Source organism: Providencia sp. Je.9.19, from assembly GCF_051129765.1.
GTDB lineage: Bacteria > Pseudomonadota > Gammaproteobacteria > Enterobacterales > Enterobacteriaceae > Providencia.
Genome location: NZ_JBCPSS010000008.1, coordinates 57,672 through 115,342, shown reverse-complemented (window position 1 = coordinate 115,342; position 57,671 = coordinate 57,672). Strand labels below are relative to the sequence as shown.

Genomic DNA, 57,671 nt, shown 5'->3' with positions numbered 1-57,671 from the left:
TGTGTAAATTTTATTAATGAGCTAATAATGAGTTTGAGCGGCTGATTGTCTATGTTTATAGTATCAGTCGCTTCAACGGGTAAGCTGTGAATCATTATTTAGGGCGATACATTTTAACCTTCTGTTGCTGTTCTATCCAATAATAATCTGCCGGTCCACCTGCACGCAGTAAGGGTTTTTGTTGCGCACTATCATATAATCCATTTTCTAATGTTGATTCATCAATATGCACCATAACCACCTCTCCCATAACCATCCAAGTATCGAGTAGATGTCCACTCGCATTTTTAAGTTGTTGGTATTGTGTCACGACACATTCCATCGAGACTGGGGTCTGAGCAATACGAGGTGGTGTAACTATTGTTGAAGGGAGGGTAGATAATTGCGTTAAAGCAAACTCACTTTCACCTCGTTCTAATGTTGCGCTACTCATATTCACTTGCTCACTAAGCTCTAGTGTTGCAAGGTTATAAACAAATTCGCCAGTTTCAATTGCATTGGTAACGGAGTCTTTTTTTCCGACACTTGAGAAAACGAGAATCGGTGGTGAGTAATTAAAAATATTGAAGAAACTGTAGGGTGCGAGATTAGTTCTTCCTGCTTTATCGCAAGTCGATATCCAGCCAATAGGGCGAGGGGCAATTAGGGATGGGATTGGATCATGGGGCAAGCCATGGCCAAGGGTGGGCTGGTAGCTATAAAATTTAATTGTCATTAATTTCTCCTTTTATTCTATTTTAATGGATAACAACATAAGAAGTAGAGTCAAAAAGTGAAAAATGCAGTCAGTGTATAGATTTAGCATTAAATGGATAACTAATTATATTAATTAGCTTAATTAACAGTTAATAATTATTTTATATCAAATAATGATATCTTGTAATTGATTTTATAGATGTATTGCGCTTTTTAATTTAACTTTAGCTGAGCGTTACTCTTACTCAAATATTGTGTTGGTATGATTCATTTAATGTTATTTTTTATTTTCATTGAGATTTTAAACTGATTTTTAATTATTATTTATAAGATAATAGTTTCCTTTTGATAATGAATAGTAACTGTGATATCGGTCGCATTAAATAATATAATTAAATGATTTTTTTATTATGCTATGATTTTTATTTGTTTTTTATAGCCTTGATTTTTATGTGTATTATTATTTTTCCATATGTCTATTTATTATTATTCGATAGATATTGGCTATTGAATTATATCTATTCGATCGATACAAACGTATTTACAGGTTGAATTGATAATTTTATATTTTGATAAGGTTATATTTATTTTAATTTCAAGTTTGTTCGTTTTTTAAAAATTAAATTTATTCTTAATTTATTTTTAATCGTTTATTAATGGCTATTAAATGATTTTAAATTATTATTTATTGGTTTCTAATATGATGAAAAATAATATTCTATTACGTAAAGATATTGGTTCTTTTTTAAGATCTGCAAGAATAAATAAATCACTAACTGGATTGCAGTTAGGCGAAATTTTACATGTTAGTCAACAACAAATATCCCGCTATGAAAGAGGAGAAACAAGTATCAATATTGAGACATTAGATATTTTATTGGCAGTATTAGATAAAGACTGGCCAGATTTTTTTTTCCAAGTTTTGGCGAATTACTCTGAAGAAATTGCCGATATGAAGATGCAAAATGATTTTATTTTTCTAAATTAAATTTGTTTAATTTCAATGAATTATATTATTTTAAATAATATTCAGATTACTGTTTTTTATTTTAGATGATGTCTATTTATTAAATATTGAAGTGTTAAATAAATATGAAATTTACACGATTAATTTTTTGATGGTGTATTTATTTTCAATCAAATTTTTAATTAAAAGGATAAACGGATGAAATTAATTAAATTAGCGCTAATAACAGCTTTTACGGTATCAACTCTATCTTTCAGTGCCATGAGTGAAAATGCAGGAACACTTGATTTTACTGGAACGGTCGTGAGCTCTCCTTGTAATATCGCTCAATCTTCCTTGAAGCAAGTTATTGATTTTGGGCAATTATCTAGGCGAGCTCTTGAAAATGGTAGAGTTGCTGAGGTTGATTTTGATATTAAATTTACAGGTTGTGACTTTACTGATTTCAATAAAGATTCCAGCGGAAAACCCATGGTAGTTAAATCGATGGAGCTAGTTTTTACAGGGCAACGTTACGCCGATCTTACCAATATATTACTGTCTACTTCTGCGGGCAATACTAATAATGTTGGGATAGGCATTGATGGTTTTGAATTCGGTAAAGCGAAAGATGTTTTACCACTGATTATTAATAAAAAAGGGGATAACACATTATCGTTTAAAGCATTAGCAAAAGCGGTTGATACGACTAAGGATGTTGCTGAAGGTAAATTTAATGCCACATCCAATTTCCGCATTACTTACCAATAATGATGTTGGATGCCCGTCAGTCTATATCTGGCGGGTAATAAGCGGATGAATGGAGAAGATTATGATTGTTTATCAAAATCTTGGGAGACGCATAGCGCTGTTAGTCATTGTTTATATTTTTACGAGTTCTACTGCGCATTCAGTTAAAAAATTAAATTTTCAAGGTATCGATATGATGACGTTGATCATGGGGAGTGTTATTGCCACGCCATGTTCGATCGTGATGGAAAATCGTTATCAGACTATTAATTTCTCATCACTGACACTCACTATGCTATCTACTGAGACTGCTCGAGAGTTACATAATCAGCCCTTTATCATTGAACTACGTGATTGTGGCAGCGCATTTTCTTCTTTGGATCATAAAACTTGGACCATACGTTTTATGGGACACAGCGCGGAATATATTCATGCTTTTGTATTACAGGGGGCTTCCCAAGGGTTAGGGGTTTCTGTACTGGATGACTCGCTCAATATTCTCGTTCCTGGGCAAAATTACCCATTATCTAACAATGTATTACGGCAAAGTAAATCGGGACAAACACTCTTTTTACGCTATTTCTTACGTTTAGAGCTGACAGGGCAACCTATTGAAGCTGGCAGCTATCAAGGGCTAATCCGTTTTTTCATCGATTATCAATAAAACATATATAGATATTTTGGCGAAATTCTCTTTTTGGGGAAGCATTCTTATCGTATTTGGGATGGTATAGAGCATGACGTTCATATTTAGCTTCAAATATAAAAAAATCAGACTGGTTGTTGTGTTCGCGCTTAGCATTATTTCATGGACCGTTTATGGTACTGAATTTAATACGGAAATGTTGGATGCCGAAGATATTCAAAATATTGATATGAGCCAGTTTTCCGTTGCGGGATATGTACCCCCCGGCGACTATGTTTTGACTATTTTTGTTAATGGCTTACGTTTAGGGGCTCCTCGTGAGGTCTCCGTTTATAAAGATCCCGCTAATCCTCTCTCTGTTTTAAAACATTCAATTTATAAGCAAAAACAGCCGACAGCAGGATTTTCTCAGACGATCTGTATTTCCCCTGATTTACGCGATTTAATGGGATTAAAAAGTAGTGCAATGGAAAAATTAATGACTTCTCATGAAGGGAAATGCCTTGATTTTTCTGCATTAACTGGGGCTCAGTTAAAAGTAGAACTTGCCACATTATCATTAAAAATCACGATCCCTCAAGTTTGGATGGAATATCGAGACCCTTTTTGGGTGCCTCCTGCACTATGGGAAGAGGGGATGAACGGGGGATTTATTGATTATAATGTTAACGCATCAGCAACGAAGGAAAACGAAGGAACTAAGCGTGTTTATTTATCCACCAATGGAACTTCAGGGATAAATATAGGTGCTTGGCGTTTGCGGGGTGATTTCAATGCAACGTATCAAAAGCAGCGGGGTGGATATTACCCTCAAGAAGCACATCAATTTGATTTTACAAGGTTATATGCTTTCACCTCATTAAAAGAGTCAGCCGCTATCCTAACATTGGGAGAAAACTATTTTTATTCTGACATTTTTGAGTCTTGGCAATATAGCGGACTTTCTCTTGAAAGCGATGATCGCATGTTGCCACCTAAATTGGTGGGATATGCTCCTGAAATCATAGGTGTTGCAAATACTAATGCCATTGTGATTGTGCGTAGCCAAGATAGAGTTATTTCAGAAACGGCTGTTCCGCCTGGACCATTTCGTATTCAAACATTAGATAGCGGAGTTAGGGGGGTATTGGATGTCACGGTACGAGAAGAAAATGGCGAAGAAAAAAAATTCAGCATAAGCACCGCATCATTGCCTTATTTAACCCGTCCGGGGCGGGTAGTCTATAAATTGGCAGCAGGTAAAACGCGTTACAATAATCGTCATCTCACCGGTGAACCTGTTATTAGCAGCGAACTTTCTTATGGCGTATCAAACGCGTGGTCTTTATATGGAGGTAGCCAATTAAATACTGACTACCAAAGTGTTGCACTAGGAATTGGACGTGATTTATTTGCAGTTGGAGCTGTATCAATCGATATAACGCAATCATTTGCACAGTTCACAGATGACAGATTACAAGGCCGTTCTTATCGGCTTAATTATGCAAAATCATTTGATGATGTACGTACTGATATTACTTTTGCGGGTTATCGTTTTGCGGATAAAGAATATCGGACATTAAATCAGTTTATGGATGAAGATAGAACCAAACAAGTAACACGGGCGGCGAAAGAAAACTATCAAGTTTATCTTAATAAGTATTTTGATCATTTTAATCTCTCAATGAATTATCAATACAGCACTTATTGGCAGGGTGACCCTCAAACTCAATATGGTCTATACGCCAATACTAATATAAGTTTTCCTCAGTTATCTCAACATAATGCCAATGTTTCTTTATCGGCGACTAGAACAGAACGTGATAATGGTTATGAAGATGACGCAATTAATTTGTATTTAACAATCCCTTTGTATAGCGGTCATAGTTTGACTTTTTCTGAGCTTTATTCACGTTCAGCGGGTAATAACCAATTTAATCATAATGTGGGTTATAGCGGTTATGGGGATCAAGAAAATTATAATCTCAATATGGGATATAACCATGGGCAGAATATAGATAGCCAATCTAGTTTCAGTGGTTTTTATTCAAAAGATTTATCCCAAGCCAATATTTCTGCTAATGCCAGCTATGTTCCTCATCAATATCACAGTATCGGCGCATCAATAAATAGCGGTATCACATTGACCTCTAAAGGCGTAGCGCTGCATCGCTCCGCGAATGGTGACACACGTTTGATGGTCGATACGCCAAATGTTAGTGGAGTGCCTCTTGATAATGGCGTGATTAAAACCAATGCCTTTGGCCTAGCCGTTATTCCTAATGTGAATAGTTATCGTAAATCAACTGCATCAATTAATACCAGTAAGTTACCCGACAATATAGAAACGCTAGATTCAACTATTGATATCACTCTCACTAAAGGGGCGATTGGTTATCGCAGTTTTTCTGTGCTGCAAGGGGAGAAGTTGTTTGCGATTTTGAGACTGAATAATGGCAAAACGCCACCTTTTGGTGCGAGTGTGCGTAATGATGAAAACCAAGAGTTGGGTATTGTGGGGGAGGATGGTGTGACATGGATAGTTGGAGTGTCTTTACAAGAAAAACTGTCTGTTTATTGGCATAACCAAAAACAGTGCGAACTCGTCTTACCTGAAAAACGCCATCCAACGTCAGATATGCTTTTGTTACCTTGCACGCCAGAAAACACACCGGCTCGAGTATTCGAAAGCTAAGTAATATTTTGCATCTAATTACATGATTCAATACATTTTTATGAGGTTAGTTATGTTAAGCATAAAGATAGGTGGCAAGTTAAGTGGGTTAGTTTTTTTCGTTACCAAAGCTTTATTTGTCGTAATTACTGTATCTGCTAGTGCTTATGGTGCAGTGACATTGGATAGAACACGCATTATTTTTCAAGGAGATAAAACTTCAATCAATATCAGGGTCGCCAATGATAATCCAGAAGAGGCATATTTAGCACAGAGCTGGATAGAAGATTTACAGGGGAATAAGTTAACGAAAGGCGCTTTGCTAGCAACGCCGCCTTTGCAGCGAATAGAACCTAATAGCCAAAGTTTAGTGCGTTTAAGTGCGACGCCATTATTGAGTCAATTGCCCCAAGATAGAGAGTCAGTATTTTATTTTAATTTACGAGAAATTCCGCCGAAATCTAATGAAAACAACACGTTACAGATTGCATTGCAATCACGAGTCAAATTGTTTTATCGCCCTGCGAGTACCTTGGCTGAATCAGAAACTAAGTGGCCTCATAAAGTGACGTTACAAAGAATTCATAACGGTTATCGGCTCAATAATATTACGCCATTTAATTTAACTGTGATTGGTTTTGGTAATAGCAAACAACAGTCTGAGCAAAGCGCTTTTCAAGTCATGATGGTTGCTCCAAAATCGACAAAAGATATTATATCCGATGCAATATCAAAGCCTTATCTTACCTATATCAATGACTATGGTGGTAAACCTACATTGGCTTTTAGTTGCCAAGGAGAGACCTGCACCGTAACAGGAGAGCAGTAATTGTTATATAAAAATAAGTATTTTTACTTGTTGCGGGTAAATGCTAAGGAGGGATGATGAACCAAATCATGAAGTGCTCACTGATTTTTATGGGTGGAATTCTAAGTTATTCCACAATGGCAGAATATCTTGTCATTAATACCGCAGAAAAAGAATCGAATTACGAATCGTCACTGCAAGGGTGGTTGAATGTGAATGCCAGTGTGTTTAATGCGCCATGCAATTTACTTGTAAAACAAGGATTGAGCTTGACTCATTGCGGAGCGGGAGAAGTTTTTGATGATGTGGCGATCCGTCATGCAACGGCTAAAACACCGGTAATATTACAGTTTTATGATGTACGGCAGGGGCAAGTTATTCGTCGTTATTCACTTGGTTTATTCAATGGTAATAATGCAATAAAGCTACCTTTTTTAGACGCAAAGCGAAGCATTTTGCGATTAGAGGTTATCTATGAATAAGCTGATTGCCTTGTTTTGGTTGTTGATGATGATTGGGTTTTCTCATCATGCACCAAGTTCCGGCCACTTAGATGTGGAATTTAGCGGTGTGCTTGTGCGAGGTTCTTGCCAATTGACCGCTGAGTCCATCAATAAAAAAATTCGGTTAGATAATTTGCGGTGGCAATTTATCAATGAAAATGAATCGAGTGCGGTTACGCCATTTTCGATCGGCATTGAAAATTGTAGTCAAACTGATTTAAACAAAACAATTAAATTTACTTGGCAAAGTCATCAGCTGGTCAATATTAATGGTAACAGTTACATCTCCACCCAAGGTTCCAGTGGCGTCGTTTTAGGGTTGGTGGATAGTGAGGAAAAACCCATTGTTTGGAACACCGCAATGAAGATCGGCGCGGTTTCTATCGTCGGGAGCGAGCAACAAATTGCCTTTGGGGTATTGGTACGCAAACCTGCATCTGGTGAGGCGAATGTTGGCGATTTTTCAGGTCGAGTGACATTTGCGATGGAGTATGAATAGTGAAATTAACCCATAAAGTAACTAAATATTCTTGGTGCTTGTTATTGCTGACTTCCATGGGGCAAGCCGATGTACTCGTCGATATCACGGCCACAATGATTTCGCCCGCATGTGATATTCGCAGTGAAGACAGCAGTTCACCATTAAAAATTAGCTTTGGTATTATCAAGATAGATAATCTTAGTGATTTAAGCGTGATGCAAAATTTTCCTCTCTATATATCGGGTTGTCATATTAATAAAGATTTGGCGATTATGTTGGAGCCTAAAAATGATGGCTCATTAGTTTATAACGGGAAAGCCATTTTAGCGACGAGTACGGATGGGCTAGGTATTGATATCAGTGATATTACCGGCGGTAAGGTTCGTTCATTGAATGTAGGGATCAAACAGTTGGTTTACCCTGAAAAAATCGATGCAACGCAGTATCGAATGGACTTGCAAGCTCAACTGGTGAATACGGTTCCAGTGAGCCAGTTAGCTGTCGGAAAATTCACCTCAACCATGATGGTTTTAGTCACTTACAACTAGTGGAAATTGGCGCTATGTTTAATCTTAAATCAAAAATTAGCACTTACCCAATCAGTTTTTTTCTTCTCTTTTTTATTTTATACAGTGTAAAAACTAACGCGGATTATGCAGCAAAAATCCAAAATCCAACGGCGGGCTATTTGATTAAATTAGATAGTAATAGCGTGATAGAACCAACTTCACATAGGGGGACAGATGGTAAAAATTATTATCGAGTTGGCCAGCCAATTGTGGTGGAGGGAGGCGGTTCATCAGTGAGTGTGACTGGGCTGGTGGATTGTGTTGGTCGAAGATGGGGTGACAGTAATACTCAGATTCTCTCTGACAATGCATTTCATCGTTTATTCATGTATGTGCCAACCTTGGGAACAAATATAGAAGGAAAAGTGGCTTATCATATTAACAGTAATTTAATGATGACTGTTGAGACCCGAATCATGAATTGGCTGAATATCAACGCGGGAATGTGTTCATATTCCTATCCTGGCATGACAAGACCGGCATCGAACTTTACGAATCAATTTCCTATAACGATTACTTTTTATATTAATGAGCGAATTATTGATGGTCAATTGGTAATTGCGGAAATGGATCTTGGCGGATACGTTCGCGCATTTACAGCACAAAAAACTGTTCCACCTTATGATAGTTGGCCACTGAATGAGTCGACTGTTCCCATGCGATTAGCAGCTTCCCAACTTAATGTGGGCGCATTATGTTCAACAATGACCAGCACAGGGCAGGCAGGTACGGTGAATTTACGTCATGGGCAATTAAATAGCCTAAACTATGATAGTACCGTCATGGAAAAAATTACCTACAGTTGTAAGTTTGTTTCATCGACGAGAGTTCACTTGAGGCTTGATTATGCAACAGATGATGACCCACAAAAGCGTCTGCCTTTGACCAATGACCTCAATCAGAAAATTTACAGCCAATTAGTGCTAATAGATGAATTGACGGGGCAATCAGGTACTGATTTCAGATTGGATATTCATGGGTCGAGAGAGATCAATATTCGTAGTCGTATTCAAGGGGAAAATGCAGATGCAGGGGATTACCATGGATCTGCATGGTTGATTGCGACTTTTGATTAACCTGTTTTTATTCACCAATTCGCTGAATAAAACTTGAGGGTGTTTGCCCTAACCATTTTTTAAACATCGTTGAAAATGAGCCCACACTGCTGTAACCCAAGTCAAAAGCCACTTCAGTAATCGATTTTCCTGCTGAAATATGGGTTATTGCGCTAAGCAAACAAGCTTGTTGTCGCCAATCAGAAAATGATAATCCTGTTTGAGCGCCAAAAAAGCGGCTAAATGAGCGCTCGCTCTTATGGACTTTTTCTGCCCATTCTTGGGGTAAAGAGGTAATTTGCGGATTTTTAAGAAATTCACGGCACAGCTTAGCTAAGGTTTCATCTCGTGGAATGGGGGCGAAAAAAGGTAAAGGTTTAGCTTGGGTAATTTCATGCAAAATAAGTTGGATCATAATGCCATCACGGCCGTGAATATCATATTCGATAGGCATATCGACGGATTCAAGTAATAGCTGACGTAGTAATGGCGATACTCTGAGCACCTCACATTTCTGGTTTTGGCGCGGCGCGGCTTTCGGTTCGATATAGAGACTGCGGGTACTGACGTTGAGCATTCGTGTTTCGTGTGGCGTGTTTTCAGGTATCCACACACCACTATCGGGGGGAATGACCCATTCGCCATCTGCGGTACTGACTTCAATTAACCCTGTGGCTCCATAGAGAAACTGTGCTCGACGATGAACATGGGAATTTAGCAACACATTAGGCAAATAATCGGTTCCGATAGCGAGTACATCGCGTTCGATGGCATCGACGGTCTTAAGTGGAATATTTCGCATAGTGATCTTTCTTGGCTGATATTCAAATATTGTTGCTTAATTTGTGAATTTTGGCAATCTCGATAACAATAACCTTACAATTAGAGTGGTTGGCTGAAATTCAGATCTGTTTGTCTGTTTTTCGAAAGTTGGCAAACACATAAATGTTTACCCTAGCGCGGCAACTTAATGCATGCCAAAGGTAGGGTTATCATGAAAAATAAAACTAATCAGGCTGGTACCCATGAGTCCCTGATTGAACCTCTCACCCGTCGTCGCTTTATTCAAGGCAGCTCTGCACTTATGGCTGTCCCGTTTATCGCGTCTCAATCTGTCGCTTCAATTGCAGAAGACGCCTCGGTCATTCCAACAAAAACAATCATAAAGGATGATGAACGGGTGGTATCGACCTGTAGTAGCTTTGATTGCGGTGGGAAATGTGATATTCGAGCTCATGTAAAAGCCGGAGTAGTCACTCGTATAAGTACAAGACCAGATGCTGATCTAGATGAAGAAATGCCAATCATGCGGGCTTGTGTACGTGGACGTAGTTACCGTAAATTTGTCTATCATCCTAACCGTTTGAAATACCCAATGAAACGTGTTGGCAAGCGGGGAGAAGGGCGTTTTGAACGTATTAGCTGGCAAGAAGCAACAACGCTGATTGCAGAAAATATGCAACGGATTAATCAGCAATATGGGCCTGCTTCTCGTTTCGTTAGCTTAAGTACGGGGGTGACTGGTGGCATTTTCTCGGGTGCCAATATGCTACGCCGCTTATTTAATCTTACAGGTGGATTTCTGGAGAATTACCATTCGGTGAGTAACGGCAACACCATGGCGGTGACGCCTTACACCTATGGCACTTCAGCTAGTGGTAGCACTCTTGATACTTTAGAAAATACGCCACTTGTGATCCTATGGGGGCATAACCCGAATGAAACTATTTTTGGTCATACCAATCATTATTTTCAAAAAATGAAAAAAAATGGCACCAAATTTATTGTTGTCGACCCTCGCTATTCAGATACTGCGTCGTCATTAGCCGACCAGTGGATCCCGATTTTACCAACGACTGATAACGCCATGATGGATGCGATGATGTACGTGATCATCAGCGAAGGGCTCCATGATCAAGCCTTTATTGATAAATATACCGTCGGATTTGCTGAACACCAAATGCCAGAAGGTGTGCCAGAAAATGAGTCATTAGTGGCGTATTTAATGGGTCACAAAGATGGAGTTGCCAAAACCCCAGAATGGGCAGAGCCAATCACGAGAGTACCTGCTGAGACTATCCGACAGTTAGCTATTGAATATGCAAGCACCAAACCTGCTGCGTTAATGCAAGGTTGGGGACCACAGCGTCATATTTGTGGTGAACGTTCTGCTCGTGGAGCAACACTACTGGCGACCATCACTGGTAATGTCGGAGTGAAAGGCGGATGGGCAGCAGGTTACGGTATGGCTGTTACGCCTGATTTGCGCAAAACATTGGCAGGGCCAAGCCTATTTGAAAATCCGGTTAAGGCGAAAATCAATATCACTAACTGGGTGCAAGCTTGTGAAAATAAAGATCTTGTTACGCCTAATAATGGCTTAAAAAATGCCGAAAAGCTCGACACAGAAATCAAAATGATTTTCTCGTTGGCGGGCAACTACATGACTAATCAGAATCCAGATATTTTGCATGCAGCTAAAGTTTTAGAAGATGAAAGTAAGGTTGAATTTATCGTTTACAGCGACCTCTATATGACGCCAAGTGCGAAATATGCTGACATTTTGCTGCCTGAAACCAGTTTTATGGAACGTTGGAATGTGGGCGGAACGTGGGGAACCGGTAATTATATTATTTTATCTGAAAAAGTGATTGAACCTGAATTTGAGCGCCGCAGTGATTATGAATGGCTACGTGAGGTGGCTGATAAACTCGGAGTGGGCGAACAATTCAGTGAAGGTCGTACTGAAAAACAGTGGATAGAACATTTAGTTAACGACGCTCATGATAAGCGTCCTGAAGATGGCATTCCAACCTTTGATGAGTTACTGGTTAAGCGTCGCCACTTACTCAAACATCAGCCTCATACTGGACATGTTGCATTTGAAAAGAATATCAAAGACTTAGCCAATAATCCGTTTGAAACACCTTCAGGTAAAATTGAAATTTTCTCTAAGCGTCTACATGACCGCCATGATGTGGATATTCCTGCATTATCCCATTATGTACCTGCTATTGAAGGACCTGAAGACACACTAACTTCACGTTACCCATTGCAACTGATTACTTGGAAAGGGCGAAATCGTGCCAATTCCACCCAATTTGCCAATCCTTGGTTACAAGAAGTCCAGCGCCAAGAGCTTTGGATAAACCCTATTGATGCAAAGCGAAGAAATATTGCTGATGGTGATAGCGCGAAAGTGAACAATGACCGCGGTATCACTATGGTGCCAGTAAAAATCACCCAGCGCATTATGCTTGGCGTGGTCGCCTTGCAGGCGGGGGCATGGTGGATGCCAGATGAAAAAGGCATCGATCAAGGTGGGTGTGCCAATGTTCTCACTTCGGCGCGCAGTACCGCCATGGTACACGGTAATGCGCATCAAACCTTATTGGTGGAGGTAACGAAAGCATGAGTAAATTCCTTGTTCACCCAGGGATTAGCGATAAGCAGCTTGGATTTTATATTGACTCGGCACGTTGTTCTGGCTGTAAAGCGTGTCAGGTTTCTTGCAAAGATAAAAACGAACTCGATGTGGGGCGTAAGTACCGACGTGTTTATGAAGTTGCTGGGGGCGAATTTATCGAAAATGGCACTGGCGGGTTAGTGAATAACGTTTTTGCTTATACGTTATCCATTTCATGCAACCATTGCGATGACCCAATGTGTGTGAAAAATTGTCCGACGACGGCAATGCATAAACGAGAGGGTGACGGCATTGTGCTCGTCAATACGGATAAATGCATCGGATGTGGTACTTGCGCGTGGTCTTGCCCCTATGGCGCACCGCAAATGAATCCAGAAACCAAACAAATGTCGAAATGCGATTTTTGTATTGATTTACAACTAAAGGGCGAGCAGCCGGTATGCGTGGCGACTTGTCCTTTAGGGGCGATTCAGTTCGGACCGATTGATGAGTTAAGACAGCGTTATGGCCATCAAGCGGATGTGAAAGGGTTGCCAGACTCTTCCATTACTCACCCGAATTTAGTGATTCATCCACACCAAGGCGCAGGGCGTAGTTCGAACCATCATCAAGGCGGCACAAAATGAATGAGTGGTCATTATTGTTATTCACATTTTTAATGCAGGCATCTATTGGTTTAACGGTGATGCTAGGGCTAAATACTAGAAAATTAACCGTAGTATTGGAAGGCAAGAATCAGTCATCTTTTTTACTGTGGTATTTATTTGTTGCCTGTATTTTTGCAGGGATTGGATTGCTGTCCTCTATCACTCACTTAGGGGTTCCACTTAATGCGCCTAACTCTTTATTAAATATTTTTTCATCGTGGCTGAGCCGTGAAGTGGTGTTTACCGCCACCTACTTTTCGCTTCTTGGACTCACTTTCTTATGGTTATGGTTTAAAAAACGGTTGTCATATGTGTTACTCGGGCTTGCCATTATTGCAGGGCTGTGTGATGTGTATGCTATGGCATCAATTTATCGTTATACCTCAATGTTAACGTGGATGAATGATAATACCTATTTGATGTTCTATGGCACGATGTTAACTCTAGGTGCCGCGGGCTATTATTTGCTGGTTAATTTATTGCTGAAATTTAATGCTAGTTTCACTGCGGCACAAATTTCGACTCGTGGATTATGGATATTGTGGGGCGTCATAGGAATAAGTTTATTTATTCGTTTGGTCTATCAACCTGTCTATGAAAGTTACCTAGTACACGCAAGTTATAATAATGAATCAATCACATTTCCTATAGATTCTATTCATGCTTACCAAGAAATTTGGTCACTGCGTATCACTAGCTGGCTTATCGGAATATTAGGGGTATTTATTTTAGGCTTTGGTTTATTTCGTCAAATAAAATCCAGTTCAAAAGGGCAGGAGTATGTAGTTGCTGGCTGTTGCTGTGCTTTAGTGGCGGAGTTTATGTTGAGGTACTGTTTTTACGTTATTCACTAATACTCGTCATACTTCGTGTTGTCGCGGTGTTGGCTTCATTCAGCTACCTCGGTCACATACTTTTGTATGCTCCCAAGGATAACTTTATTTTGCCGCCTAGCGACAACACGAATTATTTGAGTATTGGGTGTTGTTCATACTTCGTGTTGTCGCGGTGTTGGCTTCATTCAGCTACCTCGGTCACATACTTTTGTATGCTTCCAAGGATAACTTTATTTTGCCGCCTAGCGACAACACGAATTATTTGAGTATTGGGTGTTGTTCATACTTCTTGTTGTCGTGGTGTTGGCTTCATTCAGCTACCTATTTAATAGGCTAAAAACAAATAAATTAAAGAGTTATTTTTATGATCCATTTTTCACATTATGCCGCGGCATTTAATATATTAGGGACCTGTTATCTTTTTTCACCAGAAGATGAAACCAGCCGATATGCGATGAATTTTTTTAAAACCCCTGATTTTGCTTCTCAGTGGCCATGTAAAATAGAGAATCAATTGAGCAGGGAAATAACTCAAGCGCTTAATATCGATATCAAACAGCTTCATCGCCAATGGACAGATTTGTTTATTGGCCCAGAGGCGCTACCTGCGCCGCCTTGGGGGTCTGTTTATCTCGATCCTGAAGGTGTCTTACAAGGCTCTTCAACAGTAGCATTGAGTGAGTTTTTAAAGCGGGAACGTTTAAAAGTACAAACCCGATACCCAGAGCCTTCAGATCATATTGGATTGATGTTGTTTCAAGCGGCAGTATTGGCTTCACAGGTGAGAGAAACGGCGTTGAATGAGCTGCTTGTCGATCACTTAAGCTGCTGGTTACCACAATTTACTAAGCAACTTAATGTGGCTACGGTTAGTCCTTTTTATAGTGCATTGACGAAATTAACACTCACAACGGTAGTATCATGTCGCTGGTAATGTATTTAATGTAGTTAATGTCTTTCAAATTTTTTGGATTAAATTTAATGAGTTAAGCGTAATATTTGAATGATAAAAAAGTAAAATACAAATAATTATAGAATAGTTGATTTAGCTATAATAAATACAAATTAAAATGATTCTTATTTTACCTTTCTAAGCCATAATGCATTTTTTAAGTCATACTACTTAGTAGTAGGTATCTATAATTAAAAAGGGGTGTGCTGTTATGGGACTATTTAATCGATTATTATCTCATGAAGATGCAGGAAAATTACTATTACGCTTGTCTGTTGGTGGCTTAATGCTTTTTCATGGTATGAGCAAATTAATGACGGGCGCGAGCGGTATCAAAGCATTGCTCGCTTCTTATGGCTTACCTGAATTTATTGCTTACGGTACTATTGTGGGTGAAGTAATTGCACCTATCTTTATTATTCTGGGTATTTTAACGCGCCCGTCAGCGTTGCTGGTGGCGTTTACCATGTTTGTAGCATGGTTAATGATCGGTATGGATAAAACATTTTTACTCGATAAAACCGGAGCATGGGCAATCGAAAGCCTCGTTTATTTCTTTGTGAGTGGTATTGCTTTAGCATTTTTGGGTGCGGGTAAATATTCAGTGATGCGAAATGCGTGTTGGCGTTAATTTAGATTAACTTTTGTTTTTTGAACTTTATTTTGTATAAAGGCCATCAGCAAGTTTTGATGGCCTTTATGTATTTTAAGCAGTACTAGTACTGCTTTGTAACACTGTCTGAAATAAAAAATCATCTAATAAATGACTATGCCGATAGTTAGGCTCTGATAGCTGTAGTAGCTCTGCTTTTGCAATACTCTCAGCTATTAATCGATCAATAGCAGGGCGTCTTGCTCCGTATTGGCTTTCATTCGCTTGGCTTTTAAAAAAGAGCAACTCATTTATCTCATCTAGCACTGCTTTATCATTAACTGTTGCTGCAACTAATTCTGAAAATGCCATAGGTGGCATTTTCTTGCCAAGTTCTAGCCAACGCAAAGCTAATGTTGCTCTCAAAATATAAAAATATTTTTTCAGGCGAACTTGTTCACCTTTAAAGTCAGTATGTAAGTTACGTTTACTGATTGATAAGTAGTGGTAACGTGACTTTAACGGTGAATAAAATTGCGCTGCCAGTTGCTCCAATTGAGCAAAAAATACCTTATCTTTAAAATAAACAATCGGTGAATGTAGCCACTCTATTAATGCAGGGTTAGAGTTACGCATCAATTTCAATGCCTTAGATAACTCCCAACCAGACACATCTAACTCATCATCAATCGGTTTTTCTATCACATCGCGTTTTTTATCCAGTGTTAGGTACCAATCAAGTTTATGCACATAGATAAACCTGACATCATAGTCGCTGTCGCGGGAGGCAAAACCCCAGCCGCGACTACCGGATTCACACGCAAACAGTATTTTAACGTGATAAGTCTCTTCTATTTCTTTGAGTGTTTTATGTATCCGTTCCTTCATTAGCACGGATACGCTTTCATGGTCAGTTTCCATGCTTTCTCCTATTACTTTTTTATATTTATCCCTTCACACACACGACTTGGCGTAAGGTGTGAACAATTTCTACCAGTGATGATTGTGCGGCCATTACCGCGTCTATGTCTTTATACGCCATAGGTATTTCGTCAATCACATCACTGTCTTTTCGGCACTCGACATGGGCGGTAGCCATTTTTTGGTCACTGACTGAGAAACGTTTTTTGGCTTCTGTTCGGCTCATCACACGGCCTGCGCCGTGGCTACAGGAACAAAAACTCTCTTCGTCACCTAACCCGCGGACAATAAAGCTTTTTGCCCCCATTGACCCTGGAATTATCCCCATTTGACCTTTTCGTGCCGATACCGCACCTTTTCGTGTCACTAAAACGTCTTCACCAAAATGTTGCTCTTTTTGCACATAGTTATGGTGGCAATTGACCGCTTCTTGCATTGTGGTAAAAGGTTTTGGGATCTCTCGTGATAGTGCCTCTAACACGCGGTGCATCATCACTTCACGGTTATGGCGGGCAAAATCTTGCGCCCAACCAACCGCTTGCATATAGTCATTAAAATGCACACTTCCTTCTTCAAAGTAAGCTAAATCTCTATCCGGCAAATTGGCAATATGCTGTTGCATATCTTTTTGCGCCAGTGTGATAAACAAATTACCAATCGCATTTCCGACACCTCGCGACCCGCTATGTAACATCACCCACACGCGGTTTTGCTCATCTAAACACAGCTCAATAAAGTGGTTTCCCGTTCCCAGTGTTCCTAAGTGCTTGTAATGGTTAGTTTGGCGTAGTTTTGGGTACTTATCACAAATACGTTTAAACTCTTCATCTAAGTGTGTCCAGTGGGTATCGACAATATCTGGAGTTCGATACCAAGCGCCTTTATCACGCCCATGTCGATGTGTGGTTCGACCGTGTGGAACCGCAGCCTCAATAGCAAAACGGATATTTTGCAAGCTATCTGGCAAATCAGATGCCGTTAAGGAGGTTCGCACGGCAATCATTCCACAACCAATATCCACTCCAACCGCCGCAGGGATAATCGCACCTTTGGTTGGGATCACGCTCCCAATTGTCGACCCTTTCCCTACGTGAACGTCAGGCATCACTGCAAGGTGCTTGAAAATAAACGGCATTTTGGCGGTATTTTGTAGCTGGATTACAGCTTTCGGGTCAACAGGAACCCCATTGGTCCACATTTTTACTGGTGCGCTATTTTCTTGAATCAATTCATTGAATTTATTGTTTATCATTATTTATTCCTTAATTTTTACTAATCCGTTTAATACTTGGTCTAAACCGCCATAAACTGAAATTTGGTCGATGCGATGCGCAATGTTTTCTAAGGTTTCAAGCTCTTTTAAACGCAGTGCAACTGGGTTGTTTTCCATCACTTTTGCGGTATTTAGCAATGAACGCGTCGCGGCAGTTTCTTCTCGGCGACGAATAACATTGGCTTGGGCGGATTTTTCTGCTTCAACTACTTGAGATAAAATCGTGCGCATATCTCCCGGTAAAATAATGTCTTTCACACCGACGCTGTCGATTTCCAGACCAAAGCTAGCCGCACTTTGGGCAATTTGTGCCAATATTAATTCATCTATTAATTGTTTGTTTTCCAGTAATTCATCAAGTGAACGGGTGCCGACAATTTCTCTTAATGCAAATTGTAGCTCACGGTACAGATAATCCACAGGCTGGGTCAATTTCGAGAATGCCATTAAGATATCTGCATAACGCCAGTTAGCCGAAAGATTGATGCGTAACGTCACTTTATCTTTAGTTAAAATCTCTTGTCCGCTCACTTCAAGGGATTGCAAGCGGGTGTCTATTATTTCAACTTCTGGTTTGTGGTTGATTTTCCAATAACCGTAAGTTCCCGGTTGTAATAAATTTTGGATCTCACCATCAATTTTTAACATACCTACATGCCATGCAGGGACTTGGCTAATCAAGGCCAACTCATTGCCTTTAATACGTTTTTTACCCATTAGTCGTGACACAAACACGGTTTCAATTACACTATGTTCTGTTGATTGCAGTTCTACTTTTAAGTTATTGCCATTTTTCCAATACAACCGACGAGTCGCGGGTGGCAATATTTCGCTCAAGCTATTGTGTAAATAAATGAATCCGATTTCATCATCAGATAACGCTACATCAAGGCAGTGCTCATCAACCCAGTCAGGGTGAAATTGGCGCAAGTGCTCCGCGAGTTTTTCCTCAATAGGTTCATTGTCGAGGGTGAACAGTGACACGGTCAATTTGTTAAACCAATCATATAAACGGTGCTCACCCGCAGTCAGTAATTGTTTAAAATCTCCATTTTTAGCGGTCAATGCGATTTGTCCCTGAGCAACTTTTATTTTTTTCATTATTTTTCCTTTTTTAATATTTATCCGCCACTGAAGAAAAAAGCGAAGTGGTGAGGGGAAAAATAGAGTGCCTGACTGGGCTGTCTAAATTTCTGCTCATCACTCGGCGTGGCTCTCGAGTGGCGGCTTTAAGCTTAACTTCAGCTTAGTTTTATACAGTTGGATTTGTATTTTTTTTCAGGAGTCGAACCTGATAGCGTTGCTATTACCATAAGGTATCTTCCTGACGGCGGCATACAGACCATGTAGTGACTCGGGTCACCATGTCTGCACCGGTTGAACGCGAAGTTCAGACAATTTCCGGCAGTGGATGAATTTATTATTGCCAGAAGCGTGCCAACTTTGATGAAGAGACAATAAATATTTATATTGCATTGAAAAATAAAGATTAAATATTTATTGTTGAATTTAGCTAACATTACCAAGAGAAATGAATTAGGCTATTTATTATCTTTCTATATCGTCATTTATAAATTTATATAAACTCATTATGAATAAAAAACGTAAAGTGGTCATTGGTGTATTGGGTACAGTTCTTGATCGGCGAGGTAAAAAAGCTAATCGCTGGACAAAATGGCGCCCAACGGTAGGCCTGTGCCAACAACCCGGTCTCGATATTGATCGGGTTGAATTGCTGCATCAGGTCAACGACCACTCAATGGCGAGTCGGGTCAAAGATGATATTGAAGAAACCTCGCCTAATACTGAGGTGATGCTGCATGAAGTGGACATTGCCGACCCGTGGGATTTCGAAGAGGTGTATACCTCGCTATTAGATTTTTCGGCAAATTATCCATTTGATACCGATAATGAAGAGTATCTGGTACACATCACGACCGGTACCCATGTGGTTCAAATCTGTTGGTTTTTATTAACGGAAGCTCATTATTTACCTGCCAAATTAATTCAAACCTCACCGAGCCAAAAGGGGAGAGAGAAAGATCCGATAGGTATTCACACGGTGATTGATCTTGATCTCAGCCGTTATACTCATATTACCAGCCGCTTCCAAAAAGAGCAGCAGCAGCAGGTGTCGTTTTTAAAATCCGGTATTGCGACCCGAAATGCCGCATTTAACGCCATGATTGAACAAATCGAGCGGGTGGCATTGCGCTCAAAAGCACCGATCTTACTCAATGGCCCCACAGGGGCGGGGAAATCGTTCTTGGCGCGACGCATTTACCAATTGCGGGAAAGCCGTCATCAAGTAAAAGGGCGATTTGTTGAAGTAAACTGTGCCACTTTGCGGGGTGATAACGCCATGTCGACGCTATTTGGCCATGTAAAAGGTGCGTTTACTGGGGCGCTAAATGCACGAGGCGGTTTGTTAAAAGAAGCCGATGGCGGTATTTTATTTTTAGATGAAATTGCAGAACTTGGCCTTGATGAGCAGGCGATGTTACTCAAAGCCATCGAAGAAAAACGTTTTTTTCCTTTTGGTTCAGATAATGAAATTTACAGTGATTTTCAACTGATTGCCGGCACCCATCGCAACCTTGCAGAGCAAGTGGAGGCGGGTAAGTTTCGGGAAGATTTATACGCCCGTATCAATATGTGGACCTTTGCCTTGCCGGGGTTAAAAGAACGTCGTGAAGATATTGAACCGAATATCGATTATGAATTAGCCAAATTTTGCCAAGACCAGCAAAGCCAAATTCGTTTTGATAGTGAAGCTCGTAACGTCTATGTGAAGTTTGCTTGTTCCCCACAAGCCCAGTGGCGTGGCAATTTCCGTGAACTTGGCGCCTCGATTAATCGGATGGCTACTTTTGCCGAACGTGGGCGCATTACTAAAGCGGTTACCGAGGAAGAAATTGGCCGTTTGCAGTCTCAATGGCAGCCAAAGTCGAGCCATTCATTACCAAAGCAAATCGGTGAGATTGATTTATTCGATAAGCAGCAACTGGCAACAGTACTGGAAGTTTGCCGCCGTTCGTCATCTTTGTCTGAAGCGGGGCGTGAGCTGTTTGCGGTATCGCGGCAACACAAAAAACAGCCCAATGATGCAGATAGGCTGCGAAAGTATCTCGCCAAGTTTGAGTTGGATTGGGATGGGGTGAAGGGAAATAATGGGTAAACAAAAGCCCCCGAGAGGGGGCTGATGGGGTAAAACGGTATTCATTTAAATGAGATGGCGATTAATATTCTTGAACACAAGTAATAGGCAATTTATGAGAGCTACCCATTTGATTACTAACTGCGCCAACGGTACCACCTATCACATATTGGGAAAAGTTCCAATCACTAACCCAAAATATATCATCTACAATGATTTTTTTTGCTGTATCCCGTCCCCAGTTTTTACTTAATAAGTTGATATTTTTTATTGACATGACCTTATTGGGTGATTGACACATATTTAGCGCTTCTTTTGGTGTTCCTTTTCCATTGTGGGTATACCATGACTCTAAGGTGAAGGTATAGACCATATCTTTGATATTATTGTCTTTAGCTTTTCCGGTGATGGTGACTTTTGCTTTGGAACTGTCTTCCGGTTGTTTATTCAATGTCACAATACCCTTGCTATCAATAGATAACCAATTTTGGTTAACCTTCCAATTATAGTCCGAAGCCGTACCTAATGAAGGATTGATTTTAAATTGTGTTCCAGCAAATCCGGTATGAGGAAATTGCTCATCGATAGCATAGGTTTTCTCAACCCCTAGTCGTGTAATTGACATTTCACCATAATTGATAATTTGAACAGACTGGTTGTTACCATTATAACCAATTGAGCTGTTGTCTAATGTGATTTTGACAATCCCTTTAGTGCCATTGTTATTAAAGTCAGCCCTATACTTTCCTGGATCAATTTCGTTCATTGCCTGTGGTTGGTTCCAATGATTAGAGCGTAACATTGGTTTTTTCCCCGTAATTGTGTTGCCATTACTGTCTTTAAGTATTAGCCATATTATGGCGTTTTTATATTGGGTGTTTGTGTTATCCGTATTTGGATAGAACTCACTTTTTCCTGAGCCAAATACAGGCGCTCCAGTTTCAACAGTAATTGTTTTTTGCAGGCTATTAGCTTTACCAACACTTGCTAATATTGTGTACTTTCCAGATTTCGCAAGATTGAGTATTCCTATATATTGATGAGTGAAAGTGTCTTTTTTGATATCCAATCTAACTTGTAATAAAGAGTTATTTGTATCAAATAATTTAATATCGGAGGTATCAACAAATACATCGTTACCATAAGTATCCTTAATTTTTAAATTAAAATTAGCATTTTCACCAATTTTTATTGTATTTTTATTAAGCGTTAATTCAATGGTTGCAATGTTTTTAACATCGGTAAATGGGGTAACAGATATCTGTATTGCTTCAGAAATAGTATTCACTTTTGCAGTCAGTTCATGTTGTGCTGCTTGAGTCAGTGCTACTGTTATAGTGTATTCCCCTTTTTTCAGTACATTTTCTTGCCATGCAGTTATTGGCACTGAACTTGATGTTTGAGTGTCCATTAAACTGATGTCTGTTGCTTTTAATTCAGTGACACCATTGCCATATTGGTCGGTTAACGTGAATGTTAATGTGAAGTTTTCCCCTGGCTTAGTGGTGTATTTGCCTGATTTATCAGCAGTTATTGACGGCATTATGCGGATGTCCGCCACATTTTTAATTCCTTTTGGATTTTCAATAGTGATTGAGACCGGTGAACTGTGTCCATTAACCTCAGCTTCTAGTGAATGTACGCCAGCTTTCGTCAGTGGTAAGCTTGATGTGTAGTGACCTTCTTTACCTTCAGTCCAGTTGATTGGTGTTGGTATGCTTGCAAGTTTTAGTGTGATATCGGAAGTATCAACAGCCACAACGCCATTACCGAACTTATCTTTCAGGTTGAGTTGAAGATTGGCGTTAGTACCAAATTCTAGTACTGCAGGTACACTTAGCTCAACTTTCGTGACATTTTTGGCACCTTCTAGTGGCTTCACGTCAATTTCGATATTTTTTACCTGTTTATTTATCTCAACCGATAAAGTGTGTTGTTTAACCTTCTCTAACGTGATTTGAGCGGTATAGACACTATCGTGTAATGGTGTTTTCACCCACGATGCCTTAGTGGTAATAGTGCTATCTGTATTCTTAAACTGAATATCTTTAGGTGCAACATCTGCCACTTCATTGCCATAGTTATCAAGCAAGGTGAGAGTTAATGTGGTGCTTTCACCTGCATTCATTGATGTTTTCGCGCTAGTTAATTTAATCTCATTAACATTGCTAGTACCTCTCAATGCACTCACCGTAATTTCTTTTGCATTAACATTCTTGTTATTAACCGTTGCAGTTAATGTGTGTTTACCCACTTTAGTTAATGGTAAAGTGGCTTTATACACGCCTGCCGATTCCATATTCCAAGCAATACTGCGGCTATCGATAGGTTCTGAGGTATGGCTATCTTTTAACGCAATATCAACTCCAGTAACACCTGTGACTAAGTTGCCATATTGGTCTTTCAGTTCTAAAGTTAATCCAACTTTTTTACCTGCATCAAGCGTATTGCTATTTGTGGAAAGTGTTGCGGCTTTCACCACATCTTTTCCGCTTGGGTAGGTGGCTTCTACGGTTTGAATGCGGCTTGGTTGGTTATTGACTGTGGCTTTAAACTGGTAATTACCGACAGTTTCTAACTGTTGTTTGGTGGTATAGATGCCATCTTGCTTAGTTGCCCATGTAGCTTTGATAGCTTTACCATTATTGATGAGCTGAATATCACTTGCATCGATATTAATAACACCGTTGTCAACGCTATCAGTTAAAGCTAATGTCAATAGCACTTCTTTGCCTGCCTCAATGGTACCTTCATTGGTTTCAAGTGTGGTTTTATGGACCTTACTTGCACCTTTGGCAGGGGTAACCGTTAACTCAAATTTATCGCTGAGTATTTTATCTGCCGCCACTTGAATCGATTGTTTACGCAGTTTATTCATGGTGAGTTCTTGAGTGTATAGTCCACCACTAAGTTCTTTCCATATGGAGGCCGATTGCAAGTCAGTCAATAACGTCAAGTTCGACGATGCCCCAGTCAGTTTGTTACCAAACTTATCTTTTAGACTTACTGTTAGGGTGACTTTCTCCGCTGAATTTACTGTGTTGCTTTTTGCACTATGAGTGATAGATAGGGTGTCTAATGAACCACGTAAACCATCTTTATCATAAGAGCCAATAGGAATTTCTGTTGGTGCGTTGACTTTCCAATCGACTGTTTCTGACTGGCCGTTGACTTCGACGATGATTTTATAGTTACTCATTGTGGCTGGAGGGAGCGGAGCGACATATCTATTTATATTGTTTTTTTCCATAAATATAATGTCTTGTTTTTTACCACCAATTGTTACAGTTATATCGCCACTGCTGATATTTTTAACTGGGTTGTTATAAGCGTCAGTTAAGCTAATGGATAGTGATGATGATTGTCCTGCATCGCTGTTGGCTATCGGTGAAATGGTGATTGTTTTCACAGCATTTTTACCCATAGGTGAATTGGCCGTGACAGTGGTCATATCTTTAACCTGACCAATACTCGCCGTGAGTTTGTGATCTCCAACTTCACTGAGTGTGATAGTGGTGGTATAGAGGCCTAAACTATGGACATCTTCATTCCAAGTTGTTGAAATTTCGTTATTACCATTGCTAAGAATAATAGTTTTGTTGTCGATATTGATAACAGGATTATCACTAATATCAGTTACTTTAAAGGTTAGAATAACGTCATCACCTGCGGTGATAGTTTTTAGGCTGGTCGTTAATTTCGCACTGTGTGCATTGTCTTTACCTGCCGATGGTTTCGCATTAATTAATATATTACTGCTTGGTATTAGATTTACAGTGGCTCTCAATGAGTGCATGCCATTCATTGTGATGATGGTCGAGGCGGTGTAAATACCGTTTCCTTTTGATGTCCAGACTAAACCTGTGAGGTTTTTCTTAGTATGCGAATCATTAATGACGATATCATTCGCATTAACTCCTTCAACGCCATTACCCCATTGGTCGGTTAATGTGAGTGTCAGTTCCGTTTTATTTCCCACTATCAGTTGATTGGTACTGGTTTTGAGCTCGACAGTTTTAACATGGGTTGGACCTACTGGTGCGCTGACATTAATCTCCAGTAGTGTATTTGCTCGGTTGTTAACTCGACTTACAAAGGTGTTTTTCCCTTGTTGATGCAATGGGAGCGTGGTGGTGTAAATACCCGTACCTTTATCTAACCAAGTTAGTTTAGAAACAAGAGTATTGTTATGCTCTAATTGAATGTCGTTGGTTTGTACCTTTTCAACACCATTGCCATAGCTGTCAGTCAGTGTTAATCGTAGTTCGACTGAATCATTCACAGATAATTTACTGTTAAGAATGTCTAATTTCACGTTTTGAACGGCAGATTGGCCTTCTGGTGAGCCAACATTAATGTTTTCTTCTTTATTAACACTATTGACTGTCACTGTTAGCGTGTCTTTACCCCGTTTTTTCAATAATAGCTCGGTGGTGTAAGTGCCATCTGCATTGTCTTTCCACACGACGGAACCGGTTTGTTTATGATTGATTACAATACTTGTGCTCTCAATTCCCCTTAAGGTATTGTCAAAATAGTCCTTTAAGGTAACGGTGAGCTTTAATTTATCACTCGTTTTAAGATTAGCCGTTGGGGTAGCTGTGAATAACATTTTCGCCACCACACCACGTTTATTTTGATCGCCGCTACCATTACCATTGATTGCAACTAGGGTGCTCGGTTTTTTGACAGTCCATGGCTTAGCGACTGAATCGCGATTATTGGCGGAGACAACAAGGTCGTATTTACCATGTTGTTGACCTGGTAGTGTGCCAATATAGTTACCATTAGGTTGTAGAGAAACGGGAATTATCAATGTGTTGTTATTACCGACTTTAACTGTTACCTCTTTGATACCTTCGATAGGGTGGCCATTTGAGTCTGCTAGTGAGACCGCTAATGTGCTTTCTGCCCCTGCTATAGGTTCGAGTATAGCGAGGATCTTAATTTGAGTAACTTTGCTGTTGCCTACGGCCTTTTCAACTAGGATACGGAGAGTTTGACTATTGATGTTATTGGCAGTAGCAATTAACTCATCGTTACCAAGCGTATCTAACAGGAAACTCGCGGTATAAGTACCATCTTGTTTATCAAGCCAAGTCACTTTACTTGTTTGGTGATGAGATAGGGTGCCTTTATTGAGCGCAACGCCTTGTAACTTATTATCAAATGCATCTTTTAAGGTGACCGTCAGGCTTATAGTATCACCCGATTTGAAGTCTTTATTTGGTGAAACGGCAAGTTCAACCGTTTTAACAACACCAGAAGTATCTTGAGCACCGGAGCCATCGGTTTGAGTTGCCTTGATGGTTGATGGTGAGTTTACTATCCACTTTTGTTGCTCTGTGTGGCTATTAGCAGTGACTTTAACGTTGTAACTTCCTGTTTTACTTGCTGGTAACGTCGCGGTGTAAGTGCCTTTGGTGCTAGTTTCAGTGAACTTGATGTCTGCTAATATGTCGTTGATAGTGATTTTAATGTCATTAGCTATCTGAGCGACACCAAGTTGATTGGCGTCTTGCATTTTTACTGTGATGACACCTGTTTTGCCTGCCGCAGAAGCGGTAATCGAGCCAACGATAACTTTATTCACTTGAGTGATTAGGTTGGCATTTGCCACAGTAATAGTGATTGGCGCACTCTCTTTTGAGTTAACGGTGGCTTTTAAGTTATCACTTCCGAACACTCTTAACGGTAATGTAGCGGTATAGCTGCCGTTATTGTTGTCAGTCCATGTCACCGTATTACCTTGTTTTTGTTGCAATATGATACTGGCGCTACTGACACCTTTAAGTGGATTACTAAACTTATCTTTTAAGGTGATGGTCAGTTGCAGATTGTCACCTGATTTAAAATCAGTGCTTGGTTTTGTGCTGAATGTAACACTGTCTACCACACCACGAGCTCCTGATGTACCAGCACCATTTGACGTTGCGGTTACTGTATCTGGAGCTATAACTTGTAGTGTTTCTGGTTTTGATGATTGGCTATTTGCAGTGATAACAATATTGTGTGAACCACTTTGCTGACCTAACAATGTTCCGATATAACTACCATTTGCTTGTTGGGTAACGGCAATTTTTAAGGGTTGTTGCTGACCGATTTTAACATCGACGTGTGTGATGCCAGTGACTGGGTGACCATTTTTATCCGTCAGGGATACCGTGAAGGTGCTTTCGGCGCCGGCTGCTACTGGTGCGATGTTAATGATGTCAACGTTATTGATAGTCATACTATCTGATTGTGTTGTTATTTCAATTTGGATAGCTTGGCTTGGTATTTTATTTACTGTCGCCACTAGGCTGTCTTTACCTAGATTTTTTAACGCTAAATTAGCTGTATAAGTACCATCTTGTTTATCTACCCAAGTCACCTTATTTTTTTGGTTATGGGCAAGTGTGATTTTATCGAGCGCGATACCCGTTAGCGTATTGCTAAATGCATCTTTTAAGGTGACTGTCAGGCTTATAGTATCACCCGATTTGAAGTCTTTATTTGGTGAAACGGCAAGTTCAACCGTTTTAATAACACCAGAAGTATCTTGAGCGCCAGAGCCATCAGCTTGAGTTGCCTTGATGGCTGAAGGTGAGTTTACTATCCACTTTTGTTGCTCTGTGTGGCTATTAGCAGTGACTTTAACGTTGTAACTTCCTGTTTTACTTGCTGGTAACGTCGCGGTGTAAGTGCCTTTGGTGCTAGTTTCAGCGAACTTGATGTCTGCTAATATGTCGTTGATAGTGATTTTAATGTCATTAGCTATCTGGGCGACACCAAGTTGATTGGCGTCTTGCATTTTTACCGTAAGGGCACCTGTTTTACCTGCCGCAGAAGCGGTAATCGAGCCAATGATAACTTTATCCACTTGAGTGATTAGGTTGGCATTTGCCACAGTAATAGTGACTGGCACACTCTCTTTTGAGTTAACGGTGGCTTTTAAGTTATCACTTCCCAACACTCTTAACGGTAATGTAGCGGTATAGCTGCCGTTATTGTTGTCAGTCCATGTCACCGTATTACCTTGTTTTTGTTGCAATATGATACTGGCGCTACTGACACCTTTAAGTGGATTACTAAACTTATCTTTTAAGGTGATGGTTAGTTGCAGATTGTCACCTGATTTAAAATCAGTGCTTGGTTTTGTGCTGAGTGTAACACTGTCTACCACACCACGAGCTCCTGATGTACCAGCACCATTTGACGTTGCGGTTACTGTATCTGGAGCTATAACTTGTAGTGTTTCTGGTTTTGATGATTGGCTATTTGCAGTGATAACAATATTGTGTGAACCACTTTGCTGACCTAACAATGTTCCGATATAACTACCATTTGCTTGTTGGGTAACGGCAATTTTTAAGGGTTGTTGCTGACCGATTTTAACATCTACGTGTGTGATGCCAGTGACTGGGTGACCATTTTTATCCGTCAGGGATACCGTGAAGGTGCTTTCGGCGCCGGCTGCTGCTGGTACGATGTTATTGATATCAATTTTATGGATAGCATTACTGCCTAACTGTGGCTTGACATCAATAATAATCGTTGGGCTTTGTATCTTATTTGCGGTGATAAATAAATGGTCTTGTCCCAATTGCATTAAGGCTAAGTTGGCCGTATAAGTTCCATCTTTTTGTGTTACCCAAGTGACTTTACCTGTTTGCTTATGGGTAAGTGATTGCGCTAAATCGACGCCAGTTAGTGAGTTATCAAAAGCATCTTTTAACGTAGCCGTTAGCTTTAACGTATCGCCAGACTTCAAGTCTTTGCTTGGTGAAACGGTGAGTATCGCGGTGTTGACCACACCACGAGAACCTTTTTTACCACTGTTATTGTTGGCTATAGCTGTTGGTGAGGTGACTGTTAAGGTTGATTCAGCAGATTTAACACCACCAACCGTGACGATGACTTTATGGTCTCCTGATTTTTGGCCAGAAAGGGTACCGGTATAGGTTCCTTTGTTGACGGTTTCAGTGATCTTAAGCAACTCTTCAGCACCATCGATAGAGGCTATTACGTTATTATCTATCCCTGTGATGGGTTGGTTGTTGTCATCAGTAAGTGCCAGTGTTATAGCACTGGTTTCACCAGCGGCTGGTGTAGTGATGCTGTTAATTTTAACTTGTTTGATTTGGGTGGTTCCGGTGGCATTACCGATATTAATAACAAGTGGAGAAGTTGTTATTTGGTTCACTTTTACCGTTAAATTGTCTTGGCCAATTTTTGTTAGTGGCAAAAGAGTGGTGTAGCTACCGTTGTGTTGGTCTGACCAAATAAGGTTGCCAGGTATTTTTTGCTGATGCTGTAACTGAATATTGGAACCATTGAGCCCTTCAAGAGGGTTATCAAAGGCATCTTTGAGTACCATAGATAACTGTAATGATTGGCCTGACTTGAGATTATTGGTCGATGAAGAGGTTAACTCGATGGTTTTAATGACACCACGTTGATTTTCTACACCACTACCATCCTTTTTATTAACGGAGATCGTTCTCGTCGCTTTTATTATCCAAATTTGTGATGCTGTTTTGTTATTGGTATTAACTTCAATGGTATATTTACCCGAATTTTTTGCTGGTAATTCAGCGGTATAACTACCTTTCTCAGTCAATGAATCCACTAAAGTAATTGCTGCTAATTTTCCATTGATCTTAATTGCAATCTTGCTAGAGATAGTTGTAACGGGATGCTGGTATAAATCGCTGACTTTTACCGTGATAGTTTGCTTTTCGCCCGCTTCGCTAGGGCTGATTGTATCAAGTACGATATTGCTGACTTTATTGAAATCAGTCGCATTATTAACTTCAATTTTGGTTATTGGTGTTTTATGGCCATTAATAGACGCAGATAAGTCATTCGAACCTATTTGCGCTAATGGTAAAGCGATAGTGTAAGAGCCATCACCATTGTCAGTCCATTTCAACGAACTTGTCTTATACCCATCGAGAATGATATTGCTTGTGTCGATAGCCGTTAACGGATTATTAAATGCATCAACTAAGGTTACCGTGATATCCAGTTTGTCACCTGATTGCAGGCGTGTGATATCACCTGTAGTCAGGGTAATGTTATTGATAACGCCACGTTCACCACTATTACCCGTTCCGCTTGAATTATTCGAGCTAATTGGGGCCGGTTTTTTCACCTCCAAAGTATCTTTAGCGGAGTTTTGTCCATTCACCGTGGCAGTAATTTTATGGTCACCTGCTTGTAGTGCTGGTAGCGTGACTTCATAAATACCCTGTTTCCCTTCTTTTGCTGGTAGGGTGTGTTTGGTGCCATCAATATCGACAGTGATTTCTTTTTCACCGACAATCGGATGACCATGTTTATCGGTTAATGTGACGGTTATCGTGCTGTTAGAGCCCGCGGCAGGTTGTTCTTTTTTCGTGATGACAACTTTGCTAACCTTGTCTTTCCCGTTGGCATAGTTAACTTGAATTGTCTTTGTAGGTGTTTTATTACCATTAATTGAAGCGATTAAATCTTTTGTGCCAACCTCGGTTAATGTGAGAGTTGTCGTGTAAGCCCCATCACCTTTATCGTTCCAGACTAACGTTCCGTTATATCCTTCAAGTTTGATGTTGTTGGTGTCGAGTTCCGTTAAACCGTTACCAAAGGCATCGATGATAGAGACAGTAATCTCTAACTTATCATCAGACTGTAGGTTAGCGGTATTGCCCGTCATTATGGTAATTTTATCAACAACCCCTTGTTCACCTTTGTTGCCAGTCCCTTTGGGGTTTTTCGGTTTAACTGGGGTGGGTTTTGCTACCACTAATGTATTTTCGATTGAATCTTTGCCATTAACTCTAGCGCTAATGTTGTGGTTACCCGCTTGAAGTGCTGGCAGAGTGATTTCATAAATACCGTCAGTTTTTTCCGTTGCGGCTAGTTTGTGCGGTTGTCCTCCAATATTAACGGTAATTTCCTTTTCACCGATCACTGGGTTGCCATATTTATCTGTCAGCTTGATGGTGAGATTACCCTCTGTACCGGCAGGCGGTGTTTTGATGGTAAGGATCTCGATTTTACTGACTTTATCTGTACCCGTCGCATTACCGACTTGAACTTGTACTATGGGTGTTTTATGACCATTAATGGAAGCGATTAAGCTATTACTGCCCGCTTCGGTTAACGTGATATTGGCTGAGTATGAACCATCACCTTTATCAACCCATGTGAGACTGCCTGCTTTGTGCCCATCTAGGGTGATATTGCTAGTATCAATATCTTTTAATGCATTACCAAATGCATCAGTTAACGTGACGATGACCTCAAGCTTATCCCCTGATTGCAGATGCGTAATATTGCCAGTGGTTATCGCAATTTTATCGATAACCCCTTTTTCACCTTTATGACCAGTACCGTTAGCGTTTTCCGATTTAATCGAGGTGGGTTGTGCGACTACCAATGTGTTTTTAGTTGAATCTTTGCCATTAACGCTAGCACTAATATTGTGGTCTCCCGCGAGCAGTGCTGGCAGTGTGACTTCATAAATACCGGGCTTACTTTCTTTCGCTGGCAGAGTGTGTTTGCTGCCATCAATATCAACAATAATCTCTTTTTCACCAACGACAGGGTGGCTATTTTTATCAGTTAATTCGACAATTAATGTGCTGCTTGAGCCCGCTGCGGGTTGTTCTGTGAGGGTTATTTTAACTTCGCTGACCTTATCTTTACCTGTTGCATTGTTGACATGGATTTGTACAGGAAGTGTTTTCTGGTTATTGATAGATGCGGTTAAGTCATTAATGCCTAGTTCGGTTAATGTGATAGTCGTTGTGTACTTACCATCGCCTTTATCAACCCATGTTAAGGTGTCGCCTTTATGATTACCAATATCTATCTTATTGGTATCTAAACCAACTAATCCGTTACCAAAGGTATCTGAAATAGAAACTGTGATGTCTAATAAATCACCTGAATGTAGATTGCTCGTATTGCCAGTTGTAATTTCTATTTTATCGACAACCCCTTGTTCACCTTTTTGCCCCGCACCGCTAGGGTCTTTAGGTTGAATAGGTTGCGGTTTGTCGACAATCAGTAGCTCTTTTGGTGACTCCTCACCGTTAATTGTGGCCGAAATACTATGGTTACCCGCATGCTGCCCACTAATAGTGGTTTCATAAATTCCTGGGGATTTTTCTGTCACAGGTAAGATGTGAGGCTTTCCATCAATATTGATAGTGATTTCTGTTTCGCCGACGACAGGGTTACCATTTTTATCGGTTAATTCGATGGTGATGGTGCTATCAGCTCCTGCGGTAGGTTTGGTGATATTTGTAATTTCGACTTTATCCACATTGGTTGTGCCTGTGGCATTTTCAACTTGGACTTGAGTTTGTGGGCTAGTAGTGCCATTGATTGAGGCGGTTAAATCTTTATTACCAACGTCGGTTAACGGTAAGGTGGTGGTGTATGAACCATCTTTATTATCCGTCCAATGTAGAGAATCCCCTTTGTGATCGCCAATATTGATATTATTGGTATCTAAACCAGATAAACCATTATCAAATGCATCGGTGATCGTCACCGTGAGCTCAAGCGTATCGCCTGATTGCAAACCATGGCTTTTATTTGGGGTAATAATGATGTTGTTAATAACACCTTGTTCACCTTTTGGACCTGTACCGTTAGGATTCGCCGGCGATATCGGTTTAGGCGGTTCAATGATCATGGTTTCTGATGGTGAGACTTGGCCGTCAACGGTTACAGTTACTGTTGGTTTCCCCATTTGTTGTCCCGGCAAGCTGCCGATATAAATTCCACTACCTGGATGGGTCTCGGTAATGATAACGGGTGTTTCTGTACCATCGATATTCACCATGACTGTGCCATCAGCTCCTGACACAGGGTTACCATGGGTATCCGTTAACGAAATGGTAATAGTACTATCATCCCCAGCAGCGGCTTGCGAGATATCCGTAATGACAACATGTGCTAATTGACCGAAGACAAAATTGACGGTTGCAATGACATTCTGCTCATTGAGGCTCGCTGTGATATTGGTTGACCCAGCAATCAGGGTGCTTACGTCAACTTCGGTGTTACCTTGTTCATCACTAGGATTAACTTGTGTCACCGTGGCATTTTTCGAGTCAAGATGCAGCATAACCCCTTTAATAGGATGGTTATTGTTATCGGTGATATGGAAGTTGATTTTATTTTTTGCTTTTCCATCGGCAACGGCGTTATCACTGATTATATTGAAAGCATTAATATGAGCTTGTTGGGTATCGGCGATAAAGACAAAAATAGACTCAATTGGCTTACCTTTGCCCGCTGTAGCTTGAATGCGATGCTCGCCTGTGACCAGAGAAGTGAACTGAATTGATGCTTCGCCTTTCATGTTAGTGACAATGTCATATTTTTGTTTAGTGGTTGATTTTGCCGCCTGCATTTTTTTGAATAGGTTGCTAAAAGCCATACTTGAAGAGGTGGCTTTTTGGGTCACTAATTTGAGTTCAGGGGGCAAAGTAAAAGTAACATTGGCATTTGGCGCTACATTACCAAGGGGATCTCTGGCAACGATAGTGAGGGTGTTAACATCCTGACCATTGGCTAACGTATTGCCTTTTTGAGTGATTTCGTTTTGACGAATAGATAACACGCCCGAATTGGTCACTTCAATCAGTGTTGTTGCTTGTGGTGAAATATTTCCTTTGGTGTCAGATGCGGTTACTGTGAGTCGATAGAGGTTGATTTTTTGCCTTTCTTGCTCAGTCATCGCGACTTTGTAGGAAGGCAATTTGACTTGTGTTGCGGCACCATTGAGGTTGATTTTTCCGCCTGCACTTAGAAATTCAGGGGCTTGTACCACAAGGTTATCTAAAGGATATTTGGTTGTTAATGCATTGATTATTGGTAACTCATCTCCAGATTGTCCTTGAATTTTTGCAGGCAATGAGAGGGATATGAGCGTTTTTTTCTGATATTCCAACACAATGTTATTATTGCGATTAACAAAATCATAGCGATTACCCATTAGGCGGCGTGAGTCACCCACTTTGGTCGGATCAAGCTGCTCAGCTAGGGTTTTACCCAATGCCCACGTAAATTGAACTTTGGCGCTAGTTTCACTTAATTTACCGCTGATTTTGTGCTCTGCGTTCAGGGTAACGAGTGAGAATGGGGTCCAGTTAACGCCAACAGTGGTGGCGAGTAGGTCTTTTTGGCGTTTATCTTTGCCAAATAGGGCGACATCATCGCCGAAATACTGCTCAAATTTCAGGTTTCCGCCAATATTAGGATAAGACGGTAACCAACCTTCGGCTTGTAGATCCCATCCATTGGCAGGACGTGCATTATAATCTTTATCTAATTCTGATGCGCTACGCCATGAAGACGTGCGCAAATAAGTATTGGCGCTCAGTTTTAAAAAGTCTTGTGCATATTCTGCGCCAAAACCTAAGCGTGAGTGATAGCGAGATAAATCATGGTCAAAAAAGGCATTGACGCCCATCATGCGCTCAGGAGTAAAGTGACGCACACCAATACCATTATTGGTTTGTAATCGGCCATCAGTGCGGTGAATGTTATGTTGGCTAAAGAGTAATAAATCCGGTTGGTCATACCAAGGGATTAACCAATCTAATTGGGTATTTTTAATGGACAGTTTTTTGTCTACGTCAACACTGAACTTGGCATTACCTGTTTTCGATAGCCAACGATTGATTTCGTTAGTTGCAGTATGTGTTACTTTATTGCGTGCATAATCTTGCGCCATATCGGCAAGGTCTTTAGTACTTTTTTTATCTGCAATAAAGTGTGCTGCACTCTGACTATATTCAGCGATAAATTGCTCAACTTTATGATCATCAGTAGGTGCTGAATCACTACCCAGTGTTGGTAGTTCATCGGGACTTAGCATTTTTGCATAGCTCGGTGTGATTGGTACAATCACCGAAGACCAAATTGCCGTAAATAGCACAAAGCCGTTTGAGAGCTTTTGTTTCAGTGTTGGCTTTTGTGTTGACGTAGCGGGGTTCATTCAATTCATTCCTAGTTTTAATATTAACGTGGCTATTGTGGAATGCTTATATAGGTAAGAGCTTGTGAATTAGTTTGACTTAAACAGAAGCCAAATTTTCAATAAGGAATAACGCGGAATTGACGACGTTTATTGATAAGCGTGAAAACGCGCAATAAAAATGCATTTGAAACAGATTTAATTCGTTTGGGAAAAGATATGACCTTAATAAAAACAATAAGATAATTAATGGATTTAAGTTTGAAAACGATGTAGGTATATGGTCTTAAATAACCATTAAAATGAATGATTTCATCGGTATGATAATCAATTTCGTCGGTGTTAGAAGAAACCTTGTATAAGTGAGTTTTGGATGAAAAAAAGCCCCAATGAAGGGGCTAAAGATTAAATAAGTTATGCCTATGTTATTAGTTTTACCGCGATTCAATTTTTTGGAATAGCGGGTTTAATAAACTCCACGGCGAGTATTTTTGGGGGGCAGTGAAAGGGGTATTCACTGAGGTTCCAGAAATAAAATTAACCTGAGCGGTTGTCGTACTGCCATTAACAGTTGCAATAATATCAATGGGACCTGAGACTAAGCTGCTGATTTCTATTTCTGTATTACCTTGTTCATCAGTCAATTTTGTTGGGAAAATAATGGCGTTTTTGGCTTCAAAATGTACGAATGCACCTTTGATAGCTTGCCTATTGTTATTTACGATATGAAACTTAACTTTATTTTTCGCTATACCATTGGCGACTGAATTATTTTGCAGTATTCGGGTACTGCTAATAAATGATTGCTCAATATCGGGCTTAAAGTTGAACATCTCTTCAATTTCTTCTCCATGGCTCGAGCTCGCTTTAATCATATAGTCCCCAGCGATGAGTGCAGTAAACTCAATAGATGCCTCCCCTTTACTATTTGCGACAATATTTTGCTTTTGTTCTGAGACGGATTTTGCTGCTTGGGTTTTCCACATGAAATGATTGAATAAAGAGCGATATTCATCATTTTTTTGGCTCACGGATTTGAGGCCATTTGGTAAGGTAAAAGTCACTTTGGCATTGGGAACAATGTGTCCAAGTGTATCTTTAATCACCACAGAGAGTGTATTGGCATCTTTTCCATTGGCTATTGCATTATTCTTTTTAAAAGCACTTTCATGACTGATAGAAAGGGCACCTGTATCGGTGACTTCTATTAGGGTTTCCGCTTTCGGTGAAACATTACCTTTGGTGTCATAAGCTGTTACTGTGAGGCGATAAAGATTATGTTTTTGATTCTCTAATTTATTGGCCGCGATTTTGTAAGAGGGTAATTTTATTGAGCTCGTGGTGCCATTAAGTGTCAGAACCCCGCCCGCTGCAATTAATTCAGGAGCTTCTATGATGATTTTCTCAAGGGGATATTCGGTCGTTAAATTTCGAATAATAGGGAGTTCTTGCCCAGTTACACCTTGAATAATTTTGGGCAAGGACAATGAAATCAGCGTGTTCTTTTGGTATTCCAAAACAATGTTGTTATTACGGTTAACAAAATCATAGCGGCTATTGGAGATATGACGGGTGGCCGCAACTGCTGAGGTATCAAGATGCTGTGCTAGGCTCTTGCCTAATAACCAAGTGAATGCAATTTTTGCATGTGTTTCATTTTTACCTCCATTTCCCATGCGATGCTCCGTATTGAGCTCAAGCAGCGGGAAGGGTGACCAGTTGATTCCGACGGTGGCGGCTATTGGATTTTTTTGGCGTTCATCTTTGCCAAATAAAGCCACATCATCGCCGTAATACTGTTCTAGTTTTAAGTTAGCGCCGAGATTTGGATAACTGGGCAACCAACCTTCGGCTTGTAGATCCCAACCGTTGGCAGGGCGGGCATTATAATCGTATTCTAATTCAGATGCACTGCGCCAAGAAGATAACCTTAAATAGCTATTTGCACTAATTTTGAGGTAATCCTGTGCATATTCTGCACCGAATCCTAAGCGTGAATGGTAATGGGATAAGTCATGATCAAAAAAGGCATTCAACCCCATCATACTATCTTGATTAAAGCGACGTAAACCAATGCCGTTATTCATCTGTACTCGGCCATCGGTGCGATGAATACTATGTTGGGTAAAGAGTAGTAAATCTGGTTTATCATACCAAGGGACTAACCAATCTAGCTGAGAGTTTTTAATGGATAGTTTTTTATCAAGGTTAATACTGAGTTTGGCGTTGCCTGCTTTAGATAGCCAATGGGTAATTTCATCAGTGGCAGCATTGGCAGCTTGATTGCGTACGTACTCTTGGGCCATTTCAGCTAAGTTTTTGGTGTTTTTTTCTTCAGCGGAAAAATTTGCTGCATTTTGGCCATATTCAGCTAAAAAACGTTCAGTGCTATCTTCAGGCTGAATCTCTTCGAATTGAATTGCATCGCTACCTAATGTAGGCAGATCTTCTAAATTGAGCATTTTGGCATAGCTCGGCATGGCTGGCACAATAGCAGCAGACCAGATAGCGGTAAATAATACAAAGCTATTTGATAGTTTTAATTTCAATGTTGACGAAGAGGGGCCCATCGGATTTATTCCTGATATCAATATTAACATTGCTATTGTTGAATATTTATATAGGTAAGAGCTTGGGAATTAGTTGGACTAATTGAGAAGGGAAATTGAAACTTTGGAATAGTTCAGAATTGGCAACTTTAATTAACAACAGTAACATATTAAATATAAAGCGGATAAAATAGACAGATTATTCATTGGAATAAATCTTACTCAAATAAAAACAATGCGTTAAAGAAGGAAATTATGGAATTAACTTTTTTAGGAACCAGTGCCGGAGTACCGACAAAGCAGCGTAATGTCACTAGTATGATATTAAATTTAGTCGGTATTCGAAAAAGTTATTGGCTGCTTGATTGCGGCGAAGGTACGCAACACCAAATATTGAATAGTGAGTTTAAAATACCCAGAATTGATAAAATTTTTATTACTCATTTACATGGAGACCATATTTTTGGTCTACCCGGTTTATTATGTAGTCGCTCAATGAGTGGCTCAACTGACCCATTAACCTTATATGGCCCAAAAGGGCTGAAGCAATATATTGAGACGGCACTTTTGATTAGTGCATCTTATCTCACCTATCCATTGGATATTGTAGAGATTACAGCTGGACAATTATTTGATGATGGTGAATTGATTGTTACGGCATATTCTTTAGATCATCGTGTGGAGTGTTATGGATATCGTATCGAAGAACATCCTAAAAATGGCATGCTAAATGCGATAAAACTGGCTAATGATGGTATTCCTCGAGGTCCGTGGATGCAGGCGCTTAAAGCCGGAGAAACCATTACTTTGGACGATGGCCGAGTGATTAATGGCGCTGATTACCTTGGCGACCCGATAGCCGGCAAAGTGATTGCTATCTTCGGTGATACTGAACCAACAGCGCAGGCAGTATTATTAGCGAAAGATGCTGATGTGATGGTGCACGAAACTACACTTGAATCTGCATTTGAAGCCAAAGCTAATGAACGGGGGCACTCGACAACTTGCCAAGCAGCCCAGCTAGCACGAGATGCAGGGGCTAAACGTTTCATCGCCACCCATATCAGTGGTCGATACAGTGAAAAAGATATTCCTATGCTGTTAGCCGAATGTCAGGCTATTTTCCCCGCGACAGAAATCGCAGTGGATTATTTAACCGTGAAAATTTGACATTTTTTTCTGCAGAATTGAGAGGATGTCAATGTGAGCTTTTTGTTATTAGTCATAGGGTATGTATTGGTTTTGATCGCTGCTCATTAAATCAATTAATTTATGATTAACAAAAAGTTTTTCTCTTCCTGATTGAATTTCATTTAATACATTAATATCGCAAAGTTTTTTTAAGTAATCAGATGCGGTTTGTCTTTTTGCTATATTTTTATCAACTAAGTTTTTTATTCGGCAATAAGGTTGTTCGAAAATACACTGTAGTAATTCATAACTGTAGATATCATTATGTGTATTTCTAATATGCAAAGCGGTGTGATCCATTAATGTGCGAATTGTATTTATTTTATCAACTGTCCACCTTGATGTGTGCTCAACAGCAGATAGGATATATAAAACCCAAGACTCCCAATCTTGCTCTTTAGTGACGTTCAATAGGTGAGAGTAATAGTCGTTTCTATTTTTAATGATGTAACGACTTAAATAGAGGATAGGTAAGGTTATTAATTTTTTCTCGATTAAAAAGAGTATGTTTATAACTCTTCCTGTACGGCCGTTACCGTCGGTAAAAGGGTGAATTGCTTCAAATTGATAATGGGTAATCGCGAGCTTTACTAAAGGGTCTAAATCATCCTCTTGGTGGATAAACTTTTCCCAATTAGTGAGAAGCTCGATAATTATTTGTTCACCTAGTGGTGGTGTATAAATAACTTCTCCCGTTACTTGATTTTTTAATGCTGTTCCCGGTAATTTTCTGATATCCATTCGTGTATTTTTAATCGTATTACAGACCGTTAGGGCTGTATTTGCGCACAATGGTCTATTTTTTAAATCTGTATAACCTTCGTATAGCGCAGTTCTATAGCGAAGCGCTTCTTTAGTCATTGGGTCTGCATGACTATCTTCATTGACATACTGAAAAAGTTTATCGGTAGTTGTCACGATATTTTCAATTTCGGAGCTGTCTTTAGCCTCAAGGATGGGAATGAGATTAATGAGTAAATTTTGATTGGGTAATAATTCACCAGCTTGTCTAAGACCTTCAAGCGCGGTTCTTGCTTGTATGCATGCTTTTAATACTTTTTTTGTTTCAATAGCTTGGTAAGGGGGTAATAAGGGGAGGTTATTATAGGGTTGTGCAGGATTCCACATAATATATTTCTCAATCATTTTATATAAACAGTATGAAGTTGAATTTACCACTTTATATTTAACGTGTCGAAAAATATCCTAAAAATGTACATAATTGAAAGATATGTTGATTGTATCGACACATTAATAAAACGTGTCGAAAAAGAGCCTTAAAACGTACATGTTTGGACATTATGTCGATTGTATCGACACATCAATAAAACATGTCGAAAAAGAGCCTTAAAACGTACATGTTTGTACGTTATGTCGATTGTATCGACACATTAATAAAACGTGTCGAAAATTAGCTTAAAAACGCACATATTATTTTTCTAATAGATGACTTTCACAAAACCATTTCGGCAGTAAGCTTCATATTCATCAGATAACTGCCGATTGGTTACAACGACATCAAACTGAGATAGCTCGCCCATATTGGCTGTGGCTACTTCATCAAATAAGTTGTATTGCACTAATAATATTTTACGAATGGATTTCTCCATCGCTTTTTTCTTCATTGGTAAATCATCAATGTTATAGCAGGTGACTCCATAGGTACTGTGTACACCAGATGCAGAGATGAATGCTTTTTTAGGATTTATTGAATCAAGAAGGGATGGCAAGGTTGGGCTATAAAATGAATCACTTTTAGGACGATATTCACCGCCACATAAAAGGGCAGTGGCATTTTTTTTCTGACTTAAAGCAAGAAAAACGTTATGAGAGTAACAAATTCCTGTGAAATTTATTTCATCAGGGATAAGCGAAATTAGTGTAGCCATTTCAATGCCGTTATCAAAAAAGATCACATCATCATCGGTGACCATACTGGCGGCTAAATTGGGTATATACAATTCTTCAGTTTGATCTGGCGTGAAAACATCTGCTTGCGGCTCATTGGTGACAAGTGTGCCAGGTTGTGTGACAGAAACAATATAACCCCCAAGTAGAGACATGGGGATAGGGCCTTCAGTATCAGCACCTAAATCTCGACGGATTGTCATTTCAGAGACTTCAAGTATGCGGGCCGCTTCTTTAAGATGAATGCGTCCTGAACGTTTCAGACATTCACTTAAGCGGCGAAGGCGTTCTTTTTGTTTTGTTTCTATCACCGATCCATCCTTTTTATAACGGCGCGGACTTGCCGCGCCACACCGTTTAGTAATCACTTGGTGTTGTATTGTCTCCGGTTACAATCGAGACACTCGCACTTGCGCCAACACGGTTAGCACCCGCTTTAATCATTTTGATTGCGGTTTCACGGTCACGAACGCCACCTGATGCTTTAACACCAATTTCATCACCAACCACTTTACGCATTAATGCAACATGGTGCTCAGTGGCACCCATTGTACTGAAACCTGTTGAAGTTTTCACAAAACCGACTTTAATTGTGCGGCAAATTTCACAAACTTGTGTAATTTCTTCATCAGTTAACAGACAATTTTCTAAAATAACTTTTAATGTTGCTTTACCACAAGCCGCAAATACTGCTTCAATATCTTTGCGAACGAATTCTAAATCACCACTTTTTAGCATACCGACATTGATAACCATGTCGACTTCATCAGCGCCACGGCGAACAGCTTCCGCAGCTTCAAATGCTTTTGCTTCTGTTAAACAAGCGCCTAACGGAAAGCCTACCACACAGCAGACCTTAACATCGCTATTTTTTAAGCATTCACTCGCTAAAGGAACGTTAGCCGTATTCACACAAACTGATGCAAAATGATGTTCTGCGGCTTCTGCACATAGCTGTTTGATGTCACTCACGGTAGCATTAGCAGCAAGTAGAGTGTGGTCAATATATTTTGCTAAATCTTGCATTTTTAAACCTTCCTATATAAATGTGGATTAGGTAACAAAGAATGATGAAATGTTGCAGATATAACACTTGTACATTCGTTATTCGAGATCTTAATCACAAATGATATTATTGCAACATGATAGTGTTACTATCATATCATTATGTGATTTATTTAACACGAGGGACATTATGGATATAGCAGTTATAGGCTCAAATATGGTCGATTTGATCACTTACATCGATCAGATGCCAAAAGAAGGCGAAACATTAGAAGCGCCAGCGTTCAAAATTGGTTGTGGTGGGAAAGGGGCTAATCAAGCGGTTGCCGCTGCGAAGCTTAACTCAAAAGTGATTATGTTAACAAAAGTGGGCGATGATATTTTTGCCGATAATACCATTCGTAATCTTGAGTCCTATGGCATCAATACGCGCTATGTTGAAAAAGTACCTTGTACATCAAGTGGTGTCGCGCCCATTTTTGTCAATCAAAACTCATCTAACAGTATTTTGATTGTGAAAGGTGCCAATAAATTTTTGTCACCAGAAGATATCGAACGTGCAGCTGAAGACTTAAAAAAATGTAAGTTAATTGTATTGCAGCTTGAAGTGCAACTTGAAACTGTTTATCACGCTATCGCATTCGGCAATAAAAACGGTATTCCTGTTTTACTTAATCCTGCACCTGCTCAGCGTACTTTAGATCTTGATTTTGCTTGCCGTTGCGATTTCTTTGTTCCTAATGAAACTGAACTGGAAATTTTAACCAATATGCCAGTTAACACTATGGATAATGTTCGTCGTGCAGCGCAGTCTCTTCTCGACAAAGGGTTGAAAAATCTTATTGTGACATTAGGTGAAAAAGGCGTGTTGTGGATGACGCGTGATAGTGAGTTGTATCTTCCTGCGATTGAAGTGAACGCCATTGATACGAGCGGCGCTGGCGATGCTTTTATCGGATGCTTTGCACATTATTATGTACACACGGGCAATATTGAAGAAGCACTGAAAAAAGCGGTGATGTTTTCTGCATTTAGTGTGACAGGAAAAGGCACCCAATCGTCTTATCCAAGTATTGAGCAGTTTAGTGAGTTTGTTCAACTTAATAGCTGATATTCGTTATCTTTCAGATGCAGATTTCGGTATCTCTTACCGACTTCTTGCACTTGAATGATTTTGAGTAAACACCGACTGAACTCAAATGCTGCCAATAGAGCAATAAAGCAGGGTTCAGTGGGTTAATATTATAACTATACACACATAATTCGGGATGCATGTAGGTGGCAATTGAAACAATTCGATAAGCATACATTATTAAGTATGTGAATCGGAGGGATAAGTGCAGCCAACGATCAAGCATCTGGAAGTATGATAAGTATATAAGGGTACCCTATGAACATTAATAAGATCACTCAGCTACCTGATGGTTACCTGAGTAAGACACCTCTATTTCAATTTATCCTACTGTCTTGCCTTTTTCCGCTATGGGGATGTGCTGCGGCACTAAATGATATTCTCATCACTCAGTTTAAAAGTGTTTTTGAACTGAGTAACTTTGCTTCTGCGTTAGTACAAAGTGCCTTCTATGGTGGTTACTTTTTGATAGCGATCCCTGCGTCATTAGTGATTAAAAAAACCAGTTATAAATACGCCATTATGGTTGGGCTTATTCTTTATATCGCAGGTTGTTCCTTATTTTTCCCTGCTTCTCACATGGCTACCTATACCATGTTTTTAGCTGCAATATTTGCGATTGCTATTGGTTTGAGTTTCCTTGAAACCGCAGCGAACACATACAGTTCAATGATTGGTCCAAGGGAATATGCCACATTACGTCTTAATATTAGCCAGACTTTTTACCCAATTGGTGCCGCGGGCGGTATTTTGTTAGGTAAGTATTTAGTGTTCTCTGAAGGGGATAGCCTGCAAAACCAAATGGCGGGCATGAATCCAGAGCAACTCCATGCATTTCGCTTGGAGATGTTAGAAAATACCCTTGAGCCATATCGTTATATGATTATGGTGCTAGTGGTCGTAATGGCGTTGTTTTTAATCACTAAATTCCCTAAATGTAAAGTTGCTGAGACTAAAGATCATAAACGCCCATCAGCCATGGACACATTAAAATATTTAGCAAAAAATAGCCGTTTCAGAAAAGGCATTATTGCTCAGTTTTTATATGTGGGAATGCAAGTAGCGGTTTGGTCATTCACTATTCGTTTAGCGCTCGAAATGGGTGATATTAATGAACGTGATGCATCTAACTTTATGGTGTATAGCTTCGCGTGCTTCTTTATTGGTAAGTTTATCGCTAATATTTTAATGACACGTTTTAATGCTGAAAAAGTATTGATTATTTACTCAGTAATTGGCGCGTTATTCCTCATTTATGTTGCCTTTATTCCTAGTTTTACTGCGGTATACGCAGCGGTTATGGTGAGTATTCTATTTGGACCTTGCTGGGCAACTATTTACGCTGGCACATTGGAAACGGTTGATAACGAACATACTGAAATGGCCGGCGCTGTGATTGTGATGGCAATTGTTGGTGCCGCAGTTGTACCTGCCATTCAAGGTTACGTTGCCGATGTACTACATTCCTTACAACTTTCATTCCTAGTTTCTATGTTCTGTTTTGTCTATGTCGGTATCTATTTTGTTAGTGAGCGTCGTTTCAAAACAAAACAATTAGCGAAATAATAGATTTAATAAATCTTGGGTAGGTTTACCTGCCCAAATTCACCTAACTAAACCGTGAGTATGAAAATGAATACAATAATTCCGCTTCACAAACGCTTATTTACGGAAAAGTCGTCATTAATTTTGAAAAATAACCAGTTTTCTGTCACTGCATTTACTTATAGCAGTGGTGTTGAAGGACTGAGAATTGAAAACCAACAAGGTTATTTAACTATTTTACCATTTTTAGGCCAAATGATTTGGGATGCAGAATTTTGTGGCCAAAATCTGAAAATGGAAAATATGTTTTCAGAGCCTAAACGCGTTCCAACGGTTATTGAAACTTATGGCTGTTTTGCTTTTCATTCAGGTTTAATCAGTAATGGCTGCCCATCACCAGAGGACACCCACCCACTACATGGCGAAATGCCTTGTGCATCAATGGATAATGCATGGCTTGAGATTAATGAAACTAGCATTCGTATTTGTGGTGAATATGAGTATGTGATGGGTTTTGGACATCACTATTGTGCTGCACCATCAGTATTATTAAATGCGGGTAGTTCATTATTTGATATTCATATGTCAGTCACTAATCTGGCGTCTGTCCCTATGCCGCTACAATATATGTGTCATATGAATTATGCCTATGTAGATAACGCATCACTGAGTCAAAATATCCCAGAAAACGCAATAAAATTGCGTGAGTCTATACCGGGGCATGTTCACCCAACTCAGCAGTGGTTAGATTTTAATGAATCATTGAAGTCTGGTGATATTAAATTAAATCAGCTCAACCAGCCGCAGATGTGCGACCCTGAAATTGTCTTTTTTATGGATAATTTGGCTCAGTATACCGCAGAGCCTGAGTTTAAGATGACATCACCAGCAGGTAATACCTTTGTGACACGTTTTAAATCTAATGAGTTGAACTATGCGACTCGTTGGATTTTATATAATGGCGACCAAAAAGTGGGTGCATTTGTTCTTCCTGCGACTTGTCGTCCTGAAGGTTTTCTTGCTGCCAAAAATAATCAAACATTAATTTGGTTAGATGCTGGTGAAAATCGTCAATTTACTGTGACAACAGGTGTTGAAAGTTAAGGTTATTCTCTGTGCAAACAGGTAGTTATAAATAGATGGTCATAAACTGCTTGTTTGCTCGGAATTAAAATAATTCATCAAGTAAAATATAGTAACGGATTTTATCCCAGTCAGGGGTTAAATTAAGTTCATCGAATAATAAATTTGTATAATTATTGATGGATTTATTGGATGGAAGGTCATGTAAGATACTACGATAACAGAGTGCAATGTCTTGATAGACATCTGATAAACCCGCTCTCCCAAAATCGATAAAACCTGAAATGTCATTGTTCTCGATAAATATATTAGGGAAGCAATAATCGCCATGAGAAAAGACTAATGTTTCACTAGGACGATTATCTTTTAACCACATTAATAGCGCTGCTGGATCAGCAAAACCCTCTTCGCCATAAGTGCCAGTTTCGGCATCTTCAATGTCACATAAACCTTGTTCAATTCGTTTTTGTGCCAGTTCAAGCTTATAATCTAAATCGCAGAGAAAGGGACAATCCTGAGTATCGAGCACCCATAATTTTTTTAAGCCTTGGGCAAGCGTTTTAATTAATACATCTGGCTGTTGCAGAAATTGTTTATCTTCAGCCATTTGTCCATTCAAACGACTCATTAATAAGTATTGATGAGTATCACTATAAGCGGTTTCAATAATATTTGGGACAGGCAGCTTCCCTTGAAGCCAACTCATTACCTTATATTCTTGCTGAGATTCTTCATTAATTGTTTCAATTTTTAACACACAATCTGAAAAAAGATATAAATCAGATGCTGATAGCCCAACTTCGCTTTTTTGATAGGGGCGGTTATTGATGATTTTTTGAATAGCCGGAGGTACAGAAATAATGTGCGTCATATTATTAATGCTTAATAGTATCTATTGTGGATAACAATAGATAAAGACTAACATTATTTTATGAAGAGATTAGCTTTATTGCTGCTTTGTTCATGAGTGATTAGCCATTTTTAAGTTAAATAATTTGCTAAGTGGCCTTATTTATTGATGATCTAAAACGTTATTGATAATTATTGGGAAAATTATATTTATAATTGTTATCTTAGTGACAATATTTATAAATTACAGCATATAGCAAATGTAAGTTGACTAAAATAATACCATTAGAATGAAGTCATAGGGCGATTAAGTATGATAGAAACACTACTCGAAAAATATGCAGTGGGCATGACGATTATTGCTGTTGGTCTCGCATTATTTGTTGTTTTCGAGGCGATGAGTAAAAGACATAAGCATAAACGAAAAAGTATTTTAGTGCATGTCATCCAAACTGCTGTTTTATGTGCAATTGTGGTGGTTGCTGCTCAATATTTGGATATGGCTTCTAGTGATTTTGATTTAACTTTTATTTCTACACCACTAGTTAATTTTCTGACAACTGCGTTAATTGCATTGATTTTAATGCGAAAACTATTTCAACTCGCTAATCGGTTAGAGAAAAAACAGATTAAAAAAGGCAGCGACCCTACCTCTGCCCGTATTGTTGCTCGTGTATTTAAAACCGCGGTTTTTGTCCTCATCATTTTATTGTTTGGTGAGCATTTTGGCATGAGCTTGTCAGGGTTGATGACATTTGGGGGAATTGGCGGTATTGCTATTGGTATGGCCGGTAAGGATGTCCTGAGTAACTTTTTTTCAGGGTTAATGCTCTACTTTGATAGGCCATTCAACATTGGTGATTGGGTGAGTTCACCAGATAGAAATATAGAAGGTACTGTTGTGGAAATTGGATGGCGGATCACAAAAATTGTCACTTTTGACCACCGCCCACTTTATATTCCTAACTCGGTATTTTCATCTATTAGTGTGGAAAACCCAGGACGTATGACTAATCGTCGTATTAAAACTGAACTGGGTTTACGTTACGAAGATGCCGATAAAATGGGTGCGATTGTAGATGAAATTCGTACCATGCTACAACAAGATGAAAATATTGATACGGGGCAAACGTTATTAGTGTATTTCGATGCATTTGCTGATTCATCATTGAATATTATGGTGTATTGTTTTACAAAAACCACCGTGTGGTCAGAATGGTTGGCGGCTCAGCAAGAGGTATATCTAAAAATTATTGAAATAGTTAAACGTCATGGCGCTGACTTTGCTTATCCTACGCAGACTCTGTATATAGAAAAAAACAACTAACGTCCCAATCACCTTAAATCAGCCGACTAATAGACTGTTGAATAATTATTTATTAGTCGGTTAATCTGATAATATTATTTTTAATGAAATTTATTTCTAATGGTACGAGTGATAGCTTTTAGGATTTTTATGCTATTAACCAGAGGCTTATAAAAAATAATTCGCTTAATCAATCTTGAATATTTTTGCATTCATTCTGTTAATTCCAATCTTGTTATCTATCAAGTATATTGACCGCCTCTTTTCCTCAGCTAACCAAGAGCCAGACTGCTATGAAAACAATCAATGTGGCATGTAGCCAGGGGGTCGCAACCTATTTCACTGATGAATTTCAGTGGGTAGACATTCGCGATGCGCAGTTCAACAATATTGCCGCTGTAGTGCTATCTGAACAAGATGCTAATCAAGGGCTGTGGAAAAGGGTTGCTGAAAGTAAGCTCAGTATTCCGCTGTTTATTATTAGTGATAAACAGCTACCAAATAATGAAAAAAAACCGCCATATTTGACAGCATTATTGCTACCCGCAGTTGCTGCTCGTGATGAAAATAGCCAACAGTTGCTTGATGCTGCAAATCAGTATCTTGAACAGTTATTACCGCCATTTTTTGCACGAATGATGGATTATGCTGCGGGACATAATGTGACTTTTGCTTGCCCAGGTCACCAAGGCGGGCAATTTTTCCGCCGTCACCCGACGGGAGAACAGTTTTATCAATTTTATGGTGAAAACTTGTTTCGCACGGATTTATGTAACGCAGACGTCGCCATGGGAGATTTACTTATCCATGAAGGTGCGGCAAAAGAGGCTCAAAAATTCGCCGCTCGTGTATTTAATGCAGACAAAACTTATTTTGTTCTAAATGGAACCTCCTCATCAAATAAAGTGGTACTTAATGCTTTATTGACGCCGGGTGATCTCGTATTGTTTGATCGAAATAATCACAAATCAAACCACCATGGGGCGCTTATTCAAGCCGGTGCGACTCCCGTTTATCTTGAAACTGCACGTAATCCGTTTGGTTTTATTGGTGGTATTGATGCTCATTGCTTCGATGAAGATTATTTACGTCAGTTGATAACTGATGTAATGCCTGAAAAATCTACTGCTGCCAGACCATTTCGTTTGGCTGTAATCCAACTTGGTACCTATGATGGAACTGTCTATAACGCAAGGCAAGTAGTTGATAAAATAGGTCATTTATGTGACTACATTTTATTTGATTCTGCTTGGGTTGGTTATGAACAATTCATTCCGATGATGCGCCAATGTTCGCCATTATTACTTGAATTGAATGAAAATGATCCGGGTATTATGGTGACACAATCAGTACATAAGCAGTTAGCAGGTTTCTCACAAGCATCTCAAATTCATAAAAAAGATAATCATATTAAAGGGCAAGAGCGTTTTGTTTCCCATAAAAAGCTTAATAATGCTTTTATGATGCACGCCTCAACAAGCCCGTTTTACCCATTGTTTGCATCGCTAGATGTTAATGCCCGTATGCATCAAGGGGAAGCGGGGGAAATGATGTGGATGGATTGTGTGATGCAAGGCATAGAAGTTAGAAAATCAATTATTAAGCATTGTCGTTATTTCAGGCCTTTTGTGCCTGAATTCGTTGACGGTTTACCGTGGCATGAATATTCAACCGAGCAAATTGCATCGCAGCAGCGTTTTTTTAATTTTATTCCTCATGAACGTTGGCATGCTTTTGATGGCTATGCACAAGATCAATATTTTGTTGATCCGTGTAAATTGATGCTGACGACACCGGGTATTGATGTTGAAAGTGGTGAATATGAATCTTTTGGTGTTCCTGCGACGATTTTGGCGCACTTTTTACGTGAACACGGCGTTATTCCTGAAAAATGCGATCTGAATTCCATTTTATTTTTGCTCACACCGGCAGAAACGAGAGAAAAATTGGAGTTGCTAGTTTCTCATTTAGTACGATTTGAACAGTTACTGGATGAAGATGCATTAGTAGAAGAAGTATTACCTTCTGTTTATGTACGTTATCAGGAACATTATCAAGGTTATACATTGCGCCGTTTGTGCCAAGAAATGCATCAACTAAGTGTGAACGACAATATTAAGCAATTACAAAAAGAGATGTTTCGTAAAAAGCATTTCCCTGTTGTGAAAATGAACCCACAACAGGCGCATTTAGAGTTTATTCGCGGTAATTGTGAGTTATTACCTCTTGATGAGTTAGAAGGCCGGATTGCGGTAGAAGGTGCTTTGCCATATCCACCGGGTGTTTTATGTGTGGTGCCAGGAGAAGTATGGTCAGGGCCTGTATTGCGCTACTTTAAGGCATTAGAAGCGGGTATTAATGCGTTACCGGGCTTTGCACCTGAGTTACAAGGTGTCTATATTTCTAAAGATGAAGATGCTCCTAAGCGTGTGTATGCACATGTTTTAAAATAAATTTTTTGCATTCAGACATAACGCATAGATTTTACCTTATCAGATAGTTAAATTGGAGTCAGACTAGGAGTTGTTGATCTTTGATGGCCATTCTTTATTTGTTGTAAAAATAAGCAGTAAAGATCAACAGTCCCTAACAATAGCTGACTCCATTTTTATGTTAAGGGTAAGGTTATGACAAAAAAGATAATTCTTGATTGCGATCCCGGTCATGATGATGCAATCGCTTTATTATTAGCTTACGGTAATCCTGACATTGATTTACTCGCAGTCACCACTGTTGTGGGTAACCAAACACTTGAAAAAGTTACACATAACGCGCTGGCTATTGCTGAAATGGCAAATATTCGCGGTATTCCTTTTGCAGCAGGTGCTGTTCGTCCTTTAGTTCGAGAAGTGGAGGTTGCTCCAGATATTCATGGAGACTCAGGGCTTGATGGACCTACATTGCCAACCCCGACGTTAACGCTTGATAAGCGACATGCGGTTACCTTGATTATTGACACCATTATGTCTCACCCACCGAAAACCATCACATTAGTGCCAACAGGGGCGCTGACAAATATTGCTCTTGCTGCCAGACTTGAACCTCGTATTGTTGAGCGAGTAAAAGAAGTGGTATTGATGGGCGGTGGCTACCATGTCGGTAATTGGAGCCCTGTCGCTGAATTTAATATCAAGATAGATCCAGAAGCTGCACATATTGTTTTTAATGAAAAATGGCCACTAACTATGGTGGGTTTAGATCTTACTCACCAAGCTTTAGCAACACCTGATGTTGTGGCTAAAATTGCCAGTCTTAATACAAATTGCTCACAGTTCGTGGTTGAGTTATTAGACTTTTTTGGAAAAATGTACAAACAGGCTCAAGGATTTGATGCGCCGCCAGTACATGACCCTTGCGCGGTTGCTTATGTGATTGACCCATCTGTGATGACAACACAAAAGGTGCCTATTGATATTGAACTAACTGGCTCGTTGACTCTAGGGATGACGGTCGCCGATTTTCGTCATCCTGCCCCAATAGATTGCCATACACAGGTCGCAGTAAAATTGGATCACGATAAATTTTGGTCGTTGATTATTAATGCACTAAAAAATATTGGTTGATACAGTAAAATTGTGAAAACCTAAAAAGAGAACGTAAATTTTCATTCTAAAAGAATGCATAGTTGCACAGTGCTATTGTGCATTTTTTATTTCAATGCTATTGTCTCTCGTAAACTCTATCAACATGGATTGTTCACCAGGGAGGCTTGTGTGAATGGAAAGGGTGATTGTCGTTTATATTTTAGGGATGAGTATCTGAGATTGTTCTATGTTTACGGTAAATTAAATAAATTGATACCAACCACAATGAATTCTGTCCTAGCACGTAAGTTAGATATGTTAAATGCGGCGACAACATTACGCGATTTTAAAAGCCCACCCGGAAACAGATTTAAACAGCTAAAACCACCTTTAGATAATTATTATTCCATCCGCGTGAATGGGCAGTATAGATTAATATTTAAATGGGATGATGCTGTTACTGCGTTATATTTAGACCCTCATAAAGATGTATAAATTAAAAGAAAATGTTGTAAAACAATAACAAGAAACGTTGATTATTAAATATTAAAGCCATAAACAAGGGGTTAACCATGCAGGCAACAAGAAAACCAGCAAGTGTAGGAGATATATTACTTTATGAATATCTCATACCTACTGGCATGAAGATCAATGAGTTATCTGAATTGTTAGGTGTTCATCGAAATACAATAAGCTCTTTGGTTAATAACAATAGAAAGCTATCTATCGATATGGCTTTTAAGTTGGCGAAAGCTTTTGATACAAGCTTACAGTTTTGGATAAACCTACAGCAAGCCATTGATATATGGGAAGTTAATAATGAACCTAGGTTGCAAGAAGAAATTAACAAAATTATGTATTACGAGGATTTTTTAAAAGCAAAATCTAAATAAGTTGCATAAAAGGTGAGGCCGTTTTTATTGTCATAAAAGGAAGCCACAGTATGAGTTAGTGGCTTTTGCCATAATGTGTTTTTTTGATTTTGTTATCTGTTTTGTCTAAATGATGAATACATAACGAAATATGCAAAATAAATAAATATATTTTTGAGAAATGCCATTCTATTGATATTCTGATAGCGAAAAATAAGATAATTATTAAATAATTGAAGTTCTTATAGGCGGGTTTAAATTTTATGAAACAAGTAAAACGATTTATCGCAATGCTTAAAGTATTACAGCGCCTTATGGTGATATTTTTATTGTCATTATCTTATATTGGGTTTATTGGCTGGGTGGAATAAAAAGTCTTTAATTTCAAATTATTATGATTTTTTAGCTTCAATGTCAATTAATGCATTGGAATACAACCTAGAAAAAGTAAAAAAATCTAAATGATTTAAAAAATATCCTCTGAAATTATGATGATAAGATAATTTGGTTAATATAATGACACGAACAAGAGGAGTTGATGATGAACAAGGCAATGTTAACGTTTTTATTTCTATTTTTATCGGGTTGTACAACATCAAATAATCAAGCAAATACGCCGAATGAAAAAGATGTAAAAATAGATCCCTATACAGATAGTGTGCTAAATAGCATTAAAGAAAATCAAAATATTAATAGAGAACAGCAACTGCGTAAGCCCTATTAACTCCCTTCATCTTCACCTAGTTGATCAAATACGGCAATGTATCAGCCTATCTAGTTGGTAGGTTCACACTTATTAAACTCATTTACTGTTTTAATGAATTAATTATTGTTCAGTTAAATGATCAATTTTTTCTATTCTATTAACTTTAATCTTATTCAATTTATTTGAATATGAACAGTCATTTTATTAGCTTTAACCTAAACTGTATTTGAGGGTATGATAGTTTCATCGAAGGTAACAAGGGTTACCTCCCTAAATATACAATGAAGGAATAAGAGAATGAACATGATTAAAACTTTGATGGCAGCTTCTATATTATCCATGATGGCATTTGGTGCATCTGCGGCTACATTAACTGCAACAGGCGATACGCTTGATTCTACTGAAGCGGTTATCGCAGCAAAAGCGAAAGCGATTGGTGCAGAAAGCTATACTATTACTAGTGCTCGAGTTGGTAATATTGTCACAATGAGCGCAGAAACTAAATAACTATATTTACTCAGAAATGTCATTGAAATTATTTCGATAAAAAACTTATTGAGTAATTTTAAGTGTAATAGTTAAATATCACTGTTATGTCATTAAACCTAATTTAATAACAGTAATGTTTGGCTCATAACTTACTTTGATATTTTGCCAGCTTTAATTTGTTATCATGTGATAGTCCTCAATTATTGGATAGCCAATATTGGGGACTATTTGTTTTTAAAAGAAAATATTTTTATTTAAACGGTATCAATTCGGGTGTTAATGAGTTTATAGCTCATCAATTCTGACAACCAATAGCACTGTGGTATCTCTATGCTACAATACTTCATTATTTGTATTCTTTTATCTGCTCGGGCTAGTCTCGTAGCCGTAAAATCGACATAGACCTGAAAAATAAACATGCCACAAAATCAAACTATAGAACATAGCCAAGTTACAGCTCAAACCACGCCATTAACAAAGAGTCGTGGCTATCAAAATCTCAATCGATTCTCCGTTGCGCCGATGCTCGACTGGACTGACCGCCATTGTCGTTACTTCCATCGTTTATTGAGTAAAAACACTTTGCTCTATACTGAAATGGTAACCACTGGTGCAATCATTTATGGAAAAGGTGACTATCTTGCTTTTAGTGAGGAAGAACATCCTGTTGCACTGCAACTTGGGGGAAGTGACCCTGCGGCTTTAGCACAGTGTGCCAAGTTGGCACAAGAACGTGGTTATGATGAAATTAATTTAAACGTAGGCTGTCCGTCAGATAGAGTACAAAATGGCCGTTTTGGTGCTTGTTTGATGGGGGATGCACAGTTAGTTGCTGATTGTATAAAAGCAATGCAAGACGTTGTTTCAATTCCCGTTACAGTAAAAACGCGCATTGGTATTGATGAACAAGATAGTTATGAATTTTTGTGTGATTTTATCGATACGGTTTCAACTAAGGGTGGTTGTGAGATGTTTATTATCCACGCACGTAAAGCGTGGTTATCGGGTCTGAGTCCGAAAGAAAATAGAGAAATTCCACCCCTTGATTATCCTCGCGTTTATCAGCTAAAACGTGATTTTTCACACTTAACAATGGCAATTAATGGTGGAGTGAAAACACTAGAAGAAGCTAAAGAACACCTAAAGCACCTGGATGGTGTGATGGTTGGACGAGAAGCTTATCAAAATCCATCGATTCTTACTGCTGTGGATAACCAATTGTTTGATGATAAATACCCTGTCGTTAATGGTATTGAAGCCGTTAGGCAGATGTACCCATATATTGAAAATGAACTCTCAAAAGGGGCTTATTTGGGGCACATGACACGTCACATGTTAGGTATTTTCCAAGGCATACCCGGAGCACGTCAGTGGCGTCGATATTTGAGTGAGAATGCTCATAAAAAAGGTGCTGACTTGGCGGTTGTTGAGCAGGCACTTGCCCTAGTGACTCAAGGTGAATAAGTAAATTCAAAAAGGCGTCAATGCATTTAACTTTAATATTGACGCCCTTTTAATCACTTAAGGAATTAACAAACTTGATCCTTGAGTGTGTCTTTGTTCGATGATGCGGTGAGCTTGCTGTGCATCTTTTAGTGCAAATATTTGCGATTCAGGTACATCAACATTGAGTTTTCCACTTAATATCATGTCAAACAATGCTTTGCTGGCTTGATCTAATTCTGCTCTATTTGTCACATAGCCGCTAAGTGAAGGCCTTGTGACGTACAAAGAACCCTTTTGATTTAAAATGCCTAAATTCACTCCGGTAACGGGACCTGATGCATTACCAAAACTGACCATTAAACCTTTGCGCTTCAATGAGTCAAGTGATGCTAGCCATGTAGCTTGACCTACAGAGTCATAAACGACATTGACTTTTTCACCATCTGTTATTTCTTTAACGCGAGCAGCGATATCTTCTGTTTGGTAGTTAATCACTTGCCAAGCGCCAGCATCTTTGGCTCGTAATGCTTTTTCATCTGAACCAACTGTTCCTATCATCTTGGCACCGAGTGCTTTTGCCCACTGACAAGCGATGAGACCAACACCGCCAGCGGCGGCATGGAATAAAAATATCTCATCACGCTTAACCTGATAGGTCTGATTGAGCAAATAGTAAACAGTCATTCCTTTCAACGAGCAGGCAGCGGCTTGTTTGAATGAAATATCATTAGGTAAATGGGCGACTGCACTTTCAGGTACATTGTGAATTTCACTGTAAGCGCCTAAAGGGCCTTGTGCATAAACAACGCGGTCTCCAGGTCTGAAGCCTGTTACTTGGGAGCCTGTTTTTACGACAATACCGGCGGCTTCTGTGCCAAGGCCTGCGGGTAAATTGGCAACAGGATATAACCCACTGCGGACATAAGTATCGATAAAATTGATGCCGATAGCGTGATTTTCTATTTGTATTTCGTTATCTGTAGGCTCGTTCGGGGAATAATCTACAAAGTTCAGAACTTCAGGACCGCCTGCTTGTGCGAATTCAATACGTTTTGCCATGACAATCTCCAACGGGTATAAGTGCATTTATTTTCATGTGTATGCATTAACAATATCAATCGTATGAGTTTAACGCTATACACAATAACAATAATTATGAGTTAGCATATTGTACTCTTTAGTTTCCTTTAAGGGACGAAGAAAGAAAGCCGCAACAAGCGCAAGATTGGCGTATACTAACGGTCGGTTAATTATAGACGTGGATAACGAAGAATGGCTAAAAAACCCTATTCAGATTACAAGGCAAGCGCGCCGCGAGATCACCAAATGGAAGGACTGAAACTTCCACCGCATTCTCTCGAAGCGGAGCAGTCTGTTTTAGGGGGACTGATGCTTGATAATGAGCGTTGGGATACGGTTTCTGAGCGTGTTGCTCAGGCAGACTTTTTTAGTCGACCACATCGTACTATTTTTTCGCAGATGCAATTTTTGCTCGAACAAAGCAAACCTATTGACTTAATTACCCTTTCGGAATCACTGGAACAACAGGGTGAATTAGATAGTGTAGGCGGATTCGCTTATTTAGCCGAATTGTCAAAAAATACACCAAGTGCGGCGAATATAAACGCTTATGCAGATATCGTCCGTGAACGTGCCATTGTTCGTGACATGATTTCGGTCGCAAATGAAATCGCGGATGCAGGCTATGATCCCCAAGGGCGTAGTAGTGAAGATTTACTTGATTTAGCGGAAAGTAAAGTTTTCCAAATTGCCGAATCAAGAGCGAATAAAGATGAAGGGCCAAAAGGTATTGAAGCTATTTTGTCTGAAACAGTAGAAAAAATTGAGCAGCTTTACCAGCAGCCTCATGATGGTGTGACAGGGGTTTCTACTGGTTATCAAGATCTTGATAAGAAAACAGCAGGCTTACAAGGCTCTGATTTAATAATTGTTGCAGCTCGCCCATCAATGGGTAAAACCACATTTGCTATGAACTTGTGTGAAAATGCGGCAATGACTGAAGAAAAACCAGTTCTTATTTTCAGCTTGGAGATGCCCGGTAACCAAATCATGATGCGTATGTTAGCGTCACTATCTCGAGTAGACCAAACACGTATCCGTACAGGTCAATTGGATGATGAAGATTGGGCGCGTATTTCGAGCACAATGGGTATATTGATGGAAAAACGCAATATGTACATCGATGACTCTTCAGGGTTAACACCAACCGAAGTCCGTTCTCGTGCGCGACGTATTTATCGTGAGCATGGTGGCCTAAGCCTCATCATGATTGACTATTTACAGTTGATGCGGGTGCCTTCGTTATCAGATAACCGCACGTTAGAAATCGCAGAAATTTCTCGTTCTCTGAAAGCATTAGCCAAAGAACTAAACGTTCCAGTGGTTGCACTGTCACAGCTTAATCGTAGCCTTGAGCAACGGGCAGATAAACGACCAGTAAACTCCGATTTACGTGAATCAGGTTCTATCGAGCAAGATGCTGACTTAATTATGTTTATCTATCGTGATGAGGTATATCACGAAAATAGTGAGCTTAAAGGTGTCGCAGAAATTATTCTAGGTAAGCAGCGTAACGGACCTATCGGCAGTGTGAGGCTGACGTTTAATGGGCAGTGGTCACGGTTTGATAATTATGCAGGGCCTGCGTATAACGATGATGAATAATCTTCCTCATCATAATACTCGTCATATTTTGAGCTGTAGCGTTGTTGGCTTCATTCTATGGCTCTAGGCACAACTCAAACTATTTAGAGTATTAAAATTAAATAACGTACTAAAACTAAATAATTTTAAGAATGTCATTGGATTATTTATGGAATAATTTTTTATTCATAAAGAAACAATATCGAATGGAATTTGGTGTTTTTTAGCGTATAACAAATAAGAGAACAGACTAAGCTGCCATAGTGCAGCTTAATTTTTAGTGGGTTTAGAGAAAAACGAATGAGGAACAAATGAAAGCGGCAACTGCATTAATAAACCGCCGCGCTCTGCGACACAATTTGCAACGTGTTAGAGAATTGGCACCCAATAGCCGTCTCATTGCAGTTGTTAAAGCAAACGCTTATGGTCATGGATTAGTTGGAGTCGGGATAGCAGTTCAAGAGTTAGTGGATGGTTTTGGTGTTGCTCGCCTTAATGAGGCCATCTTACTGAGAGAACATGGTGTG

Annotated in this window: 42 protein-coding genes (2 of these 42 cut by a window edge); 30 read left to right on the top strand and 12 right to left on the bottom strand. The window is 39.4% G+C overall.

Annotated elements, in window-relative coordinates:
* Window positions 1–17: the 3' portion of an AAA family ATPase gene (locus AAZR93_RS19825; RefSeq protein ID WP_434720833.1), read on the top strand. The gene continues 553 nt to the left of window position 1, outside the view; 17 of the gene's 570 nt are visible here — the last part of the coding sequence; its start codon lies off the left edge, out of view; it ends in the stop codon at window positions 15–17.
* A 77-nt stretch (window positions 18–94) separates the two neighbouring features.
* Here the strand turns inward: AAZR93_RS19825 and AAZR93_RS19820 are convergent, their stop codons facing one another.
* Window positions 95–715, bottom strand: a complete 621-nt coding sequence (locus AAZR93_RS19820; RefSeq protein WP_434720832.1) for a flavin reductase family protein — start codon at window positions 713–715, stop codon at window positions 95–97.
* A gap of 681 nt (window positions 716–1,396) precedes the next feature.
* Between AAZR93_RS19820 and AAZR93_RS19815 the strand changes: the two genes are divergently transcribed.
* The 9 genes from AAZR93_RS19815 to AAZR93_RS19775 all read left to right on the top strand — a co-directional run bounded on the left by AAZR93_RS19815 (window position 1,397) and on the right by AAZR93_RS19775 (window position 9,128).
* Window positions 1,397–1,684, top strand: a complete 288-nt coding sequence (locus AAZR93_RS19815) for a helix-turn-helix domain-containing protein (RefSeq protein WP_294109752.1) — start codon at window positions 1,397–1,399, stop codon at window positions 1,682–1,684.
* Between the two features lie 177 nt (window positions 1,685–1,861).
* Window positions 1,862–2,413, top strand: coding sequence for a fimbrial protein (locus tag AAZR93_RS19810; RefSeq protein ID WP_434720831.1), 552 nt, complete (start codon window positions 1,862–1,864; stop codon window positions 2,411–2,413).
* Window positions 2,414–2,474: 61 nt separating this feature from the next.
* Window positions 2,475–3,056 (top strand): fimbrial protein, encoded by a 582-nt coding sequence (locus tag AAZR93_RS19805; RefSeq protein WP_434720830.1) that lies wholly within the window; start codon window positions 2,475–2,477, stop codon window positions 3,054–3,056.
* A 73-nt stretch (window positions 3,057–3,129) separates the two neighbouring features.
* Window positions 3,130–5,712 (top strand): fimbria/pilus outer membrane usher protein, encoded by a 2,583-nt coding sequence (locus tag AAZR93_RS19800; RefSeq protein ID WP_434720829.1) that lies wholly within the window; start codon window positions 3,130–3,132, stop codon window positions 5,710–5,712.
* Between the two features lie 52 nt (window positions 5,713–5,764).
* A complete protein-coding gene (locus AAZR93_RS19795) occupies window positions 5,765–6,520 on the top strand; it encodes a fimbria/pilus periplasmic chaperone (RefSeq protein ID WP_434720828.1) in 756 nt (251 codons plus the stop codon).
* A 56-nt stretch (window positions 6,521–6,576) separates the two neighbouring features.
* On the top strand, window positions 6,577–6,981 hold the full coding sequence (locus AAZR93_RS19790; RefSeq protein ID WP_434720827.1) for a fimbrial protein: 405 nt from the start codon (window positions 6,577–6,579) through the stop codon (window positions 6,979–6,981).
* Window positions 6,974–7,501, top strand: coding sequence for a fimbrial protein (locus tag AAZR93_RS19785; RefSeq protein ID WP_434720826.1), 528 nt, complete (start codon window positions 6,974–6,976; stop codon window positions 7,499–7,501). Before AAZR93_RS19790 ends, AAZR93_RS19785 begins: the two co-directional genes overlap by 8 nt.
* A complete protein-coding gene (locus tag AAZR93_RS19780; RefSeq protein ID WP_434720825.1) occupies window positions 7,501–8,031 on the top strand; it encodes a fimbrial protein in 531 nt (176 codons plus the stop codon). Before AAZR93_RS19785 ends, AAZR93_RS19780 begins: the two co-directional genes overlap by 1 nt.
* Before the next feature lie 14 nt (window positions 8,032–8,045).
* Complete coding sequence (locus tag AAZR93_RS19775) at window positions 8,046–9,128, top strand: adhesin (RefSeq protein ID WP_434720824.1); 1,083 nt, start codon at window positions 8,046–8,048, stop codon at window positions 9,126–9,128.
* Between the two features lie 7 nt (window positions 9,129–9,135).
* Here the strand turns inward: AAZR93_RS19775 and AAZR93_RS19770 are convergent, their stop codons facing one another.
* On the bottom strand, window positions 9,136–9,909 hold the full coding sequence (locus AAZR93_RS19770) for an AraC family transcriptional regulator (RefSeq protein ID WP_294109733.1): 774 nt from the start codon (window positions 9,907–9,909) through the stop codon (window positions 9,136–9,138).
* A gap of 192 nt (window positions 9,910–10,101) precedes the next feature.
* Here AAZR93_RS19770 and AAZR93_RS19765 point away from each other — a divergent pair, with 192 nt between their 5' ends.
* The 5 genes from AAZR93_RS19765 (at window position 10,102) to AAZR93_RS19745 (ending at window position 15,600) form a co-directional block, all read left to right on the top strand.
* The gene (locus tag AAZR93_RS19765) at window positions 10,102–12,522 is read left to right on the top strand and encodes a DMSO/selenate family reductase complex A subunit (RefSeq protein WP_434720823.1); all 2,421 of its coding nucleotides are present in this window, start codon (window positions 10,102–10,104) and stop codon (window positions 12,520–12,522) included.
* Window positions 12,519–13,160: a DMSO/selenate family reductase complex B subunit gene (locus AAZR93_RS19760; RefSeq protein ID WP_434720822.1), complete on the top strand. Its 642-nt coding sequence runs from the start codon at window positions 12,519–12,521 to the stop codon at window positions 13,158–13,160. The genes AAZR93_RS19765 and AAZR93_RS19760 overlap by 4 nt, the downstream gene beginning before the upstream one ends.
* Window positions 13,157–14,035, top strand: a complete 879-nt coding sequence (locus AAZR93_RS19755) for a dimethyl sulfoxide reductase anchor subunit family protein (RefSeq protein ID WP_434720821.1) — start codon at window positions 13,157–13,159, stop codon at window positions 14,033–14,035. Before AAZR93_RS19760 ends, AAZR93_RS19755 begins: the two co-directional genes overlap by 4 nt.
* 346 nt (window positions 14,036–14,381) lie before the next feature.
* The gene (locus tag AAZR93_RS19750; protein ID WP_294109727.1) at window positions 14,382–14,951 is read left to right on the top strand and encodes a molecular chaperone TorD family protein; all 570 of its coding nucleotides are present in this window, start codon (window positions 14,382–14,384) and stop codon (window positions 14,949–14,951) included.
* Between the two features lie 229 nt (window positions 14,952–15,180).
* Window positions 15,181–15,600 carry a DoxX family protein gene (locus AAZR93_RS19745; RefSeq protein WP_294109725.1) on the top strand — a complete coding sequence of 140 codons (420 nt, stop codon included), beginning with the start codon at window positions 15,181–15,183 and terminating at the stop codon, window positions 15,598–15,600.
* Window positions 15,601–15,675: 75 nt separating this feature from the next.
* Here the strand turns inward: AAZR93_RS19745 and AAZR93_RS19740 are convergent, their stop codons facing one another.
* Genes AAZR93_RS19740 through AAZR93_RS19730 form a run of 3 tightly spaced genes read right to left on the bottom strand, consistent with a single transcriptional unit; the run spans window position 15,676 to window position 18,856 of the window.
* Complete coding sequence (locus tag AAZR93_RS19740) at window positions 15,676–16,482, bottom strand: nucleotidyltransferase domain-containing protein (protein ID WP_434720820.1); 807 nt, start codon at window positions 16,480–16,482, stop codon at window positions 15,676–15,678.
* Between the two features lie 25 nt (window positions 16,483–16,507).
* Window positions 16,508–17,734: an RtcB family protein gene (locus tag AAZR93_RS19735; protein WP_434720819.1), complete on the bottom strand. Its 1,227-nt coding sequence runs from the start codon at window positions 17,732–17,734 to the stop codon at window positions 16,508–16,510.
* Window positions 17,735–17,737: 3 nt separating this feature from the next.
* A complete protein-coding gene (locus AAZR93_RS19730; protein WP_434720818.1) occupies window positions 17,738–18,856 on the bottom strand; it encodes a slipin family protein in 1,119 nt (372 codons plus the stop codon).
* Window positions 18,857–19,346: 490 nt separating this feature from the next.
* Between AAZR93_RS19730 and rtcR the strand changes: the two genes are divergently transcribed.
* Entirely contained in the window at window positions 19,347–20,933 is a 1,587-nt protein-coding gene (gene rtcR / locus AAZR93_RS19725) for an RNA repair transcriptional activator RtcR (RefSeq protein WP_434720817.1), read from the top strand.
* Window positions 20,934–20,994: 61 nt separating this feature from the next.
* On the opposite strand, the gene AAZR93_RS19720 is transcribed toward rtcR, so the two are convergent.
* Window positions 20,995–34,896: an invasin domain 3-containing protein gene (locus AAZR93_RS19720; protein WP_434720816.1), complete on the bottom strand. Its 13,902-nt coding sequence runs from the start codon at window positions 34,894–34,896 to the stop codon at window positions 20,995–20,997.
* A gap of 413 nt (window positions 34,897–35,309) precedes the next feature.
* The gene (locus AAZR93_RS19715) at window positions 35,310–37,445 is read right to left on the bottom strand and encodes an inverse autotransporter beta domain-containing protein (protein ID WP_434720815.1); all 2,136 of its coding nucleotides are present in this window, start codon (window positions 37,443–37,445) and stop codon (window positions 35,310–35,312) included.
* Between the two features lie 234 nt (window positions 37,446–37,679).
* Here AAZR93_RS19715 and rnz point away from each other — a divergent pair, with 234 nt between their 5' ends.
* Window positions 37,680–38,594, top strand: coding sequence for a ribonuclease Z (rnz, locus tag AAZR93_RS19710; RefSeq protein WP_434720814.1), 915 nt, complete (start codon window positions 37,680–37,682; stop codon window positions 38,592–38,594).
* A 48-nt stretch (window positions 38,595–38,642) separates the two neighbouring features.
* On the opposite strand, the gene fic is transcribed toward rnz, so the two are convergent.
* The 3 genes from fic to deoC form a co-directional block, all read right to left on the bottom strand.
* On the bottom strand, window positions 38,643–39,746 hold the full coding sequence (fic, locus tag AAZR93_RS19705; RefSeq protein WP_434720863.1) for a protein adenylyltransferase Fic: 1,104 nt from the start codon (window positions 39,744–39,746) through the stop codon (window positions 38,643–38,645).
* Window positions 39,747–40,054: 308 nt separating this feature from the next.
* Window positions 40,055–40,834, bottom strand: a complete 780-nt coding sequence (deoR, locus tag AAZR93_RS19700; protein ID WP_434720813.1) for a DNA-binding transcriptional repressor DeoR — start codon at window positions 40,832–40,834, stop codon at window positions 40,055–40,057.
* Window positions 40,835–40,880: 46 nt separating this feature from the next.
* The gene (deoC, locus tag AAZR93_RS19695) at window positions 40,881–41,549 is read right to left on the bottom strand and encodes a deoxyribose-phosphate aldolase (protein ID WP_294104664.1); all 669 of its coding nucleotides are present in this window, start codon (window positions 41,547–41,549) and stop codon (window positions 40,881–40,883) included.
* A gap of 169 nt (window positions 41,550–41,718) precedes the next feature.
* Between deoC and rbsK the strand changes: the two genes are divergently transcribed.
* From rbsK to AAZR93_RS19680, 3 genes are all read left to right on the top strand, one after another.
* Window positions 41,719–42,639, top strand: coding sequence for a ribokinase (gene rbsK, locus AAZR93_RS19690; protein ID WP_336429533.1), 921 nt, complete (start codon window positions 41,719–41,721; stop codon window positions 42,637–42,639).
* A 279-nt stretch (window positions 42,640–42,918) separates the two neighbouring features.
* Window positions 42,919–44,226, top strand: coding sequence for an L-fucose:H+ symporter permease (gene fucP, locus AAZR93_RS19685; RefSeq protein WP_294104662.1), 1,308 nt, complete (start codon window positions 42,919–42,921; stop codon window positions 44,224–44,226).
* A 66-nt stretch (window positions 44,227–44,292) separates the two neighbouring features.
* On the top strand, window positions 44,293–45,309 hold the full coding sequence (locus tag AAZR93_RS19680) for an aldose 1-epimerase family protein (RefSeq protein WP_434720812.1): 1,017 nt from the start codon (window positions 44,293–44,295) through the stop codon (window positions 45,307–45,309).
* Window positions 45,310–45,373: 64 nt separating this feature from the next.
* Here the strand turns inward: AAZR93_RS19680 and AAZR93_RS19675 are convergent, their stop codons facing one another.
* The gene (locus tag AAZR93_RS19675; protein ID WP_434720811.1) at window positions 45,374–46,159 is read right to left on the bottom strand and encodes an APH(3') family aminoglycoside O-phosphotransferase; all 786 of its coding nucleotides are present in this window, start codon (window positions 46,157–46,159) and stop codon (window positions 45,374–45,376) included.
* A gap of 291 nt (window positions 46,160–46,450) precedes the next feature.
* Here AAZR93_RS19675 and AAZR93_RS19670 point away from each other — a divergent pair, with 291 nt between their 5' ends.
* The 8 genes from AAZR93_RS19670 (at window position 46,451) to dusA (ending at window position 54,498) form a co-directional block, all read left to right on the top strand.
* Window positions 46,451–47,464 (top strand): mechanosensitive ion channel family protein, encoded by a 1,014-nt coding sequence (locus tag AAZR93_RS19670; protein ID WP_434720810.1) that lies wholly within the window; start codon window positions 46,451–46,453, stop codon window positions 47,462–47,464.
* A gap of 272 nt (window positions 47,465–47,736) precedes the next feature.
* The gene (locus AAZR93_RS19665) at window positions 47,737–49,896 is read left to right on the top strand and encodes an ornithine decarboxylase (protein ID WP_434720809.1); all 2,160 of its coding nucleotides are present in this window, start codon (window positions 47,737–47,739) and stop codon (window positions 49,894–49,896) included.
* A gap of 174 nt (window positions 49,897–50,070) precedes the next feature.
* Entirely contained in the window at window positions 50,071–51,006 is a 936-nt protein-coding gene (locus tag AAZR93_RS19660) for a nucleoside hydrolase (RefSeq protein ID WP_336429525.1), read from the top strand.
* A 150-nt stretch (window positions 51,007–51,156) separates the two neighbouring features.
* Window positions 51,157–51,462, top strand: coding sequence for a type II toxin-antitoxin system RelE/ParE family toxin (locus tag AAZR93_RS19655; protein WP_434720808.1), 306 nt, complete (start codon window positions 51,157–51,159; stop codon window positions 51,460–51,462).
* Window positions 51,463–51,539: 77 nt separating this feature from the next.
* On the top strand, window positions 51,540–51,860 hold the full coding sequence (locus tag AAZR93_RS19650) for a HigA family addiction module antitoxin (protein ID WP_434720807.1): 321 nt from the start codon (window positions 51,540–51,542) through the stop codon (window positions 51,858–51,860).
* Between the two features lie 520 nt (window positions 51,861–52,380).
* Window positions 52,381–52,563, top strand: a complete 183-nt coding sequence (locus tag AAZR93_RS19645) for a hypothetical protein (protein ID WP_294104643.1) — start codon at window positions 52,381–52,383, stop codon at window positions 52,561–52,563.
* Between the two features lie 279 nt (window positions 52,564–52,842).
* Window positions 52,843–53,052, top strand: coding sequence for a DUF1471 domain-containing protein (locus AAZR93_RS19640; protein WP_294104641.1), 210 nt, complete (start codon window positions 52,843–52,845; stop codon window positions 53,050–53,052).
* 399 nt (window positions 53,053–53,451) lie between these two features.
* Window positions 53,452–54,498: a tRNA dihydrouridine(20/20a) synthase DusA gene (gene dusA / locus AAZR93_RS19635; protein ID WP_294104639.1), complete on the top strand. Its 1,047-nt coding sequence runs from the start codon at window positions 53,452–53,454 to the stop codon at window positions 54,496–54,498.
* Between the two features lie 57 nt (window positions 54,499–54,555).
* Here the strand turns inward: dusA and AAZR93_RS19630 are convergent, their stop codons facing one another.
* Window positions 54,556–55,539, bottom strand: a complete 984-nt coding sequence (locus AAZR93_RS19630) for a quinone oxidoreductase (protein ID WP_294104637.1) — start codon at window positions 55,537–55,539, stop codon at window positions 54,556–54,558.
* Window positions 55,540–55,752: 213 nt separating this feature from the next.
* Here AAZR93_RS19630 and dnaB point away from each other — a divergent pair, with 213 nt between their 5' ends.
* On the top strand, window positions 55,753–57,165 hold the full coding sequence (gene dnaB / locus AAZR93_RS19625) for a replicative DNA helicase (RefSeq protein ID WP_294104635.1): 1,413 nt from the start codon (window positions 55,753–55,755) through the stop codon (window positions 57,163–57,165).
* Between the two features lie 290 nt (window positions 57,166–57,455).
* A protein-coding gene (gene alr / locus AAZR93_RS19620) for an alanine racemase (protein WP_434720806.1) crosses the window boundary here: on the top strand, window positions 57,456–57,671 show its start. It continues 867 nt past the right edge of the window; only the first 216 of its 1,083 coding nucleotides appear in the window; its start codon is at window positions 57,456–57,458; its stop codon lies off the right edge, out of view.

Coding starts and splice junctions, on each gene's coding strand:
- AAZR93_RS19820 (WP_434720832.1), bottom strand. CDS start 715: ATGACAATTAAATTTTATAGCTACCAGCCCACCCTTGGCCATGGCTTG.
- AAZR93_RS19815 (WP_294109752.1), top strand. CDS start 1,397: ATGATGAAAAATAATATTCTATTACGTAAAGATATTGGTTCTTTTTTA.
- AAZR93_RS19810 (WP_434720831.1), top strand. CDS start 1,862: ATGAAATTAATTAAATTAGCGCTAATAACAGCTTTTACGGTATCAACT.
- AAZR93_RS19805 (WP_434720830.1), top strand. CDS start 2,475: ATGATTGTTTATCAAAATCTTGGGAGACGCATAGCGCTGTTAGTCATT.
- AAZR93_RS19800 (WP_434720829.1), top strand. CDS start 3,130: ATGACGTTCATATTTAGCTTCAAATATAAAAAAATCAGACTGGTTGTT.
- AAZR93_RS19795 (WP_434720828.1), top strand. CDS start 5,765: ATGTTAAGCATAAAGATAGGTGGCAAGTTAAGTGGGTTAGTTTTTTTC.
- AAZR93_RS19790 (WP_434720827.1), top strand. CDS start 6,577: ATGAACCAAATCATGAAGTGCTCACTGATTTTTATGGGTGGAATTCTA.
- AAZR93_RS19785 (WP_434720826.1), top strand. CDS start 6,974: ATGAATAAGCTGATTGCCTTGTTTTGGTTGTTGATGATGATTGGGTTT.
- AAZR93_RS19775 (WP_434720824.1), top strand. CDS start 8,046: ATGTTTAATCTTAAATCAAAAATTAGCACTTACCCAATCAGTTTTTTT.
- AAZR93_RS19770 (WP_294109733.1), bottom strand. CDS start 9,909: ATGCGAAATATTCCACTTAAGACCGTCGATGCCATCGAACGCGATGTA.
- AAZR93_RS19765 (WP_434720823.1), top strand. CDS start 10,102: ATGAAAAATAAAACTAATCAGGCTGGTACCCATGAGTCCCTGATTGAA.
- AAZR93_RS19760 (WP_434720822.1), top strand. CDS start 12,519: ATGAGTAAATTCCTTGTTCACCCAGGGATTAGCGATAAGCAGCTTGGA.
- AAZR93_RS19755 (WP_434720821.1), top strand. CDS start 13,157: ATGAATGAGTGGTCATTATTGTTATTCACATTTTTAATGCAGGCATCT.
- AAZR93_RS19750 (WP_294109727.1), top strand. CDS start 14,382: ATGATCCATTTTTCACATTATGCCGCGGCATTTAATATATTAGGGACC.
- AAZR93_RS19745 (WP_294109725.1), top strand. CDS start 15,181: ATGGGACTATTTAATCGATTATTATCTCATGAAGATGCAGGAAAATTA.
- AAZR93_RS19740 (WP_434720820.1), bottom strand. CDS start 16,482: ATGGAAACTGACCATGAAAGCGTATCCGTGCTAATGAAGGAACGGATA.
- AAZR93_RS19735 (WP_434720819.1), bottom strand. CDS start 17,734: ATGATAAACAATAAATTCAATGAATTGATTCAAGAAAATAGCGCACCA.
- AAZR93_RS19730 (WP_434720818.1), bottom strand. CDS start 18,856: ATGAAAAAAATAAAAGTTGCTCAGGGACAAATCGCATTGACCGCTAAA.
- rtcR (WP_434720817.1), top strand. CDS start 19,347: ATGAATAAAAAACGTAAAGTGGTCATTGGTGTATTGGGTACAGTTCTT.
- AAZR93_RS19720 (WP_434720816.1), bottom strand. CDS start 34,896: ATGAACCCCGCTACGTCAACACAAAAGCCAACACTGAAACAAAAGCTC.
- AAZR93_RS19715 (WP_434720815.1), bottom strand. CDS start 37,445: ATGGGCCCCTCTTCGTCAACATTGAAATTAAAACTATCAAATAGCTTT.
- rnz (WP_434720814.1), top strand. CDS start 37,680: ATGGAATTAACTTTTTTAGGAACCAGTGCCGGAGTACCGACAAAGCAG.
- deoC (WP_294104664.1), bottom strand. CDS start 41,549: ATGCAAGATTTAGCAAAATATATTGACCACACTCTACTTGCTGCTAAT.
- rbsK (WP_336429533.1), top strand. CDS start 41,719: ATGGATATAGCAGTTATAGGCTCAAATATGGTCGATTTGATCACTTAC.
- fucP (WP_294104662.1), top strand. CDS start 42,919: ATGAACATTAATAAGATCACTCAGCTACCTGATGGTTACCTGAGTAAG.
- AAZR93_RS19680 (WP_434720812.1), top strand. CDS start 44,293: ATGAATACAATAATTCCGCTTCACAAACGCTTATTTACGGAAAAGTCG.
- AAZR93_RS19675 (WP_434720811.1), bottom strand. CDS start 46,159: ATGACGCACATTATTTCTGTACCTCCGGCTATTCAAAAAATCATCAAT.
- AAZR93_RS19670 (WP_434720810.1), top strand. CDS start 46,451: ATGATAGAAACACTACTCGAAAAATATGCAGTGGGCATGACGATTATT.
- AAZR93_RS19665 (WP_434720809.1), top strand. CDS start 47,737: ATGAAAACAATCAATGTGGCATGTAGCCAGGGGGTCGCAACCTATTTC.
- AAZR93_RS19660 (WP_336429525.1), top strand. CDS start 50,071: ATGACAAAAAAGATAATTCTTGATTGCGATCCCGGTCATGATGATGCA.
- AAZR93_RS19650 (WP_434720807.1), top strand. CDS start 51,540: ATGCAGGCAACAAGAAAACCAGCAAGTGTAGGAGATATATTACTTTAT.
- AAZR93_RS19645 (WP_294104643.1), top strand. CDS start 52,381: ATGAACAAGGCAATGTTAACGTTTTTATTTCTATTTTTATCGGGTTGT.
- AAZR93_RS19640 (WP_294104641.1), top strand. CDS start 52,843: ATGAACATGATTAAAACTTTGATGGCAGCTTCTATATTATCCATGATG.
- dusA (WP_294104639.1), top strand. CDS start 53,452: ATGCCACAAAATCAAACTATAGAACATAGCCAAGTTACAGCTCAAACC.
- AAZR93_RS19630 (WP_294104637.1), bottom strand. CDS start 55,539: ATGGCAAAACGTATTGAATTCGCACAAGCAGGCGGTCCTGAAGTTCTG.
- dnaB (WP_294104635.1), top strand. CDS start 55,753: ATGGCTAAAAAACCCTATTCAGATTACAAGGCAAGCGCGCCGCGAGAT.